Below are 57,671 nucleotides of genomic sequence, written 5' to 3' on the forward strand. Positions count from 1 at the left end.
CGCCCGTCGGCACCCGTGCCGCCGACACCGCGCCCGTCGGCACCCGTGCGGCCGACACCGCGCCCGTCGGCACCCGTGCGGCCGACACCGCGCCCGTCGGCACCCGTGCGGCCGACACCGCGCCCGTCGGCACCCGTGCGGCCGACACCGCGCCCACCGGCACCGCGCCCACCGGCACCCGCCCCACCCAGCGGCTCCTCCACGAAGCCCTGCGCAACGACCCGCCCGTACGCGCCCTGCGCCGTATCGCCGCACGCGACACCTGCGTTGCCGGGGTGGACATCGCCGCCGGGGACCTCGTCCTCCTGGACGCCGCGGCCGCCGCCCCCGCCGACGCCGACGCGCCGCTCGCCTTCGGGGCGCCGCCGCGTGTCTGCCCCGGCCGCGACCACGCCATGGCGCTGGCCGCGGGGGCCCTCACCCACCGGCGGCCCGCGGTCAACCCCTTCGCCCGCCTGCACCGCAAGGACGTGCCGCTGCTGCTGCCGAACGCCTGGGACTGCGCCTCGGCCGCGGCCCTGGCCGACGCCGGCTTCGAGGCCGTCGGCACCACCAGCCTCGGGGTGGCCGCGGCGGCCGGGCTGCCGGACGGCGCGGGTGTCACCGCCGATGCCACTCTGGCCCTGGCCCGTCGACTCGGGCGCACCCCATTGCTGTTCACCGTCGACATGGAGGGCGGGTTCAGCGATGATCCGGACGAAGTCGCCGCCTTCGCCCGCCAGTTGAGTGCCGCCGGCGCCGCCGGGATCAACCTGGAGGACGGGCGCGCCGACGGCAGCCTCACCCCTGCCCATCAGCACGCCGCGAAGATCACAGCGGTCAAGGCGGCCGTCCCCGAGCTGTTCGTCAACGCCCGCACCGACACGTACTGGCTGGGCCGGAACCCCGACCACCAGGACGACACCGAGGGGCGCCTCCGCGCGTACCAAGACGCGGGCGCCGACGGGTTGTTCGTACCGGGACTCGTCGAAACCGGCCGGATTCGGGGCCTCGTCTCCCGCTTCGCGCTCCCGCTGAACATCCTCTACTCGCCGACCGGTCCGACCCTCGACGAGCTCGCCGCGCTGGGCGTCCGCCGGGTCAGCCTCGGCTCGTTGCTCTACCGCCGGGCGCTCGGCGAGGCCGTGGCCACCGCGCGGGCCGTCCGTGAAGGACGGCGGCCCACCGGCGACACCCTCTCGTACGGGGACGTGCAGGCCCTCTAGGACAGGCCGTGTAGCGGATCAGCGGATCAGCGGTCAGCCGTCAGCGCTCCGGCGCCGGGTTCGCGAGCGCCGTCGTCGTGCAATAGCCGATCGGGCCCGCCGCGTCGTACAGCGTGCAGTGCCCGACGGCGATGCCGTCCTCGGCCGTGTGCCCCGTGGCTTCCAGGCCGATCTCGTCGCTGAGCGGGAGCCGGCTCAGGGACAGGGTGTAGTCGGCGTTGATGTAGCGCAGGCCGTTGTCGCTCGCGTGGGCGAGGGGGCTCGCGGTGTCGGCGGCCAGCGCGGCGCGGACCAGCGGGGACAAGGCTTCCCCGCCCACCAGCGGCCGGGCGTCGCGCATCCAGGACCGGCGCCGCTGATCGCCGCTCCACTCCCGCACCGGCCGAAGCTCCTCGTCGAACCGCAGGAACTGGGTGCGCCCGTGCGGGGCGAGCAGCTCCTGCGCCGGCGGCGCGTCCCACGGGCCGGTTGCGGGAATGTGTCCCGGTGGTGGTGTGCCGGTGCGCAGCAGTACCGCACTGGCCCGCGCCAGGGGCCGACCGTCTTCGCCGCGCACGACGGCGTCGGCCACGCGGATCCGCCGCCCGTCGCGGACCCGCTCCGTGGTGACACCGACCGGGGCGAAGGGCGCGGTGCGGAACAGGTCGACGGTGAGCCGGGCGAAGTGCAGCCCCTCCTCGGCGTGTTCGCGCTCCAGCGCCCGCGCGGCGAGCCCGCCCAGGAGCCGGCCGTGCACCGTGTCGGGCGCCCACCAGCCGCGCGCGTGCGACTCGGGTACGAACGTGTCCCCGCTCCACGTGAAGTAGGGCGCCTCGTCCTCGGTCTGTGCCACGTGTGTTCCCTTCAGTGCGTCGTACGTCGGTGCGTACGGGGGTCGGTCATCCGCAGCGGATCGATGTGCAGCGGGTCGAGCCGGCGGATGAGCGCGAGCGTGGCGTGGCAGATCGCGTCCGCGTCCCGCTTGCGCGCACACGTGCCGATCTCCCGGCCCGCCTCGCCGATGACGGAGGTGAGGACGCCGACCACCAGCCGGTCCACGGGTTCGCTGCCCGCCTCCAGCAGCACCGCGTTCTGCCGGATCCACTCGCGGCCGCGCGCCCGGCGCATCAGCTCGAAACAGGGCGGGCCGTCGCCGTCCATCCACAGCTCGATGAGGTCCCGCCGGCGCCAACAGCCCTCCAGGAAGCTGCGGGTGCCGACGAGGAACAGCTCCAGCGGATCCGTCTCGCCGGCCGCCCGCGCCGCGGCCACCGCCTCGGCCGCCTCGCGTTCCCGGGAGTTCTCGTAGTCCTCCCACAGCGCGACGAACGGTTCCGTCTTGCCGCCGAAGTGGTGGTAGAGGCTGCCGACGCTCGACCCGGCCCTGCGGACCACCGCGACGATCGCCGTGTCGGTGAACCCCTGCTCGCAGAAAACCTCGCGAGCGGCGTCCAGCAGGGTCCGACGAGTCTGCTCCGTGCGGCTCCACTGCCAGGCGCTGTCCTTGGCCGCGATCCGCTCCGCCTTGCGTGTCACCCGGTCGTCACCCCCTGCGCACCCACTTCCGTACCGAACCGCCGTACCGAACCGAATTTTAGAATCAGCCAATTCTGAGCGCCAGAAGCCCGGTTGAACTCGTTCCGACCTCTTGACCGACCGCCGGGGCGCGGGCAACTTGAACTCATTCCTAGATTCCCGTTCCAGGATTCCCGCATCCGGATTGAGGGGGCACTTCCATGGTCGACTTCTCGCTGTCCACCGAAGAACGTCAGATCAGGGACACCGTGCGCGCGTTCATCACCAAGGAAGTGATGCCGCTGGAGCAGGACGTCCTGCGCAACGAACGGGCCGGTCAGCCGGGTGTCGACTCCGAAGTCGTCGCCGAACTCCGCGCCAAGGCCCGCAGGTCAGGATTCTGGGGTGTCAACACCCCGGAGGAGTACGGCGGGATGAACCTCGGCGCCGTCATGTCCGCCATCATCGCGATGGAGATGGGCCGTACGTTCGTCCCCTTCAGCTTCGGTGGCAGCGCCGACAACATCCTCTACGCCTGCGACGACCGGCAGAAGCAGGAGTACCTGCTGCCCACCATCGAGGGCGAGCGCCGCTCCTGCTTCGCCATCACCGAACCCGGCGCCGGCTCCGACGCCCGCAACATCCGAAGCCGCGCCGTCCGCGACGGCGACGACTGGCTGATCACCGGCGAGAAGACCTTCATCACCGGCGGCAACGAGGCCGACTTCGTGATGGTCTTCGCCGTCACCGACCCGGACAAGGGCGCCGACGGCGGTGTCACCTGTTTCCTCGTGGACCGCGACATGGGCTGGAAGTCCGAACCGATCGAGACCATGGGCCAGTGGGGCCCGGCCTCGCTCGTCTTCGACGAGGTGCGCGTCCCCGGCCGCAATGTCCTCGGCGAGGTCGGCAAGGGTTTCCAGCTCGCCATGCAGTGGATCGGCCAGGGCCGCTACCTCATCCCCGCACGGGCCATCGGCTCCGCCGAGCGCATGCTCCAGATGGGCGTCGACTACGCCCGCCAGCGGCACTCCATGGGCCGGCCCATCGCCGACTACCAGGCGATCCAGTGGCACATCGCCGACTCCCAGGTGGAGATCGAGTCCGCGAAGTGGCTCACCCTGTACGCGGCCTGGCGCGCCCAGCAGGGCCTCGACGCCCGGCACGCCTCCTCCATCGCCAAGCTCAACGGGGCGGTGATGGCGAACCAGGTCGTCGACCGCGTCCTGCAGATCCACGGCGGCATGGGCTACACCAAGGAACTGCCCATCGAACGCTGGTACCGCGAGCTGCGCCTGCTGCGCATCTTCGAGGGCACCGACGAGATCCAGAAGCGCACCATCGCCCGCAACCTCATCAAGGGGCACGTACGACTCGGCGGGATCGGCGAGTGACCGGGCTGCGCCCGCGCATCTGGCTCTTCCGGGTGCGCGAGCTCGACCACTACCCGAACGCCGGACAGCGGATGCGCATCCTGTCGATGGCGGTCCTCGCCGTCCTCATCGCCTCCTACGAGGGCCAGATCGCGCCCGTGGTGCCACTGCTCCTCGACGACCTGGACATCACGCTGACCACCTACGGCGCCGTCTCCGCCACGGCGCTCGTCGCCGGGGCGATCGCGTCGATGGTCGGCGGACGGCTCACCGACACCGTGGGCCGGGTACGCCTCATCGTGCCGCTGCTGATGCTCACGGCCGGCTGCTGCTTCCTGATGACGACCGTCCACTCGGCCGGTCAACTCCTGGCCGTGCGGGCCGTGTTGTCGGTCGTCGACGGCATGGCCATGGCGGGCACCGCGCCGCTGGTGCGGGACTTCTCGCCGCGGATGGGCCGGGCCCAGGCCTTCGGCTTCTGGACCTGGGGCCCGGTCGGTGCGAGCTTCCTGGCCGCAGCGGTCGCCAGCCTCACCCTGCCGCTGTTCGACGACTCGTGGCGCTCGCAGTTCGTCATCATGGGGGCGGTGTCCCTCGTGCTGTCCGTGGTGATCGCCTTCAACATCGCGGACCTCTCGCCCGAACTGCGCGCCCGCATCGTGCAGTCCGAGCGCGAGACCCTCGGCCGGGCGGACCACACCAAACCGGCCCGCGCCCGCGACCTGTTCGCACACCGCGCCATCTGGGCCCACGTGATCGGCATCGCGTCCTGGCTGGTCCTGTACGTGACGCTGGTCGTGTACGGGCAGACGATGCTCGCGGAGAGCTTCGACCTCGATGCCGCGACGGCCTCGCAGATCATGGCGGCGTTCTGGACGCTGAACATCTTCACCCTCGTCCTGTCCGGCCGGATGTCCGACCGGCTGCAACTGCGCAAGCCCTTCTGTGTGGGAGGAACGGTGGGCAGTGTGCTGCTCACCGCGTACCTGGCGGGCCTCGTCGGGCGCGAGGACGTCTCACACCCGCACATCGCCGTCACCGGGGCGCTCCTCGGCGGGGTGATGGGCTGCGCCTACGGGCCGTGGATGGCGAACTTCTCGGAGAACGCCGAGGACGTCGACCCGCGCTTGCAGGGCACCGCCTGGGGTGTGTTCACGTTCCTGACCAAGGCGATGGGCGTGGTGGTGCTCCTCGTCGTGCCGCGTGTGGTCGAAGCCCACGGATGGCGCCCCTGGCTGGTCGTCTGCGGGTGCTGCATGGCGCTGTTCGTCCCGGCGTCGCTGTTCTTCCGCGGCCCGTGGCGCCGCGCGAAGGCGGCACCGGTGGCGTCCCCGCAGGACACCCCGGCCACCGCCCCCGTGACCACCACCGACTGACCTGTGTCAGCCGCGGGCCACCGCGATCGCCCCGGCGAGCCGCTCCCCGGCCTCGTACACCATGTACGGCACGCCGCTCTGCGTGCCGAACGAGGGGGCGGCCGCCCGGCCGTTCTCCGGGGCCGCGGAGCCCGAGTTGTAGAAGACCCCGAGGTGCTTGCGCCGGGAGAAGTCGGCGCCGACCTCCGTGATCATGAGGTCGCCGCCGCTCTCCTTGTCCTTGTTGTAGACGACGTACGCGGAGCCGCCGCGCGTGAGCAAGTGAGGTCCGCCCACATTGACCGCGCCGACGTCCGAGTGCCGCACCAGCGGCGTCTGGTCGAAGGTCCAATTCCGGCCGTCGGCCGACCAACCCCAGCAGATGTCACGGTGGTTGGTCGTGTTGTTCAGCATGAACAGCATCACGTAGTGGGCGCCGAGGCGCGGCAGTTCGTGCGCGAAGACACGGGCGTACGAGGTCTCGGTGGTGCCCGAAGGCATCATCGACGTCGACAGGACCACCTTGTCGTACGTGAAGGTGATGCCGTCCTTGGAACGGGCGAGGCGCGTCGTGGTGTTCTCGCCGTGGAAGTACAGCCAGAACTCGTTGTGTTGCGGCATCCACAGCACGTGCGGCGAGGAGACGTGGCTGACCGAGTAGTGCGGGTCCCAGTCGTTCGACACGATCGGGTTGTGCGGGTACTCGGTGAACGGGCCTTCGAGTGAGTCACCGTAGGCGAGGCAGATGCCGCCGGGCGCGTCGTGCGGGGCGTAGTACAGGTAGTAACGGCCCAGCGGCGAGGCCAGCTTGTCGTAGACGCCGCGCACGGTCGGGAAGATGATCTCGCCCGTCGGGTTGTACTTCAGGTCGGCGGGGGAGAGCAGCGTGCGGACGTAGGTGTAGTCGGGGAAACCGCCCGGCGCGGCCGAGGCCGAAGGGACGGGCAGACCGCCGAGGGCCGCGGCGGCGCCCGTGACGGCGGTGGCGCGCAGGAACGTACGACGTTGCATGGTCAGCTCCTCAAGGTGGGGGAGGTCAGAGATGGCTCGCGAACGTGGGATGTCAGAGGTGGGTGGCGGCCGTGACGCACAGCCCGCCGAGCGCCACCACCCATACGTAGGGCAGGGTCCGGACCATCACCTGCTGCGGTGAGACCCCCGCGTACTGGGCGGCCCACACGGTCTGGGTGCTGGTCGGGTCGGCGACGCCGAAGACCTGGTTGTACGAGGTCGTCATGCCGAGGACGGCGACGGCCGGGTAGACGCCGGTCGCGATGAGGACGCCCGCGATGCCGGCGCCGAGGCCGAACACATTGAGCGGCCCCCGGTACAGGCACAGCGGTACGAGCACGGTGAAGACCAGCACGAACAGCACCGCGTTCTGCGGGCTCACGGCCTTCACCAGCGGTTCGAGCGCGTCGACCGCGCCGGGCAGGTTCACCGCGGCGAGCAGGATGCCGATCGCGATGAACAGGGTGATCGGCGGGGCCGCCACCTCGAAGCCGCCGTACAGGGTGCGCAGCAGCCGGCGGTTCATGTCGCGCGGCCGCGTCGTCGTCACCAGCGCGTACAGCACACCCGCCAACAGAGAGGGAATGATGGCCAGTTCGAAGCCGAGGGCAAGCACCAGCGGAATGATCGGCGTGAGCAGCGCGTACCACGGGGCGTCGCCGAGCGGCTTGCGCGCGCGTGCCCGCGGCTTGTCCTGGACCGACCGCAGCGACCACGTGTGCTCCACGCCGCGCCGCCGCGACTCGATCAGCACGTACGCGAGAGCCGCCACCAGTGCGAACGGGAACAGCTTCACCATGAAGCCGCGCACCGTCGGGATCGGAAGATCCAGCGCCGTGGAGAAGAACTGCCACACCGGCAGTTCGAAGGGGATGCCCACCGCGATACCCATGAGGATCGTCCCGGCGGCCGTCACCTTCGGAATACCCACCGCGATCATCGCCGGGATCCCGATGAGCCCGGCCAGCATCGCCGCGGGCGCGGACCCGGTCACCGTGCCGACGAGCGCCGACACGGCGAGCACGCCGAGCGCCACGAACACCGGCCGGTCACCGCCGAATTCGACGATCTTGCGGACCAGGGTGCCCGCGATCCCCGTCTCCTCCAGGAGCTTGCCGAGCCACGAGCCGAGCAGGATCGCGATCATCGTCGCGGCGAGCGCCGGAGCGCCCTCCTGAAGGACCGTGTCGAGGACACTGTTCTTTCCGGTCAAGGGCGCGCCCGCGAGGAAGGCGATCACCACGGCGAGCAGCACGAGCGCGAACGCGGTGGGGAGTTTGCGGGTGAGCATGGCGGCGACTCCGGCCGCCATGACGAGCAGGATGACGACACCCATGGGTCACCTCAGTGTTGTGTCGGAAGTCTTGAGTCGGACTGCACGGCGGCGGCGAGGGCCTCCGTGAGCAGCAGCGGGCTGCGGCCCAGGCCGCAGGCGACGCGCGCGTAGGCGTGCGCGGCCAGCTCGTCGGCGCCCACGACATGCGCGTACACGCGGCGCCGCCCGATCCGTAGCGCCGTGTGGCCGAGCGCCCGCTTGAACTCGGCCCGTACGCCCGCGTGGTGGAGGTGTTCGTGGGCCCGCTCGTGGGCGAGCGCCGCCGCCCGCACCGAGCCCGCGGGGAACCAGGCGCGCCAGCGCCGCTCGTCGACGAGCCGCTCGGCGCGGTCGATGGTGTCGACGTACAGCTCGATCTGCGCGGGCCTCGACCGGTAGCGGGCCAGGAGCCCGGCGTCGAGGCCGCCCTCGTGCTCGACGATCCGGACGTCGGCGAGCAGGCCCGGGGTCATACGAGCCCCGAACTCCTCTGCGGAGAGAGCCCATTGCCGTAGCGTCAGCGGATCGCGGCCCTCGTGTGTCGGTGTGTTCGACAAGAGCCGCACCGCGAGGTCCAGGTCGTGGTCCCGGTCGCCGCTCATGTGCGGGACTCCACGACCGCCACCACCGGCTCGTCCGCCGCGCGCGCCCGCAACTCGCTGCGCGCCAGGGCAAGCAGCGCCTCGGGTTCGAGCACCCCCGACAGATCGGCGATCCGGCCGCCGACGAGCAGCCGCACCGCGGGCGCCCGCGTCCCGCCGTCCCCGTACGAGGTGGCGTCCCGCACCAGCGCGGAGAGGGCCTCGCCGGCCGCGCCCACCGTCGTCGTCTCCACCCGCGCGTCCGGCGCCCCGAGCCGCACGACACCGTCCGCGTCCACCACCCGCACCGGCCGCCGCGTGGCCCGCAGCCGGCGACGCACCTGGGTGCCGTACACGGTGTACGCGTCGGTTCCCGCCAGTACGTCGATGTGTGCCTGCTCGGTCTTGAGGCTGGTGGCGGCCGCCTTCAGCCGCTCCGTGTCATCGGCGCGGTGCGCCCGGTCCTGGGTGCGCAGTTCGGTGGCGCCGGTGGCGACGGCCCGCACGGTACTGGTCTGCGGGTCGACGGTCACCTCGACCTCGACACCGTCGGCTGCCGCGCCCTGCGCGACGACCGCCCGCTCGGCCTCGGCGCGCACGGCGAGGATCTGCTCCTGCGTGGCGCCGGGCACGATCCGCTCGACCTGCTCACGCACCAGCGCGAGGGCCACGCCGATCGGGCTGATCACCTCGCTGTGCCGTGCGATGCGCCCTTCCATGTCGGTGGTCGCCGCGAGATGCGGGGTGACGGACGCGGCGCCGCCGCCCCCGCCGACGAGGAGGGCGGTGTCGCGGTCGAGCCGGTACTCCTTGACCATCGCGTCCACGACCGTCCGCACCTGCGCGGCCCCCGCGTCGAGCACGGCGGCGGCCGCACCCGCCACGTCGGTGCCGAGCCGGGCGGCCAGCGGGGCCAGCGCGGCTCGCGCCACCTCCTGGTCGCAGCGCGCGAAGTCACCCTCGGGCACCCGCCCCAGCGCGTTCGCCGCACACGTCATCGTGAGCGCGAACCGGCCGCCCGCCGCGTCCAGCACCACATGGTCGTCCGGGTCACCGGCCATCGGCGCCACCGTGGTGATCTCGGCGCCCCGCAGGTCTTCGAGCGTGGCGAAACACGCGTACGGCAGGCCCGCGATGTGCGCGCTGCGCGGCCCGACGCCCGTCACCTCGCCCTGTCCGAGACGCACCATCGAACCGCCGCCGACCCCGACCGTGCGCACATCAAGGGCGTTCAGATACGACGTCTTCCCGAGGATCGTCGCGTGCCGCACCGCGACCTTGCCGCGTCGCACCACGCTGATGTCCGTCGACGTGCCGCCCGTCTCCAGGAACACCCCCTCGCTGATCCGCTCCTGCATCAGCGCGCCCGCGACACCCGCCGCCGGACCCGACAGGACCGTGAGCAGCGGCCTGCGCCGCATCTCCGCGAGGGACATGACACCGCCGTCGCAGCGCATCACCATCAGCGGCGCGCTCACCCCCGCCTTGGTGATCGAGGAGTCGACGAGTTCCGCGGTCGCCAGCATCCGCGGCAGGATCGCCGCGTTCACCACGGCCGTACGGGTCCGCTTGTGCAGCCCGTACAGCGACGTGATCTCGTGCGCGGCCGCCATCGGCAGCCCGGACGACCGCGCCGCGTCGAGCACGGCCTGCTCCCCGTCGGGCCGGTCGACGCCGAACGGCTCGGTGGCGACGAGGACTTCGGCGCCCTCCTCCTGTACGCGGGTCACCGCGGCCCGCACCGCGTCGGCGTTGAACGGGTCCGGGACATGAGCGTACGCGAGCGGCAGCTTCTTGCCGGGCGTGAGGTCCAGCTTGCCGAGCGCGGCGAGCCGCCGGGTGAGCACCGCGCCCGCGCCCGTGCCGATGCCGACGAGCCCGACCGTCGCCACGTCGCCCTCCAGGAGCGCGTTCGTGGCCTGCGTCGTGCCGTGCGCCAGGAACGTGACATCGGCCGGTGTGCGGTCGACCTGGGCCAGCAGCCGGTCGAGGGCCTGAACGATGCCGTGCGCGACACCGTCCTCATGATGATGACTCGTGGGCACTTTCACCTGGCCGACCAGGCCGAGCGTCGCGGCGTCGACGGCCACGGCGTCCGTGAACGTGCCGCCCACGTCGATCCCGACGCGTATCCGTGTGCTCATGTCGTACGCACCTCCTTGTGCGTTCGCGTGCCGAATGGAGAGTCAGTAGCCGCGCACATCGGGCCAGTGGCGCTGCACACCCGCCCGGTCGAGCAGCCGCCCGAATTCGTCGAATCGCTTGTCCTCCGCCTGCACCTGATGCGGGGACACGTCCTCGGCCAGGCAGTGCGCGGCCAGCGCGCCCGCGACCTCGCCGATGTTCCACTCCACCGGGTGCAGCCGGTAACAGCCGTTGGTGATGTGGGTGGTGCCGATGTTCTTGCCGGCCGGCAGCAGATTGCGCACCCGCCGGGGGATCAGCGCGCCCAGCGGGATCTCGAACGGCACCGAACCGACGTCGATGTAGTTGTCACCACCGGTCGAGGGGTGCAGATCGATGCGGTAATTGCCGACACCCACCGAGTCCCGGTAGCGCGTCCTGCCGTACGGGCCGACGACGTCGATGGCGACGTCCTGTTCCACGACCGTCGTCACCGCCTTGATGCGGCGGGACTCGCGCACGTACGGCGCCTTCGCGAGACCGTCCGTCGTGCCGGTCACATCGGGGCGGAGGCGCAGACCGGGGAAGCCGGTGCCGCCGTCCGCGCGCGGTGCCTCGGTCTGCAGCCAGTACTGGACGGACAGCGACAACTGCCGCGCTTCGCGCAGCGCTTCGGCCTCCTGCCCGATGTACGACTTCAACCAGTAGTCGTTCAAAGGCCAGTTGACGAGGGTGATGTCCGAGTCGAAGGCGCCCGGCTGGTGCAGCTTGCGGGCGAGGATCCGGCGGAAGCCCCACAGTTCCTTGTCGCCGGCGTCGGCGCTCTGGTCGGCGCTCACGGCGAGCGGGTCGAGCTCCGGGTTCGGCACGAAGGTGCGGGGAACCGCCTCCAGGCTGCGCGGGTCGGGGGCCTGGAAGCCGAGCAGCGGGCCCGGCCAGAAGTCCGGCCGGTAGGAGCGCCAGAAGTCGTAGTCCTCGGGCCGGTCGATGGTGTGGTCCTCGCCCTCGTGGTGCGAGAGCGCGAAGCACACGGTGATCCCCTGCTGGTTGTCCGGCTGCGCCTCGGTGGGCGCGTGCGGCTCGCCGAACTCCCCTTGTGCCTCGGCCCCGTTGGCGTGCTCGACACCCGCCAGGGCGAGCAGCTCGCCGGTCTCGGTGGCGTCGATGACATACGGAGGGGTGAACCCGCGGACGATGCCGGTGCGCAGATCCCGCACGGAGACCGCGGTGATGACATCGTTGTCCGACTCGGCGGACACTGCCCGGTGCTCCGTCAGAACGGTCAGAAGGCCGCTCGCCCGGTGCGGCGCGAGCATCCCCTCCAGGACGGCGAGCGCGATCCGCGGCTCGTGACACAACTTGCTGACCCGGCCCGCGCCCGGATTGAACTCGGGCAGAGCGAGCGCCTCGCCGCGCAGCGGATACCACTGCCGGTAGTACGCGCGGATGCCCTCCCGCAGCGCCCGGTACGAGGCCGTCGTGCCGAACTGCTCCACCCACGGGTGCTCGTCCGGCGGCACGGCCTGCGCGGTGAGCTGCCCGCCGATCCAGTCGGTCTCCTCGGTGAGCACGACACGGTGCCCCGCGCGGCAGGCGGCAAGCGCCGCGGCGACACCGCCGAGGCCGCCGCCGACGATGAGGATCTCCGGTTCGCGAAACACATGACTCCTTCTGTGCGTGCGTGCTGTGCGTACGTGCCGCATGCGCGGGCTGTGCGTGTGTGGTCTACGTGTGCGCTCTACGTCTACGGTTGAGGGACGGGAGCCGGTCCGGCCGTCAGCCCGGCCCGGAACTCGCAGGCCACCAACGGTTCGTCCGCCTCCTCGCCGGCCACCTGGGCGGACAGCAGGCGTACCGCCGCCGCACCCAACTCGTGCCGGGGCACGTCGAATCCGGTCGGCGCGGGCCCCTCGGCCAGCTCCGGCGGCGGGCTGCCGAGCAGCGCCAGGGAGACATCCCCCGGACACGAGAGCCCGGCCTCCGCCACCGCCCCGCTCAGCGCCCGCCACGCCGCCCCGGTGTCCGTCTCCTCGGCCACGAACGCGGTGACGCCGTCCGCGACCAGCTCCCGGACCCGCTCGGCCGTCACCTCGGCCACCGGGTCCATGCACCGCAGCACGGATTCGGGGCCACCCGCGAGCCCCGCCCCGTCGAGCCCGTCGAGGAAGCCCTGCTGACGGTCCGTGGAGGCGGGCGCGTCGTCGTCCTCGCGCACGAGCACGATGCGGCGGTGCCCCAACTCGACCAGATGCGCCACGACTTCGCGGCTCGCGCTCACGTAGTCGGCACCCACCCACGCGAGCCCTTCCAGCTTCTCCCTGCGGCCGAGGTGCACCACGGGGAAACCGTCGGCGACGAGCCGCTTCAGCTCGGCGCGCGGGACATGCCGGCCGAGGAAGAGACAGCCGTCGGCGAGCCGCACCCGGCTGAGCGCGTCCGGACCGCCACCGCTGGATGCGGTGAAGAGGACCAGGTCGTAGCCGCGTGCGGCGGCCTCCTGCTCCACACCCACCAGGAACGGGTAGTAGGAGTGCTGCACATCCGTCGGGAACGCCGACGTGAAGCTGAAGACGCCGAGCAGGTTGTTGCGGGCGGCCGCGAGGCGGCGGGCGGCCGGGTCGGGAACGTAGCCGAGGCTGCGCGCGGCTTCGAGGACCCGCTGCCGGGTCTCTTCGGAAATCGTCGCGCCCTTGCCGTCCCGGCGGGCGTTCAGGACCAGCGAGACGGTCGCCTGCGAGACACCGGCGAGCCGCGCCACCTCGGCCTGCCGGGGACGCGACTTCCGGCCCGCCGGAGCCGGGGCACGCCCCGGCTTCGTCCGCTTCCTGGGTTGCTCCACGCCTGCCGCTCCTCGGGTGTCCGCAGTTGGTAATGCGTATTAGGTAATGCGCATTAACGCGTACTCTGCGGGCGCCGCCCGTGCGGGGTCAAGGGGGTGTACGCGGATTTCCGATGTTCAACGAGCGTGCCGCGTATGCCGTTTGAGCACGCCGAGGGACCCGGCCGCACATGGGCGGCCGGGTCCCTCAATCGACGGCGATACGCAGGTCAGCGCACGGAGAGCCGCACCAGGCGGGCGTCCGTGGCCCGGTCGCCGGTCACCTTGAAGGCGACGTAGCGGGCCGTCGCCGAGCCGAGCGACAGTGTCCGCTCCGGCCGCTTCCCGTCGAGGCGGCCCGCGAGCCGGTAGTCGATTCCGTCGGTGCTGAGTTCCACCTCGGCGGCGGGCGCGCCGCCGACCGTCCACCGCACCTCCACGGTGCGGAGCGCGAACTCCTCGCCGAGATCCACGACAAGCCGTCCGCCGGGCCCCGGGTGCCACGCGGTGCCGGGGTCGCCGTCCACCGCGGCCGCCGGGTCGGACATGCCCTCGGGCAGTGGGCTGGTCGGGAAGACGGTCCGGCCGAGCGCGCGGTCGTCCAACGGGAACGAGGTGGCGCCGGGGAGATGCAGCGTCGTCTCCCGCGCACGGGACACCGTGGCCACGGTGTGGCGGCCCTGCGCCTCTACACGGACCCGGCACGTGGCTCCGGAGAGCCGGAGAGTGGCGCCGTCGACCACGCGGACCCGCAGACCGGCGGGCAACCGGTCGCCCGGCAGCGGGGACAGTGTGAACCGGGGAGCGAGCAGCACCGCCCCGGCCGCGTCCAGGTCCGCGCGGTAGGTGACACCGTCGTCGGTGACACTCTGGTCGCCTTGGAAGACGGTGCGAAGGTCACCGGACTGCGGGACGCGGACCGTGGTGGTGGCCTGGGTGCCCGACAGGTTGAAAAGGATCAAGTAGCCATCGGTGAGCGCCACTTGGACGGCCTCGGACTCGGCCGTGGCGGAGGGCTTGCGGGCCGACGCGCGCAACGCGCCCGCCGACGAGTCCGCGAATCCCTCGACCACGACGGGCGCCGCGGGGCCGTCGGCCGCCACAATCGTGTCGCCGTACACGGAGAGCGGGTGCTCGCCACCGCGGACGACGAGCCCGGCCCGGCCGTCGACGTCGAGCCAGCCGCCACGGCTGCTCACGTCCGGCTTCGGCCATGTGGCGAGGTCGTCCCAGGTCTCGCCGTCGGCCGAGCCCTGGATACGGTAGGCGCGGCCCGCGGCGGCCTCCCATCGCAGTGTCACCCGGTCAATGGCGTGCTGCGCGCCCAGGTCGACCGCGAGCCAACTGTCCGCGCGCGGACGGTCGGCCTTGGACACGGCCCACCGGGTCGTCAGGTCACCGTCGACGGCGAGTCCCGGCCCCTTGCCCGTTTCGCTCGACGAGGCGGTCGCCGTCCCACCGCGCGCGAGATCCGTCCCGTCGGCGCCGTCCCGCACCTCCAGGGCGTACAGCGAGTACCCGTACGTCGGGTCGGGCCGCACCCCGAGCATCCGGATGTGCCGCACCGCCGTGCGCGGGACATCGACCTTGTCGACGCGAGCCGTCGAGCCCGACCCGTCGTCCTGGGCCCGCACGGAGGCGCTGCCCTCCTCGAAGCGGTACGTGCGGGACCCGTCGAGCCCCGCCATGCCCGGCATCGTCAGGTTGTGGATCTCCAGGTGGCCCTCGCCCGCGCCGGTCCCGCTCGTCGCGTAGACGACCGAGCCCGTCGGCAGCGTCGCGAACCCCGCGTAGCCGCCGTCCAGTTGGAGGACGCTCGCGCTGCCGTCGAAGCCGTCGCGCAGGGACTCGTAGAGCCGCACCGATCGCTGGTCGACCTTGCCCTTGGACGAGGGCAGGAACATGGGGGTCGCGCCGCTCAGCTTGAACAGCCAGTCGTCGTGCGCCGGCTGCCAGGCAAACTTCACAAAGCCCGGCTTGCTGACGGCGCCCGCCCACGCGGCCCGTGTCTGGTGCGAGACGAGGCCGGGCCCGGTGCCGAAGTCCGTGACCCCGGACGCGTGGGCGAACAGCTCCTCCTGCGAGTACGGGCGGACCGGGTCGCGACCCTCCGCAGCCGCCCACACGTGCAGCAGATAGCTGATGGCCAGCTCGGCGCGCGCCTCCGGCTCGTACTTCGGCTCCCCGGAGAACTTCGCCAGGCGGTGCTCCGGCGGATACTTCTGGTACGCCTCCAGCCGCTCCGCGAGGGCCTGTTCGGCGCGCGCCGCCGCCCGGTCTCCCACCACCTGCGCGAAGAACGCGAGCGGGATCACATCCCGGCCGTACAGGTGCTCGCGGTCGTTCACCATCGGCATCAACGGCTCACCGGCGTCGCTCATGACACCAAGGAGCGTGCGCCACAGCGGCTCGGCGTTCGGCTGCTTCGCCAGCACCTCGGGCAGCGGTCGGCCCGCCGCCAGGAAGTGCGCGGCGTTGCGCCCCGATGTGCGCCACAACTCTTCCTGGTAGTGCGGGCCGAAGGAGCCGTGGTTCTCGACGATGAACGTGTCGTACAGGTTCCGGGCGGTGTTGCGCGAGACACGCACCCCGTCGACGAGCGCCGGGTTGGCCAGGTCGGCGGGCGGAAGCCCTGCCTCGTTGCGCGACCAGGTGCCGTAGCCAGATGCCCAGTCGGAGTGGCGCGGATCGTCGGGGGCCCAGGCCAGCGCGGGCGCGAGGGTCTGGGCGTACAGCCCCATCTCCTCCAGCTTGGTGTCACCGACGTGACCGCCCTTGAGGCCGTTCGGCGTCCAGTCGCCCGAGTCGGGGTCGTCGCCCGTTCCCAAGGACGTGGTGTACGCGGCCTGTTCGCGCGTGATGGTGTCGATCCGGCCGCGCGTCGTGTCGTCGAGCTCGCCCCACAGGAGGCGCGCGGCGAGCACGAAGTACGACTGGAAGGTGGTGTCGAAGAACAGCTTGCGGCCCCACTCCGTGCCGCCCGTGAGCCGGTTCGACGCCGCGAAGTGCCGGATGGTGGCGAGCGTGCGCGTCTTGAGGGTGTCCCGGTCGATGCCGGCCCGGTCACCGTCGTACGTGCCCTGCGTCAGCAGGACCGCGTTGCCGAGGACGACCGCGAACCCGAAGTCCTTCGCCGTGTAGTGGCCGAGCGCGGCGTCCCACTGGGTCTCGGACCAGCGGGTGTGATCGAGCAGCACCCGGTGGTAGGTGGCCGCGATGTCGTCCGGGGGAGCGGACGAACGGCCCGCCGCCCGCGCCGGGTTCGCCCCGGTGAGAGCCGGGAGGGCGGCCATGGCGCCCGTCAGGCCGACGACCTGCAGGAACCTGCGGCGATGGAGCTGCGGGAGGTGGTGCGGCATGGGCAGGACCTCTTTCGCGAATCACGAGACAACGTTGTCAGGTGGGGAAGGTGCTCAGTATTCGATCTGCGGCCGTCGGGCGTCAACGGTCGGGCGGGGAGGGCGTGATGGCCTGTGTGTGCCCGCGGACGAGACGTCGTCCGCGGGCAGGTACAAGCCACTACCGAGGTCAGCCGCGCTTCCGCGTGAGGATCGCGCGGAGTTCGGCCACGGGGAGCTTCGGTTCCCGGTCCGCCGTCAGCAGGCCGTTGACCTCCTGCTCGGTGTCGGTGAACTGGGTGTAGCAGAAGCCGGCGAGCCCCGAGTTCACCGCCGCCCCCACCAGTGAGGACAGCCGCTCGGCGAAGTCCTTCTCCGTGGCCACGGTGTCGTAGCCGAACCATTCGGCGCCCTCGGCCGGTTCGAAGGTGGCTCCGCCGAACTCACTGAGGACCACCGGCTGCCCCTCGTGGCGCACACCGTCCAGTGTGAGGCGCCGGACGCCGGGCCACCGCTCGGTGAACTCGCCCTGGCGGAGCGCGCGATGGCCGTAGCGCTCACGCAGCACATCGGCGCGCTGCGTGTAGTCGTGCACGCCCCACATGTCACCGGCCGAGATCTCCCAGCCGTCGTTGGAGACGGCGGGCCGCGAGGGGTCGAGGGCCTTGGTCAGGTGGTACAGCGCGTCCATGAAGTGGCGCTGCTCGGGGACGAGCGCCGGATTGGGCACGGACCAGGACTCGTTGAGAGGGACCCAGGCGACGATCGAGGGGTGACTTACGTCGCGCGAGACCGCCTCGGTCCACTCGGCGACCACCCGCTCGACGGTGGTCGCGGCGAACGCGTACGCCGACGGCATCTCGCCCCACAGTACGAGGCCGAGCCGGTCCGCCCAGTACAGGAAGCGCGGGTCCTCGATCTTCTGGTGGATGCGCAGTCCGTTGAGGCCGATCTCCTTGGCCAGTTCGGCCTCCCGGCGCAGCTCGTCCGCCGACGCCGCGAGGTGCGAGCCCGGCCAGTAGCCCTGCTGGAGCGCGAGCCGCAGGAAGTACGGCTTGTGGTTGAGCAGGAAGAGGCCGTCGTCCCAGCCGATGTCACGCAGGCCGAGGTACGACGAGACCAGGTCGACGGCCGTGCGGTCCGTCGCGTCGGTCACCTCGACGGTCGCGTCCACGAGGTGCGGGCGCTCCGGACTCCACAGCACACCGTCCAGGTCCTGGGCGTTGCGCAGCGCGGGCACCGCGATGTCGAATGTCGTCTCCTGGCCCTCGGCGAGGGTCCGCTGGTCGGCGAGGACACGCTCGCCCAGTGCCAGCCGCACCGACACATGCACGGGCGAGGCGGGCCACCGGCTCAGGCGCACCCGGCAGCGTACGCGGGCGTTCGCGACGTCGGGAGTCCAGTGCAGCGTCGTCACATGCTGCTCGGGCACCTCCTCCAGCCACACCGGCTGCCAGATCCCCGACGTGCGGTGGTACCAGATGATGTGCGGGTCGCGGTGCCAGTCCTGCTTGCCGCGCGGCTGCGTGACATCGAGCGGCTGGTCCTCCGCGCGCACCACGACGACGTGCTCGCCGTCCCCGTCGAGCACGTCGGTGACATCGCAGGAGAAGCCGGTGTGCCCGCCTTCGTGGCGGCCGACCAGGCGGCCGTCGACCCAGACCTCCGCGCGGTGGTCGACCGCGCCGAAGTGCAGCAGCAGGCGGCGGCCCGCGGCGGGCCGGGTGACGTCGATCGTGCGCCGGTACCAGAGCACGGGGTGGAAGCCGGCGTCGCGCACTCCGGACGCCTCGGACTCGGGCGGGTAGGGCACGGTCACGACGCCGGTGAACGGCGCGGTGACCTCGGGGTCCATCCAGCGGTCCGAGCGGCCGCGGTCGGCGTCGTCGTGGGCGAACCGCCACGGACCGCTGAGGTCCTGCCAGTCGGGGTCCCGGACGAGCTGCGGCCGGGGGTGTCCTGCGACGTCGAGGTGGGTGTGAGACAAGGAGAACTCCGGTGGTGTGGTGCGCTGTTCGGGGGAGGAGCCGGGGTGTCAGGGCGCGGGCCGGCCCGTGGGGGAGCGGAGGTCGACGGCCGTGGCGGCGAACGCCAGCGGCCCTGGCAGCAGCGGGACGAGCATCGGCATCGCCCACGTGAGGAGCACGGCAAGCACCACGGCGCCCGCGAGGAGCAGACTGCCGCGCGGGTCGGCGACCGAGCGGACGAGCCCTTCGCGTGCGGACAGCCGATGCGGCCCGTCCAGCGCGGTGGCTCGCAGCCCCACGACTGCGGAGCCCAGGGCGAGGAGCAACAGGGCGGGGCCAGGACCCGCGCTCCCGGCAGGTCCGTGCCGACCAGTCGGCTGTCAAGGAGCAGGAGCACGCCGAGCAGCGGCGGTACCAGCCCGGCCAGCAGCGTCCGCCCGGTCAGCCTGGCGCGCAACTCACCAACGTACATACGCATGTTGAACTGGACGCCGCCCCGCGCCGTGCCCCGCAGCGTCGCCGACGCCGCCGAGAAGGCGGCGGGCGCCGTGACGACGGGCAGGCAGGCGACGCTGGTCAGCAGGCCGACGAGCAGCATGTCCGCGAAGAGTGTGAAGCCGCTGCCGAACACCTCGCCGGGTTCCCGGCGTTGCGGGCCGGCGCGCCGCGGGGCGACAGGTGTGTGGGTCATGGTGGCTCAGCCCTTCAATCCGGAGGTCGCCATGCCCTGCACCAGGTAGCGCTGGAAGACGAAGAAGAACAGCACGATCGGCAGCACGGATATCACCGACATGGCGAACATCGGCCCGTAGGCGGAGGTGCTGCCCTGGTCGACGAAGCTGCGCAGGGCGAGTGTGATGGTGAAGTTCTCCGGTGCGAACAGGTAGATCATCTGCGTGAAGAAGTCGTTCCACGTCCAGATGAACGTGAAGATGGCCGTGGTGATCAGCGCGGGTCGGCTGAGCGGCAGCGTGATCGCCCAGTACGTGCGGAACGGGCCGCAGCCGTCGATCCGCGCCGACTCCTCCAACTCACGCGGAAGACCCCGCATGAACTGCACGATGAGGAACACGAAGAACGCCTCGGTGGCCAGGAACTTCGGCAGGATCAGCGGCCAGAACGTGTCCGTGAGGCCGAGCTGGTTGAAGATGATGTACTGCGGGATCAGCACGACGTGGTGCGGCAGCATCAGCGTCGCCACCATGAAGGCGAACATCACCTTGCTCATCCGGAACCGCAGCCGGGCGAAGGCGTACGCGGCCAGCGAGCAGGACAACACGTTGCCGAGGACGGCGCCGCCCGCGATCATCAGCGTATTGCCGAGCAGCCGGGGCACGGAGACGCCCGAGACGCCGTCCATGGCGGTCGTGTAGTTGGACCACTCCAGGTGGCTGGGCCACAGGTCGAGGCTGGCGATGACCTCGTCGGCCGGCTTGAGCGACGTGGCGAGCAGCCAGGCCAGGGGGTACAGCAGGACCAACAGGCCCACAGCGGCGATGGTGTGCGGCAGCCACCGCTTCGCGGCGATGTTCATCGGCCCCCCTCGTCCGCGTAGAAGACCCAGGACCGGGACGTCCGGAACAGGATCACGGTGACCACACCAATGGCGATCAGCAGCATCCAGGCCATCGCCGAGGCGTAGCCCATGTGCGAGGCGGTGAAGCCGCGCTCGTACAGGTACAGCGTGTAGAACAGCGTGGAGTCGGCGGGCCCGCCGTTGCCGTGGCTGACGGCGAAGGCCGGTGTGAAGACCTGGAAGGAGTTGATGACTTCGAGGACCAGGTTGAAGAAGACGACCGGGGACAGCATCGGCACGGTGACCGAGATGAACTGCCGCCAGCGGCCCGCCCCGTCGAGCGCGGCGGCCTCGTACAGGTCCGGCGAGATCTGCTGGAGCCCCGCCAGGAAGATCACCATCGGTGCGCCGAACTGCCACACCGTCAGCAGGACGATCACGTACACCGCGAGATCGGCGTTGCCGACCCAGCCGCCCGTGTGGATGCCGATCGAGTCCAGGAGATTGGCGACCATGCCGCCGTCGTTGAACAGCGCCCGCCACACCAGGGCGATGGACATGCTCGCCCCGAGCAGCGACGGCGCGTAGAACGCGGAACGGTAGAAGGCCCGCCCCCGGCCGAGGTTCTTCAGCAGCATGGCCACGCCCAGCGCGAGGCCCAGCTTCAGCGGCACGGCCACGACGACGTACAGCATCGTGGTGCCCACCGACCGCCAGTAGCGGGGGTCGTCGGTGAGCATGTCCGTGTAGTTGCGCAGCCCGATCCACTTCGGCGGGTCGAACAGGTTGTAGTCCGTGAACGACAGGTACAGCGACACGGCCATCGGCACGAGCGTCAGGACGACCGCGCCGATCATCCACGGTGACAGGAACACGTAGGCGGGCCACTGCTTCTCGCGCGCCCGACGAATCCGGCCGCCGGCCGCCGGGCCCTCGGGATCCTGGTGTGCGGGAACGGGCGCCTTGGTGGTGAGTACGCTCATGACCTCAGCTCCTTGTCGGCCTGAACGATGAGTTCGCGCGCTGTCTGCCGGGGCGTGCCCTTCTCGTACATCACGCGCTCGTACATGCGGGTGAACAGGGGCTGGATCGCCAGGTCGCCGGGCGGGGGAGCCGTCGGCGGGGCGTCCAGACCGTACTTCTCCATCTCCTGCGCATACCGGTAGATCTCCAGCTCGGGGCCCTTGAGCGTCCTGCCGACGCGGGCGGCGATCGTCCGGTTGGGAGGAGTGGACCGGGAGAAGCCGAGGATGTCGCCCACCCGGTGGTCGTTGAGCAGGAAGTCGACCAACTGGGCGGCCTCCTTGGGATGCGCGGAGTGAGCGCCGACGCCGAGCAGCATGCTGGGCTTGAAGTACGCGCCCTGCCGCCCGTCGGTCGTGGGCACCGGCGCGTAGTGGATGTCCTCGCCCAGCAGATCCACATAGCCGGGGAAGGGCGCGTCCCACGTGAAGTCGGAGGCGGCGAGATGGCGGCCCATGGGCGACATCTCGGTGTTGGTGGCCTGCACGCTGTCCCGGGGCTCGGCGAGGGCGCCCGCCTTGCGCAGCCGGTCGTAGAACGTCCAGAACTCGGTGAGGTCGTCCTCGGTGAAGGCGAGTTCGGTCTGGCTCTTGTAGAGCTTTCCGCCACGGCTGCGCAGCCAGTCCTCGAAGATGTCCTCGTTGCCGCCGCCGTCGTTGGCGCCGCGCAGCGGGCGGCCGTCGGGGGACTTCAGGCCGAGGGCGGTGACCTTCTTGTTGGCCTCCGCCCAGTCCTGCCAGGTCCAGCCGGGGCGGGGCGTGCCGATCCCGGCTTTCCTGAAGATCTTCGAGTCGTAGGCGAACCCGGTGATGCCACGGCCCATCGGCAGGGCGTACTGGCCGCCCCTGTACGTGCCGGTGCGCAGGAAGCTCTGGTCCATGTCGGACGTGTCGATGGTCCCGCGCTTGATGGCATCGTCCAGGGACAGCAGCGCGTCGCCGCCGGCGTACTGGGACACCTGCCGGTAGTCGAGCTGCACCACGTCGGGGACGCCGCCGCCCGCGGCCTGCGTGGCCAACTTCTGCAGGTACGCGCCGAATTCGCCGTTGGACGTGCGGACGGTGACGCCGGGGTGCTCCTTCTCGAAGAGGCGCACCGCCTTCTCGGTGCGCGCGGCACGGTCGTCATTGCCCCACCAGGAGAACCTGAGGGTGACACCGCGCGACGTGCCTCCGCTCGCGGTGGAACAGCCGGACAGCGTGCCGGCCAGCGCGGCACCGACACCGGCGGCCACGGTGGTCAGGACGGCCCGGCGGCCGGGGTGGGCGCGCGGGCCGCTTCGGGGCTCGGGCATGGAGGGACCTCTCGTGAGGCAGGCGTGTGGGGCACCTTGGGTGGCGCGCAGCTGCTGCGGCGGGACCCTGTGGCGACGGATTCCAACGTTGTAACCAGTGGGTGTCATCGAGGTCAACCCTCCGGACGAAATCGCCGTGGAACCGGATCGGGGCTGTCACTTGGCGTCATCGCATGCATAATCAGGGGAAACGAATTGAGGGGAGTCGGGCAGTGGCAGCAGTGACACTCAAGGACGTCGCCGAGCGTGCGGGGGTGTCCATCAAGACGGTTTCCAACGTTGTACGCGACGCCCCGCGGGTGTCCGAGGCCACCCGGACCCGCGTGATGCGCGCCGTGACCGAGCTCGGCTACCGGCCGAACCCCTCGGCCCGCCGCCTGCGCACCGGCCGCAGCGGCCTGATCGCCCTCGCCGTCCCCGACCTCGCCACGCCCTATTTCGCGGAACTCGCCCACCATGTGCGCACGGAGGCGGCGGCCCTCGGCTTCACCGTCCTCATCGAGGAGACCCTCGGTGACACCAAGGAGGAACTCCGCCTCGCGACGGGCGTCGGCGCGTCCCTCCTGGACGGCGTGATCCTCTCCCCGCTGCACGTCTCACCGGACGAACTCGCCCCCGTCACCGACCAGTTCCCCCTCGTCCTGCTCGGCGAGCGCAGCTATGAGGGCGATCGCGTCGTCGCCGACCACGTCCTCATCGACAATGTGGCGGCCGCCCGCGAGGCCACCGCACACCTCGCGGGCCTCGGCCGTACCCGGATCGCCGCCATCGGCGTCGACAAGGCGGGCTCCGCGACCAGCAGGCAACGCCTCGAAGGCTTCCAACAGGCCCTGTGCGAGGCCGGGTTGACATACGACCCCCGACTCGCGCCCCAGATCAAGGACTTCGACCGGCGCAACGGACTCCAGGCGATGCGCACCCTCATCGCGCTCCCCGAACACCTCCGCCCCGACGCCGTCTTCTGCTTCAGCGACCTCCTCGCCGTCGGCGCCCGAAGGGCCCTGTACGAGGCCGGCCTGAGCACCCCCGACGACGTCTCCCTCGCCGGGGTGGACGGATCCGAGGAGGCCCTCTACGGCACGCCCTCCCTGACCACGGTGGTGCCCGACAAGGCGGCGATCGCCTCCCTTGCCGTGAAGTGCCTGGTCAACCGGGTCCTGGCGGAGGAGCCCCCGCCCTTCGAAGTGCACATGGCCCCGCACTGGCTGGAGGTGCGCGAGTCCACGGGCGGCGAGCGGACGGCCGTCGACCCCGCGAGCACGGAACGCGGCACCGAGTAGTCACATCAGGGCGTGCCGATGCGGCGGTCGTCAGAGGTGCCGCCGCAACCCTGGCGGCAGTTCAGCCCTCGTCGCCGCTCGCCGCCAGAATCGCCTGCATCCGCGCCCCGTTGGACGCGATGTGATGCCGCACCTCACGCTGGGCGCGCTCCGCGTCACCCGCGCGGATCGCGGCCATGAGCGGCTCGTGCTCGCCCACCAGCCTGCGCGGGTTCTCGTTCTCGCGTTCGTGGGCGGACATCGCCATGAGATAGAAGCGCAGTTCACGGGTGAGCCCCGCATAGAACGCGTCGATCCGCCCGTTGCCCAACGTCGCCACGACCGCCCCGTGGAACGCGAGGTCGGCGGCCACGATGTCGGCCCGCCGCTGCGACCCGGTGACGGTGACCAGATGCTCGTACGCCGCCTCCACCGCCGCGAGTTGAGCCGAGTCGAGCGGTGCCGCGAGGGCCGCCGCCTCCAGGTGCTCGCGCGCCGTGTACAACTCGTGCACGCTCCGCGGCGTCGGCGAGACCACCACGGCACCGCGATTGGCCTGGAACCGGATCAACCCGCCGTGCTCGAGGAGCCGGACGGCCTCGCGCACCGTGTTGCGGGCGATGCCGAGTTCGGCCGCGATGGCGCTCTCGCGCAGCCGCTCGCCCGGCCGGAACGACCCCGCGAGGATCCGCTCCGACAGACCGTCGGCGATCTGTTGCGCGGTCGTCGTCCGCCTGGCCACCAGGCCTTCAAGTGCCGTCATGGCGTCATCGTAGCCAGCGATCGACCTCTGGTGCCGAACAGTAGAACTGTTCTACAGTTGCGCACTGCTTCGGCCGTTCACGGCCCGTCGCCCGCGTGACCCACCGAACCGATGTCGCAGGAGGGCTCCGAAGAGTGCGGACACGTCCCGAGAACGACCAGAGAGACCCGGTCGACCAGACCGCCCCGGAGCAGACACCCACCGACGCACCCCGCACCCTCAGACAGCGCCACGTCCGGATGATCGCCCTCGGCGGCATCGTCGGCGCCAGCCTCTTCGTCGGCAGCGGCGCCGTCATCCACACCGTCGGACCGGCCGCCATCCTGTCCTACGCACTCGGCGGCCTGCTGGTCATCCTCGTCATGCGGATGCTGGGCGAGATGGCGACCGCCTCGCCGACCCTCGGCTCGTTCATGGAGTACGCCCGGACGTCGCTCGGCGGCTGGGCCGGCTACACCATCGGCTGGCTGTACTGGTACTTCTGGGTCGGCGTCGTCGCCTTCGAGGCGGTCGCCGGGGCCAAGCTGCTGATGCTTTGGATACCCGGCGTACCGCAGTGGCTCTTCTCGCTGGTCCTGATGACACTGCTGACGGCCACGAACCTGGTGTCGACCCGCTCGTTCGGGGAGACCGAGTTCTGGCTCGCCTCCATCAAGGTCGTCACCATCGTCGTGTTCCTCGTCGCGGGCACACTCTTCGCACTGGGGCTGTGGCCGGACGCGACACTGTCGGTCGGCAACGTCGCCCTCGACGGCTTCGCCCCCAACGGCATCTCGGCCATCCTGCACGGCGTCGTCCTCGTGATCTTCTCCTACGTCGGCACCGAGATCGTCACCATCGCCGCCGCCGAGTCCGACAACCCCGTGAAGTCCGTCGTCAAGGCGACCTCCTCCACGGTGTGGCGCGTCATCATCTTCTACGTCGGGTCGGTCACCCTGTTGGTGATGATGACGCCGTGGGACCGGATCCCGGTCGAGACCAGCCCGTACGCGGCTGCCTTCGGCAAGATGGGCGTGCCCGCCGCGACGACCGTCATCAACGTCGTCGTCCTCACCTCCGTCCTCTCGGTGCTCAACTCCGGCCTCTACACGGCCTCGCGCATGCTCTTCGCCCTCCAGCGCAACAAGTGGGCCCCTCGCTGGGTCGCCCACCGCAGCCGCAAGGGCACCCCCTGGAAGGCCATCCTGGCCTGCACCGTCGTCGGATACGTGGCCGTCGCCATGAGCTATGTCGCACCCGACACCATCTTCAACTTCATCATCAACTCGGCAGGCGCCGTCGGCCTGTTCGTCTACGCGATCATCGCGGGCTCGCAGCTGCGGATGCGACGGCAGCTGGAACGCGAGGCCCCGGAGCGGATCAAGCTGCGCATGTGGGGCTACCCGTACCTGAGCTGGGCCACCCTGGCGGCCATCGTCGTCGTCCTCAGCTCCATGCTCCTGGTCCCGGACGCGCGCTCGCAGCTCTACCTGAGCGTCCTGAGCGTGGCCGCGATCCTCGCCACCTACCTGCTCGTACGGACCCGGCGGCGTAGCAGCACCACACACTGACCCCCTCTCTTTACGGAGATCCCCATGGCCCAGGAGAACCCGCCCGTCCTGTCCGGACCCGCCCTGTGGAGCGCGCAGGCCCACCTCCCGTCCGTCCTCGGGCGGCAGCTCACCATCGAACGCGCCGAAGGCAGCTACCTGTTCACCGCCGACGGCCGCCGCCTCTTCGACGGCACCGCGGGCCTGTGGCACGCCAACGTCGGCCACTCCCGCCCCGAACTCGCCGACGCCGCCCACGCGCAGATGCTGCGCCTGGAGACGTACCACGTCTTCGGCCGCTACCTGAACGACCAGGCAGTAGCCCTCGGCGAACGCCTCGCCGCCATGTCACCCATCGACGACCCCAAGGTCATCCTCAACAGCGGTGGCAGCGACGCCATCGACGTCGCCTGCAAGCTCGCCCGCAGGCACTGGCAGCGCGAGGGACGCGACACCAAGACGACGATCCTCAGCCGCGAGTTCGCCTACCACGGCCTGCACGCCTACGGCACGAGCATCGCGGGCCTCGACTTCAACCGGGCCGGATACGGCACCGAATCGCTGGTGCCGGAGACCGCGCGCGTCGACACGTACGACATCGAAGCGGTCGAGCGGACGGTGCGCGAGATCGGCCCGGAACACATCGCCGCACTCGTGGCCGAGCCCATCCAGGGCACCGGAGGCGTGATCACACCGGCCCCCGGTTACCTGGAGGGGCTGCAGCGCATCTGTCGCGAGAACGACATCCTCCTGATCATCGACGAGGTCATCACCGGCTTCGGCCGCACCGGCCACATGTTCGCCACCGAACGCTACGGCCTCACACCCGACCTGATCACCTTCGCCAAGGGCGTCACCTCCGGCTACGCGCCGCTCGGCGGTGTCCTCGTCGCCCCGCACCTCTGGCAGCCGTTCTACCGGGACGCGGACGACACCCCGATGTTCCGGCACGGTGCCACCTACTCCGGGCACGCCACCGCCTGCGCCGTGGCGCTGCGCAACCTCGACATCCTCGACGAGGAGAAGCTGGTGCCCCGAGTGGCAGGGCTCGAACAGGTCCTCGCCGACGAGCTGCGGGTCCTGGGCACGCGGGAGTCCGTCGTCGAGACACGGGTCGGGGGACTGCTCGGCGGTGTCGCCCTCGTCGACGACATCAGCGCGGAGGCGGTCACCGACGAGCTCGTCGAGCACGGCTTCGTCACCCGTCCGCTGCGCGGAAACACCGTGCAGATCAGCCCGCCGTTCATCACCACCGACGAGGAACTGCGCGGGCTCGTCGCCGCGATCGGCACGGTGCTCGCGGCACACGAAGGCCGGTGACGCGATGCCGATAGCGCAGGAGCGACCGTCGGGCGGTCTCGTCGAGTCCCGGTCGATCGACGTGGTGCCCGACGAAGAACGGCACGGCACCGCGTTCAGCCAGTTCACACTATGGGTCGGTGCCAACCTCCAGATCACCGCGGTGGTCACCGGCGCCCTCGCGGTCGTCCTCGGCGCGACCGCCTTCTGGGCGGTCGTCGGGCTCCTCGTCGGAAACCTGCTCGGCGGCACCGTGATGGCGCTCCACTCCGCGCAGGGCCCCCGCCTCGGACTCCCGCAAATGATCTCCTCCCGGGCCCAGTTCGGAGTCCGCGGCGCCGTGGTGCCACTGGTCCTCGCGGTCTTCATGTTCATCGGCTGCACGGCGAGTGGCACCGTCCTCGCGGGCGAGGCGGTCGGCGAATTGACCCACCTCGGACCCGTCGCGGGCATCCTCATCTTCACGGCGGTGACCGCGGTGGCGGCGGCCGTCGGCTACCGCCTCATCCACTTCCTGGGCCGCCTCGCCGGAGTGGTGTGCGGCGTGGCGTTCGTCTACCTCGGCGTACGCCTCGTGCAGCACGACGACATCGGCGCGGTCCTCTCCGACCACAGCTTCGCCCTGCCCGCGTTCCTGCTCGCGGTGTCCCTCTCGGCGTCCTGGCAACTGTCGTTCGGGCCGTACGTCGCCGACTACTCGCGGTACCTGCCGCGTTCGACGTCGGCCCGCGCGACGTTCGGCTGGACGCTGGCCGGAACGGCGCTCGGTGCCCAGTACTCGATGGCCTTCGGGGCGATCGCCGCGGCGGCCGCCGGGGAGGCCTTCGTCGGCCACGAGGTGACGTACGTGGTGTCACTCGGCGGGGCGGGCCTGATGGCGGCGGTGCTCTACTTCGTCATCGCCCTCGGCAAACTGACCGTCACCGTCCTCAACACCTACGGCGCGTTCATGTCGACCGTGACGAGTGTGACCGGGATGCGGCGGCGGGGCGCCGTGCCCCACCGGCTGTCGCCGCGCGGGCGGGTCGGCTACATCGCCGCGATCATCGTGGTGGGCGCCGCCCTCGCCCTCGCGGGGCGGGGTGACTTCCTCAACACGTTCTCCACCTTCCTGCTCATCGTGCTGGCCTTCTTCACCCCGTGGAGCGCGGTGAATCTCGCCGACTACTACCTCGTCGCGAAGGAGCGCTACGACATCCCGGCCCTGGGCGACCCCGACGGCCGCTACGGCTCCTGGCGGGCCCCCGCCCTGGTGTCGTACGGGGTGGGCCTGGTGGTCCAACTCCCGTTCATGGCAACGGACCTGTTCACCGGCCCCTTCGTCGCCCCGCTGGGCGGAGCGGACATCTCCTGGATCGTGGGGCTGACCCTGCCGGGAGTCCTGTACTGGTTCCTGGCCCGCCGCGAACGGCACCGGGTTCCGGACCGGATGATCTATCCGGAGGACACGGTGCCGACGCAGGAGTCCCGGGGAGCGACGGAGGTGCCGGCCTAGCTCGGAGCCGGCCGCGCTGCCCCGCCCCCGGCGACGACGAGCCCGTCCACGGCGAGCGCACCGTCCGGAGCGACCCGCACCGGGTTGAGCTCGACCTCGGCGATGTCCTCCCGGTCGGTGATCACCTCGGACACGGCGACGACCACATCCACCAGGGCCTCCACGTCGACGGCGGGGCCACCGCGCCAGCCGTGCAGCAGCGGAGCCATCCGCAGACTCCGCACCATGGCGTGCGCGGTGTCCCGCGAACAGGGTGCAAGTTCGAGCGCCAGGTCACGGGAGAGTTCGGCCCGCACCCCGCCGGCCCCGACCACCACGAGCGGGCCGAACGACGCGTCCCGCCGGGCGGCGACCAGTACCTCGACGGCGTCCGCACGCCGGTCCATCTCCTCCACCACGTACCTGTGCGGACCCAGGCGCTCCACCATGTCGTGGTACGCGGCCCGCAGTGCGCCGGGATCCCACAGCCCGGTCGCCACACCGCCGTGCTCGGTCTTGTGCTCCAGCCAGTCGGCCTTGAGTACGACAGGAGCCGAGAGGGAGGCCGCCGCGGGCACCGGGTCACCTGTGCCCGCCGGTATCTCCGCCGCCCGCGGGAACGGCACACCTGCCTCGCCCAACAGGTGGCGTGCGGCCAGATAGCCCGAGCCGACGGGTGGCCTGCGCGACAGTGAGTGACGAGGTGTGCGGCGGCGACGCGGCTGCCGGGTCAGGCGGTGTGCCGTGGCGACGGCCCGCAGCGCCCGCTCGACGTCGGTGAACGTCGGCACACCTGAATCCTCCAACTCCCTCAACGCCGGAGTGTATTCGGCCATGGAGTGCACGACGACGGGCAGGTCCCTGTCTGTGGCAAGGCGCCCCAGAGCACGCGCCGCGGCCGACTCCGCCGCCGCTTGCGCGGGGATGTCACGCCCGTAACTGCCGAAATAGCCGCTGAGCACGACCGTGTCGGCGACGGACGCGGCCGCCAGGCACGCCGGGACCGAGGCGTACGCCGACAGATCCCGCTCGCCCGCGCCGTCGAGGTCGACAGGGTTCGCCCGCCCCGCGTGCGGCGGCAGATGGCACGCGAGGTCCCGCTGTACGGAGGACGGGAACTCCGCGACGTCAAGGCCGAGCCGCGCGGCGGTGTCGGCGGCCACGGCGCCCTGCCCGCCGCTGTCCGCCACGATGGCCACGCGCGGCCCGCGGACCGGGGCCGCACGGAGCAGCAGGTGGGCGGTGTCGGCGAGTTGGGCGGGGGTGTCGACGCGGACGGCGCCGACCGCACGGCAGGCCGCGTCCACGACATCGAGGGCGGAGGTCATGGCGCCGGTGTGCGAGCGGGCGGCTGCGCGCGCCGCCGTGCTGGCGCCGACGGTCAGCAGCAGCACCGGTTTACCCGCCTCGCGCAGCGCGCGGAGAGCGTTGAGGAGTGCCGGGCCTTCGCCGTAACTCTCCAGGTAGAGGGCGACGGCGCGGGTGGTGTCGTGGTCGACGAGGTCGGCGAGCACCTCGGCGGCGCCCACGTCGAGCTGGCTGCCCACGGAGACGAAGCGCGAGACACCTACGGCGCGGGCCGCGGCCAGCTGGGCGATCTCGAGGCCGACCTGACCGCTCTGCGAGACGACCGCGAGCGAGCCGGCGGTGAACCGGCCCCAGGCCAGCTCCAGTTCGGCCGCCGCGTCGTACAGGCCCAGGCAGTTCGGGCCCACAAGGCGGGAGCCGCCGGCCCTGACGGTCCGGGTGAGTGCGGCGGGGTCCTCGACGCCGGAGGTGACGGCGAGCAGTCCCGGCACCCCGAGGCCGACCGCGTGCTCGACGCCGCCCGCGAGAGCGGCGGCCGGTACCGTGAAGGCGACCAGGTCCGGAACCTCGGGCAGGGCGTCGAGTGCCGGGTGGCTCGGCTGCCCGAGAACGGTCGCGCCCCGCGCGTTGACGAGATGCACCGGGCGCCGATGCCGCCCGGCCAAGGCACCGCGGGCGAGCCAGTGACCCCACTTGGCGGGGTTGTCGCTGGCGCCGACCACGGCGACGGAACGCGGGGCACGGAACACGTCGAGTGCCGGACGGGCCGTCATGACGCGGCGAGCGCGCGGGAGATGATGAGCCGCTGGATGTCGGACGTGCCTTCCTCGATCTCCTCCAGCTTGGCGTCCCGCATCCACTTCTCGGCGAGGAACTCCTGCGAGTAGCCGTTGCCGCCCAGCGTCTGCACGGCGGCCCACGTGGCGAACATGGCGTTCTCCGAGCCGACCAGCTTCGCCGTCGCCGCCTCGGACGTCACCCTCAGGTCCCGGTCGTGCAGACGCGCCGCCCGCATCGTCACCAGGTGTGCGATGTCCGCGCGGGTCGCCATGTCGGCGAGCCGGAAGGCCACCGACTGATGCTCGATGATCGGCACACCGAACTGCACCCGCTCACGCGCGTAGTCCACCGCCAGATCCAGCGCCGCCCGGCACAGCCCGGCGCAGGAGGCGCCGATCAGGATCCGGGAGGCGTCGAAGGTCCGCATGAGCCCCGAGAAGCCCTGCCCCTCCTCGCCGAGCCGGTCGGCGACCGGGACCCGTACACCGTCGAGGAACACCTCCGCGTTGACGATGGCCCGCTGCCCCATCTTGCGCATCGGCCGGCCGACGGAGAGCCCCGGTGTGTCCCGCTCGACGACGAACGCCGTGACACCGTGGGAGCGAAGCTCCGGATCGACCGTCGCGAATACCACGAACCGGCTCGCGTAGGGGGCGTTGGAGATCCACGTCTTCTGCCCGCTGAGCACGTAGTGGTCGCCCTCGCGCACCGCGCGGGTGCGGATGCCCGCGGCGTCCGAGCCGTGGTCGGGCTCCGTGACGGCGAGCGCGGTCAGTGGCGGGGCCGACGTGGTCAGTGGGCGCAGCCACCGTTCCTTCTGTGCCTCGGTGGCGAGCGCGAGGACGGGGTCCGCGAAGAAGCCGTTGGACGTCAGCAGATTGCCGATGCCGATGTCACCGTGGCACAGCTCCTCCTGGACGAGCGCCTGGGTGGCCAGGTCGGTGACACCACCTCCGCCGTACTCGGCCGGGATCATGAAGTCCGTCAGGCCGGCCGCGGCGGTCTTCTTCCACAGGTCGAGCGGCGACTCGACGGCGGCGTCGTCGACCGCGCGGGCGCGCGGCCGGATCTCGGTGGCGGCGAAGTCGCGGGCCAGCCGGACGAACTCCTGCTGCTCTTCTGTCAGTTCCGAGGGGTCGGGCACGGGGAGGGGCATGACGGGCTCCTCTGTCGACGGTCAACCGGTGGAGGATGGCGCGGAGGTCCGGGATGTCACCGCGGGACGGTCTCGTGCGGGGGAGCGGCCGGCACCTGCTCGTCCCGGCGCGCCGTGCGGTTCGTGCGGTCGAAGAATTCCGGGGCCACACGTGCGTAGCCGAGCATCAGCAGCCAGCCCAGGAGGAGCGTGCCGACGCCGATGAGGAAGACGCCGCCGATGTGCCAGTGCGGGGCGAACGGCAGCGTCCAGGAGGTGTAGCTGTTCGCCGGGTCCCAGTCGTTGCGCAGGCTCCACAGTCCGGCGGCGAGCAGCACCAGGCCACCGATGGCGGGCAGCACGACCCGCAGCCACAGATCACTCGCGCTGCGCTGCCACTGGTCCCGGTGGGCCCAGGCCGAAGTGAGCCCGGTGAGCCCGTAGTAGAACGCGATCATCAAGCCGCAGGAGGAGACCGCGTCGCCGATCACCTGCCCGTCGCTGAGGAAGTTCATGACGATGTAGCAGACCGCGCCGGCCAGCCCGGTGGCGATGGTGCCGTACTGCGGGATGGCGTAGCGCGGATGCACCTTCGCGAGCGCTCGCGGGGCGGCGCCGCGCCGCCCCATCGCCAGCATGGTGCGCCCCAGCGTAAGCACGGTCGTCTCGGTGGAGGCCGCCGCCGACGACAGCACCATCAGGACCAGCAGGTGCCACAGGAAGGACCCGAGGCCGCTGTCGCCGAAGACGGCGCGGCCGATGGCGGAGAACACATCGCCGAAGTTGTCCGGGTTGCCGAGGCCGATGCCCGTCGTGCCGATGCCCGCGAACGCCAGCGTCGCGATGGTGGCCACCAGATAGAGCCCGAGGAGCATGAGCGTGGACCAGGCCGCGGCCCGGCCCGGTGTGCGGTGCCGGTCGGTGGTCTCCTCGTTGACGGTGAGCGCCGTCTCCCACCCCCAGTAGATGAACAGCATCAGCACGAGCCCGCTGACGAAGGCGCTCGGCGAGGGGATCTCGAAGGGGTTCAGCCACGACAGTCGCGGATGGTGTGCGCCCGGTCCCGCGTTGCCGCTGTAGACACGCACGAGCGCGACCACGGACAGCACGGCCAGCATCCCGAACTCCAGGAACAGCAGGGCGCGTTGCACGGCCGCCGCCACCTCGATGCCGCGATAGCAGACGGCGCTCATCAGACCGATCCAGCCCAGACCCACCAGCAGCACCCATGGGCTCGACGGGTCGGCGCCGATGCCCTCGGCCCCGAAGAGAATGAAGACGTACTGGCCTGCCACCTGCGCCAGGCTGGCGAGGACCAGGACGAACGAGGTGATGATGGCCCAGCCGCCCATGAATCCCACGCGTGGGCCGAGGACCCGGCTCGCCCAGGTGAAGATCGTGCCGCAGTCCGGCTCCTGACGGTTCAAGGCCGCGTAGCCGAAGGACACGAACAGGATCGGCACGAAGGCCAGCACGACGATCGACGGTGCCTGGAAGCCGACGAACGCCACGATGAACGCGAGCGTCGCCGCCAGGCTGTACGCGGGGGCGGCCGACGCGACCGACAGGATCAGGCTCGTCGTCATGCCGAGCGCGTTGGCACGCAGACCCTGCTGAGGTGGGCCACCGGAAGGCTCGCCGGTGGTGGGGCGTGGGATGTCCGGCATGGTCGAACTCCCTGTCGGGGTAGGTGAATCGCAACATTGACGCGATGGTCAATCATGCGGGTAAGGCGCGTCATGTCAAGGGTTGCGGAATCCCTGGATCGCAATATTGACTGAACGATCAGTGTTGCGACATGCTCTTCTGTCATGTGGGAACAGACCGAAATGGACCTGGTCGAGACCGAGGTCGTCATCGTCGGCGGCGGCTACGCGGGCCTCGCCGCCGCTCTCCAACTGCACGACCACGGCGTCGACTTCGCGCTCCTCGAAGCGGCGGACCGGGTCGGCGGCCGCGTTCTCACCGAGTCCCGCAGCGGCCTGCGCCTCGACCACGGCGGCCAGTGGGTCGGTCCCACCCAGACCCGGCTGCACACCCTTGCCACTCGCTTCGGCTGCGCCACCTTCCCGACCTGGGAGAGCGGAAAGCACATCGAGGTGTGGCACGACGGCGCCACCGTCCCCTACCTGGGGGCGGCACCCGCCGACGGGCCCGGCATCACCGCGTACACCCGCATCACCGAAGCACTCGACACCCTCGCCCGGACCGTGGACACCAACGAACCATGGCGGACCCCGGACTTCGCCGAATGGGACGCGCAGACCGTGCAGTCCTACTTCCGCGCGCACACCGACGACCCGGACGCGCTGCGCCGGCTCGCGCTCGCAGTCCAGGGCGTGTGGTGTGCGGAGCCGTACGAGGTCTCGCTGTTCCACGTGCTCTTCTACGTCGCCGCGGCAGGTGGTTGGGAGCAGCTCATGGAGACCGGTGGCTGCGCCCAGGACAGCCGCTTCGTCACCGGCGCCGCCGGGCCGGCCAGGGGCGTCGCCGACCTGCTCGGCGACCGGATCCGCCTCGGCGCCGAGGTGCGCCGCATCGAGCACGGCGGCGGCGGTGTCCGCGTCCACACCGCCGACACCGTGTACGAGGCCCGCAGGGCGGTCGTCGCGCTCCCGCCGCCCGCGGTCCGCGCCCTCACCTTCGCCCCGGCACTGCCGATGGACAGGGAGGGCTGGCTCTCGCACACTCCGATGGGGCGCGTCGCCAAGGTCCACGCGGTGTACGACACCCCGTTCTGGCGCGCGGCGGGTCTCTCCGGGATCGCCACGCTGTACGACGACGGGCCTCTCGGCGTCGTCTTCGACAACTCGCCCGATGACGCCGCGCACGGCGTGCTCGTCGGCTTCGCCTACGGCGACCGCCTCACCGGCTGGAGCCGCCTCGACGACGCCGGCCGCCGCGCGGCAGCCCTCGCGAGCCTCGCCCGTGTCGTCGGGGGCGCGGCGGCCCTTCCCCTCGACTACACCGAGAAGAACTGGTCCAACGACCCGTACGCACGCGGCGGGTACGAGGCCTACGCGACCCCCGGCGGCTGGACCGGATACGCACGTCACGGCTGGCGCACACCCACCGGCACGCTGCACTGGGCCGGCACGGAGACGGCTAGTGTGTGGAACGGCTACATCGACGGCGCCCTCTCCTCGGGGGTTCGGGCGGCCGGCGAAGTCATCACGTCACTCCCGGCGCAGGCGGAAGGCTGAATCAGCATGGGCCCCGACAGCGAGGGCGAGGACACGCTCGTGGAGCGGGCGCGTCATGTGGTCCTCTCCGCACCCATGAGCCAGCGGGAGTTCGCCGACCGCGTCGGCATGGACCCCACCGCCCTCTCCAAGGCGCTGCGCGGCAACCGCCGCCTGCGCGACGTCGAGGTCGCGGCCATCGCGCAGGTCGGCAGGGTGTCGCAGCGCTATCTGCGCACCGGCGTCGGCAGGCCGCCCGCGCCCCGCAACGGCGCGCAGGGCACCCGCAGGCGCGCCGACGTCGTGGACGCCGAACTGCGCCGCACCCAGATCCTGGAGGCCACGGCCCGGCTCATCGCCCGCCGCGGCTTCCACAAGGTGCGCGTCGCGGACATCGCCGAGGCGTGCGGCACCAGCACGGGGACCGTGCACTACCACTTCCCGACGAAGGACGACGCTCTGCGCGCAGCCCTCGTGTTCTACGCGGACCGCTTCCATACCCGTCTGGAAGCCGAGTTCGAGAGCGCCGACAGCACCGTCGAGAAGCTGCGCCGCCTGATCGAGGTGCAGCTGACGACCACGGAGGAGGATGCCGACGAGTGGTCGGTGTGGGTGCAGTCGTGGAACGAGGCGATCCTCGACCCGAGCCTGCGCGACGGCCAGCGCGGTGTCCACGCCCGCTGGCGCGGCGTCGTCCTGGACCTGGTGCGCACCTGCCAACGCGAGGGCATGGCCGAAGGCGTCGACGCGGAGGCCCTGGCCGCCCGCTTCACGGGACTCGTCGACGGCCTGGCGATCCAGGTCCTGGCAGGAACGGGCGACATGGACACGGCGCGGATGCGGGAACTACTCCTGGACGCGTTCGAGCCCTACATCAGCCTACGAAAGGGCAGTTGAGCGCCGTTGAGCGGCACCGGAACGCGCCGTTCGCACGTGGGTTCGGGATCAATCTACAAGATCTTCAACCGGTCCGATCCGGGGTCTTCCGTGCCGCCTGGGCGTCAACGATAGTGATGCATCGCGGAATTGATCTTCCGCGATGCAGAATATCCGCCCATGTAGGAGTGCCCCATGGCGCACGCCAACGGAAACATCGCACGCCGCGCAGGCCGTCTCCTGCGTTCCAGTCTCTTCGCTCAAGTACTGCTCGCCCTGCTGCTCGGCGCCCTCGTGGGACGCCTGTGGCCGGACGTCGGTTCGGCCCTGCAACCCCTCGGTGACGGTTTCGTCCGGCTCATCAAGGCGATGATCGCGCCCCTGGTGTTCTGTGTCGTCGTCGCGGGCATCACCAAGGCCGGTGACCTGAAGGCCTTCGGCCGGATCGGCGTGAAGGCGCTGATCTGGTTCGAGGTGGCCACCACCGTCGCCCTCGTCATCGGCCTGCTCGCCGGCAACATCCTGGCACCCGGCGCCGGCATGAACGTCGACCCGGCCACCCTCGACAAGGGCGCCGTCGACGAGCAGACCGGCGGCGGACATCTCCCGTCCACCGCCCAGTTCATCCTGGAGTCCCTGCCGGACAGCGCCGTCGGCGCCTTCGCCGAGAACTCCCTGCTCCAAGTCCTCGTCCTGGCCTGCCTCGTGGGCGCCGCACTGCTCCACCTCGGACAGCGCAAGGTCCCGCAGATCCTGCCGTTCATCGAGCAGGCCCAGGACGTCGTGTTCACCATCGTCGGCTACATCATGAAGCTCGCCCCGCTCGCGGTCTTCGGTGCCACCGCTCACCTCGTCGGCGAATACGGCGTGGGTGCGATGTCGACGTACGGAAAGCTGATCGCCGTCTGCTACGGCGTCGCCCTGCTCTTCCTGCTGCTGCTCGGCCTCGCCCTCAAGGCGGTCACCGGGCTCAGCCTGTGGAAGTTCGTCCGCTACACCCGCGAGGAACTGCTGCTCGCGCTCGGCACCGGATCCAGCGAGACCGTGATGTCGCGCATGATGCAGAAGCTGCGCGCGGCGGGCTGCCGGGACGACGCGGTCGGGCTCGTCCTGCCCACCGGGTACTCCTTCAACCTCGACGGCGCCTCCATCTACCTCTCCATCGGCACCCTCTTCATCGCTCAGGCCGTCGGCGTCGACCTGAGCCTCGGGCAGCAGGTCACGGTCGTCCTCGTGCTCATGCTGACCAGCAAGGGCATGGCGGGCGTGCCCGGTTCGGCGTTCCTCGCGCTGTCCGCGACCGCCTCCGCCCTCGGTGTCATCCCGGCCGCGGCCGTCGCGCTGCTGCTCGGCGTCGACCGGATCATGGACTCGATGCGGGTTGCCACCAACCTGCTCGGCAACTGTGTCGCGGTGTTCGCGGTGTCCCGCTGGGAGGGGGCCCTGGACCGGGTCACCGCGAAGCGGGTCATGAACGGCGAGGAACCGGGGTCGGCGCCCGTGGACACCTCGAAGGAGACGGCGCCCGTGGACACGACGAAGGAGGCGGCACCGGTCAAGGACAACTGACGTCCGACCGTCACCACATCAATCAACTCCCATGCCGGGGCCATCACTTGGCAAAACTAGATTCACACTGCATGGATCTCGACCGGCAGGGCAGACGGCCGCCCAGTAGCAGATCAAGCGAGCGACCTCGAAAGAGTGGGCCGCGGATCAGGGACGGATGTGGTGATGGCCACGCTGACTGAGTCTTCGGGGAAGTCCTCGGAGCAACGAACAGCGCTACGCAGAGACATGGGTCGCATCAGCCTGCTTTTCGCGGGCGTGGGATCCATCATCGGGTCCGGCTGGCTCTTCGGCGCGTTGAACGCGGCGAAGATAGCCGGACCCGCTTCCATATTCTCGTGGGCGATAGCCGCCGTGATGATTCTCCTCATCGGGCTGTGCTTCGCCGAACTGGGAACCATGTTCCCGGTGTCCGGGGGAGTGGTGCGCTTTCCGCACCTCTCCTTCGGCTCCTTCGCCAGCTACACCATGGGCTGGATCACCTGGATCGCCGCCGCGACGGTGGCACCCATCGAGGTCGAGGGCGCCCTGCAATACGCCACGAAGTGGGCGCACTTCACCGATTTCCACCAGGCGAACGGCGCCTACACCCTGACCACGCTCGGCTATGCCGTCGCGGTCGTCGCCATGGCGTTCTTCGTCCTGCTCAACTACTACGGCATCCGCTGGTTCGCCCGCGTCAACAACGTCCTCGTCTGGTGGAAACTGCTCGCCATCGCCCTGGTGATCGTGGCGTTCTTCGTGACCGCCTTCCACGGACACAACCTCGGAGCCGCCGAGTACGGAGGCTTCGCCCCCGGCGGCGCCAAAGGCATCTTCACGGCGATCTCCACCGCGGGCATCACCTTCTCCTTTCTGGGCTTTCGCCAAGGCGTGGAACTCGCGGGCGAGACCGACAATCCGCGGCGCAACGTCCCGTTCGCCGTCATCGGTTCCGTGCTGCTCACCGGCCTGATCTACGTACTCCTCGAAATCGCCTTCCTCGGCGCGGTCCCCGAGAGCGACCTGCAGCACTCGCACGGCTGGCTCAACCTGGCCTTCGCCAACGACTTCGGTCCGCTCGCCGCCATCTCCAGCGCCATCGGCCTGGGCTGGCTGGCGTACATCCTCTACGTGGACGCGGTGATCTCACCGGCGGACACCGGCCTCATCTACACCACCGTCACGGCCCGCATCTCCTACGCCATGGCCCGCAACCGCAACGCGCCCGCGGGCCTCGCCAAGACCACCCGCAAGGGGGCGCCACTGGTCAGCCTGGCCGTGACGTTCGTCCTGGGTCTCATCGTGTTCCTGCCCTTCCCGAGCTGGCAGGAGCTGGTCGGCTTCATCACCTCGGCCACCGTCCTGTCCTTCGGCTCGGGGCCGCTCGTCCTGGCCGTGATGCGCCGTCAGATCCCGGAGCACGAACGGCCGTACAGACTTCCGGGCGGTGACATCATCCCGTTCCTCGGCCTCTACTCGGCGAACCTGATCGTGTACTGGGCGGGCTGGAACACCAACTACAAGCTGTTCCTCACCATCTGCATCGGCTTCGTCGTCCTGGCGGTCCTCCAAGTGATCGACAAGGGCCGCGCCCCGAAGATGGACTGGAAGGCGGGTGCGAGCTGGGTGCTGCCGTGGCTCGTCGGCCTCGCCGTGATCAGCTGGATCGGCGATTACGACGGCGGCCTCGGCTGGATCGGCCTCGGCTGGGGCTTCGTCGCCAACCTGGCACTGACCGCACTCGTCTACCTGCTGGCCCTGCGCGTGCGACTCCCGCGCGAGCGCGTGCTGGAGCACATCGAGGAGGCGCGCGAGGAGTCCCGTATGGAGGACGCGGAACTGGGCGCGACACACTGACCGGCTCCGGCTGAACTCCGGCCCACACACCACGAGCGGTGCGCGGGCCGGAGTTCGGCCCACTCATCCCGGGAAATCGCCCAGATGGCTATATCGGCGGCAATCCATAGCGTTACGGAATCATCACATCATCGCGCTCATGGTGGTCCATGCACGGGGCAGGCGAAAAGTGAGAAGTCGAGGGAAGGAAGCCACCGATGCTGATCGTGGCTCTTTTGCTCCTGCCGGCCATGGGACTGCTCTTGCTCGGCATGGACCGCATAGAAGACCGCATGGGCGGAGCGACCCGCCCGGGATCCGGACACCATCGACTGCGTCATCTCCGCCTCGTCCACGGTGACGAGCGGAGCGGCCGAGAAACGCACACCTCCAGAGAATCCGACCGCAAAGCCGCGTGAACGCGTGCGCCGCGCTCAGCCCTTGGGGCCGGGCCGCGACACCGCAACCCCGAGCACCGAATCCGCCATGCCGTAATACAGGAACCAGGCGTCGCGGAACCGCACCAACCCCTCGGTGAACACCACGTGATTGACCTGGCCGTCCTGCTCGTCCGCCGACGTCGGCACGAGGAACGGCCGCTCGAGGCGGGCCACCGCCTTGGTCGGGTCGGCCGGGTCGATGAGGAGCTGACCGGTGGAGTACTGGCCCTTGGTGTACCCGCCCTTGCCGTCCGAGCGGGCGTTGTAGACGAGCAGGATGTGTCCGTCGTCGGTGCGCAACGGCGGCGGGCCGGGCTCGATCAGGGACCCCTCCCAGGGGTGCACGGGCTTCGCCACCGGATCGTCGTTCCCGACGGTCTCCCAGTGGATCAGGTCCTCGGAACGGGCCCAGAAGACGTTGGACTCACCGAAGTACATCCAGTACGTGCCGTCGATGGGCGTACTGAGGATGGCACCCGACTTGTTCCACGGCTTGTCACCATGGACCGGGTCGTGCAGTTCGGGGAACAGCGGCCCGTGTTTCTCCCAGTGCACCAGGTCCTTGGACGTCGCCAGGCACAGCAGCGCGCTCGTCCCGTCGTAGCCGGTGTACGTCATGTAGAAGGTGTCACCGACGTGCACCACCCGCGGGTCCTCGCACCCACCGGGCAGCTCGTACGGCTCGCTCGGCGTGAGCACCGGCTCGGCCCTTCGCCGGAACGTGATGCCGTCATCGCTCCAGGCGAGCCCTATGCTGGACCTCTTCGCGTTGTTCTGCGCCCGGTACAGCAATGCGATCCTGCCGCCCACCACGAGGGCACAGGGGTTGTACAGATACGCCGACTCCCACTCGTGCGACGGCTCCGGCCGCAGAATCGGATTCGCCTCGCTCTTGGTGAACGGCCCCATCGGGAAGGTCGCCCGCCCACGCGGGAACCGCTCGGGTGCGCCGTCGGCGGCAGCGCTGCCCGCGCCGGCGAGCGATCCGGTGAGCGCCGCGCCGACCACGGTCGCCGAGGCCTTGAGCATGCCGCGGCGCCCCTGCGCCTTACGGTCGTCGTGCTCCATGTCGGGTGCACCTCCTGGTCGTTGAGTTCTCGGAAGGAGCGGGTGCTCTGCATCCTTGAGCCATCCGTGACGGGGCCCCGCGCACACTCCCGCGGGGCCCCGTCACACCTGCCGCGTACTCAGTCCCGTACGGCCGCCAGCCGCACCGTCAGAATCTGGAACGGACGCAGCCGCAGCCGCACCCCGCCGTCCGTGGCCTCGCACGCGGGCTCGTCGGCTGCGCGCGGGCGCTCCAGGAGGTCCGTGGCCGTCGCCGAGGCGAGGCGGAAGCCGGGGGAGAGGAGAGCGGTGGCGCGGGCGCCCTGGGACTCGTACAAGCGGACCACGACATCGCCCGAGCGGTCGTCGGCGAGCTTGACCGCCTCCACCACCACCGCCGGGTTGTCGACGGCCACCAGCGGTGCCACCTCCGCCGAACCGGACACCGTCCGCTCGGGCAGGTTGAGGTGATAGCCCTCGCGGACCGCGTCGTCGACGTCCGCGCCGATCAGCAGGGCGTAGCGCAGCCGGTGCGTGCCCTGGTCGGTGTCCGGGTCGGGGAAGCGCGGCGCGCGTGCCAGCGACAGGCGGACCGTCGTGGTGGTGCCACCGTCCTCGCGGACATCACGCGTGACGTCGTGCCCGTACGTCGAGTCGTTGACGAGGGCGGCGCCCCAGCCCCGCTCGCCGACGTGCAGGAAACGGTGCGCGCACACCTCGAACTTGGCGGCGTCCCAACTGGTGTTGGTGTGCGTGGGCCGCTCGACGTGCCCGAACGGCACCTGCGCCGTGGAGTGCCCGGCCCGCACGTCCAGCGGAAACGCCGCCTTCAGCAGCTTCTCCGTCTCGTGCCAGTCGAGGACCGTGTCGACGTCCAGGCGACGGGCTCCCGGCGCCAGCGCCAGGGTCTGCTCGATGCGCGAGTCACCAAAGGCACGCACCACGCGGACGCCGCCGTCCACGACAGTCACCGACTCCGCCGCCGTCAGATCCGTGACGGTGTTGCGGTAGAAGGCATCCAGGTCCCAGGCGTCCCACTGGTTCGGGAAGTCCTGGTGCAGCTGGAGCAGGTTGGCCACCGCGCCCGGCGGCAGCGCCTCACGCTCGCCCTCGATGTCGTACGCCGACGTGACCAGACCCCGGTCGTCGATCACGATGCGGACCAGGCCGTTGTCCAGGACGAAGCCGCCGTCCCGCGGCTGCGGTTCGACCGTGACCGCCTCCGGTTCGCGGCGCACCGTCGTGCCCAGGGCGGCGGCGCCCGCGCGGGCGTGCGGCGCGGCGTTGAAGACGACCCGCGAGCCGTCCTCGGAGGCCGGCCCCGCCAGCGCGGTCTGCGCCGACTCGATCAACTCACCCAACTCTGCGGCGACCTGACGGTACGTCTCCTCCGCCTCCCGATGCACCCACGCGATCGAGGTACCCGGCAGGATGTCGTGGAACTGGTGCAGCAGCACCGTCTTCCACAGCCGGTCGATCGCCTCGTACGGGTACGCCGCCCCCGTGCGCAGCGCCGCCGTCGACGCCCACAACTCGGCCTCCCGCAGCAGGTGTTCGCTGCGCCGGTTGCCCTGCTTGGTAGCGATCTGACTCGTGAGCGTGCCCCGGTGGAACTCCAGGTACAGCTCGCCCACCCACACCGGCGCGTCCGGATAGTCCTCAAGAGCCTTGGCGAAGAAGTCACCCGGCTTCTCGATCTCGACCCGCGCCGAACCCTCCAGGTCCGCGAGCCGCTCGGCGCGCGCGAGCATCTCGCGGGTGGGGCCGCCACCGCCGTCGCCGTACCCGAACGGGGCGAGCGAACGATTGGCCGCGCCCTTGTCCTGGAAGTTGCGCACGCTGTGCGCCACCTCGGCGCCCGACAGGTCACTGTTGTACGTGTCGACCGGCGGGAAGTGGCTGAAGATCCGGGTGCCGTCGATGCCCTCCCACCAGAACGTGTGGTGAGGGAACTTGTTCGTGGTGTTCCACGAGATCTTCTGCGTGAGGAACCAGCGCACCCCGGCCAGCTTCATCAGCTGCGGCATCGCCGCGTTGTACCCGAACGTGTCCGGCAGCCACATGTCCTCGGTCTCGACACCGAACTCGTCGAGATAGAACCGCTTGCCGTGAATGAACTGGCGGGCCAGCGCCTCACCCCCGGTGATGTTGGTGTCCGGCTCCACCCACAGGCTGCCCGTCGGCACGAACTGCCCCGTCTTCGCCTTCTCCTGGGCACGCTCGTACACCTCGGGCCGGTGCTCCTTCAGCCAGGCCAACTGCTGCGCCTGGGACATCACGAAGCGGAACTCCGGGTACTCGTCCATGAGTTGGGTGACATTGGAGACGGTACGCGCGACCTTGCGCACGGTCTCACGCAGCGGCCACAGCCACGCCGTGTCGATGTGGGCGTGCCCGATCGCCGAGATGCGGTGCTCGCCGTCGGCCGCACCCGATGCCAGCGCCGGCGCGAGGATCTCGCGGGCGGCGGCCGCTGTGCCGCTGACGTCCTGCAGGTCCACGGCGTCCAGGGCCGAGGACAGCGCCCGCAGGATCTGCCAGCGGCGCGGCGCCTGCTCGGGCAGCTCCCGCATCAGCTGGTCGAGGACCTCCATGTCATGGACGAGGTCGTACACCTCCGCGTCGAAGACGGCCAGGTCGACGCGGCGCAGCCGGTAGATCGGCTCACCGTTCGAGGCACCTTCCTCGTCGAGCCATGGCGCGCGACCCCCGAGCGGCGTGCTTGCGAAGGTGCGGTCATCCGGCCCCGAATGCATGACGAGCGGGTTCGCGGCGGCCTCGACGTAACAGACGAACTCCTCACCTCCGACGGCCTGTTCGGCCACCGGAAGCCAGATGTTGCGCGGATTGAGCGCCTTCACGGCCGTGCCGTCGGGACGGTACGCGAGGCCCTCGGCGGAGAAGCCCGGCTCGGTGGTGCCGAAGCCGAGGTCGACGACGGCCTCCACGCGGCGCCCCGCCCACTCCTCGGGAACGCGGCCACTGACCTTGAACCAACTGGTGGTCCAGGCCGGACCCCAGGGTGCACCCACCTCGGTGGGCCGGTAGCCGGCGGCGAGTCCCTCGGCCACCGGGACGGGCTCGCCCGACACCTGCCAGATGCCGATCTCCAGGGGGACGGAGGTGGCGTGGACGGCGGGCCGGATGCGTTCGTCGAGGACGCGCCGGAGGCGGTGCTGGACGATGTCGCGGTCGGAGTGCACAGAACACCTTTCGAAGAACATGGAACAGGACTGCACGGGAGGAGAGTTGATTCCTCCCGCAGATGCGGACTCAGCCCTTGAGGGCGCCGCCGAGGGCGAAGCCGCCGCCCAGCTTGCGGGTCAGCAGCAGGTACAGCATCACCACGGGCAGCGTGTACACCAGGGAGAACGCGGCCAGCTGCCCGTACTGCGTCTGGTCATGGGCACTGAGGAACGTGAACACACTCACCGACGCCGGCAGCTTCTCCGGTGACAGGAGCAGCACGAACGGCACGAAGAAGTTGCCCCACATGCTGATGAAGGTGAACACGGTGACGACGGTGACACCCGGCCACATCAGCGGCAGCACCACGCGGGCAAGGGACTGCATGGCGTTCGCGCCGTCGATCCGCGCGGCCTCCTCCAGGACGATGGGCACACCGTCCATGAAGTTCTTCATCAGCCAGATCCCGATGGGCAGCGCGGACGCCGCAAGGAACAGCGTCGTCGCGAACATCGAGTCGATCAGCTCGACCTGTACGAACATGCTGTACACGGGGATCATCACCGCGGTGATGGGCAGCCCGGTGGTGAACAGCACGGTGTACAGGAACGGGCGGCGCAGCCGGGAGCGATAGCGCGAGAGCGGATACGCGGCCAGGATCGACGCGACCACGCACAGCAGGGTCGCACCGCCGCACAGCAGCAGCCCGTTGAGCAGCGGCCGGTACGTCGTCTCGGCGTTCATGATCGCGTGGAAGTTGTCCAGCGTCGGCGGCGTGGGCACGTTCAGCTCGAAGCTGGCCGTCGAGCTGAACGCCGCGAACACCATCCACACCAACGGCAGCACGAACAGCAGGCTGATCACCAGCAGGACGACATTGACGGCGACGCGCCCGGGACGGAACCGGCGCCGTGCCGTGCCTGTCACGGGGGCGGGGCGGGCGCCGCCGTCGGCGCGGCCGGCCTCGGCGGCGGGCAGCAGATCGGTGGTCGCCATCAGTCCTCCTCCACCTTGAGCAGCTTCAGATACACCAGGGAGAACAGGGCACCCACGACCAGCAGCACCAGCGCGATCGCGGTGCCGTAGCCGATCATGCTGTTCTGGAACGCCTGCTGGTACATGAACACCGGTAGGGTCTGGCTCTTGTTGCCGGGACCGCCGCGCGTCATGGCGTAGATCAGCCCGAAGACGGAGAGCGTCTGCAGGGTGATCAGCATCAGGTTGGTCATGATGGTGCGGCGAATGACCGGCAGCGTCACGTGCCACAGCCGGTGCCACACGCCCGCGCCGTCCATCTCCGCGGCTTCCACCAGCTCGCGTGGCACCTCGTTGAGCGCGGCGGAGTACACCATCATCGAGAACGCGGTGCCGCGCCACACGTTGGCGAGACACACCGCGAGGATCGGCAGCGTGTACAGCCAGTTCTGCTGCGGCAGACCCAGAAAACCGAGAACGTTGTTGAGCGAGCCCTGCTTGTAGAAGAACGCGTACATCAGGTACCCGGCGACGACCTCGGGCAGCACCCAGGCGGCGATCACGACACCGTTGGTGAGCGTGCGCAGCGGCTTGGTGGCCTTCTCGGCCAGCACCGCGAGGCTCAGGCCGAGGGTGTTCTGCCCGATGACGGCGGAGCCGACGACGAACACCAGGGTCAGCCACAGGGCGTTGAGGAAGTTCGGATCGTCGAGCGCCCGCGTGAAGTTGTCCAGGCCGACGAAGTTCGTCTCGGCGGCACCCGTCAACTGGGCGTCGGTGAACGCGTCGTAGACGCAGTACAGGATCGGTCCGGCCAGGAACACGGCCAGCAGGACGATCGACGGCAGCATCGGCATGCCGCGCAGCAGCGAGCGCCCCACGGGAGCGCGGCCGCCCGCGCTCGCACCTGGGGTGGCTTCGGCGGTGGCGACGGCCGATTTCATCGGGCGCCCTTGACGGTGGCGTCGGGGCCGACGGCCGTGGCCAGATCCTGGTCGTAGGTCTTGGCGGCCTCACCCACCGAGGCCTGCCCGGTGGTCACGGACTCCATGGCCTTGGTGATGGCATTGGAGACCTGCGGGTACTTCGGCAGCGCCGGGCGGAAGTGGGTGTACTTCACGAGGCCGGTGAAGAACTTGTTGGTCGGCGTGGCGTTGAGGTACTTCGGGTCGGCGGCCACGTCGGTGCGCACGGCGGTCGTGGACTCGATGACGTTCCACTTCACCGAGTTGTCCTTGTTCTTGATCGCCTTCATGAACTGCCAGGCCAGGTCGGGGTTCTTGGCCTTCGACGGAATCGACCAGGCCCAGCCGCCCGACATGCTGACCTTGCCGGGCGCCTGGCCGTTCTGGGTCGGCATGGCGGCGGGCTTCATCGTCTTCGACCACTCGGGCCACGGGCTCGGACCCGTCTTCTGCCAGGTGCCGCCCATCCAGGAACCGTCGATGTTGATGGCGAGCTTGCTCTTCGGTATCAGCTTCGTGCCGACCTCGGCATCCGCGTTGGGCCCAAGTGCCGTGGACTTGTCCAGGCTCAGATCCTCGCCGTAGACGGTGCGCACGAACTTCAGCGCGTCCTTGAAGCCCTGCGTGCCGACGACCCACTTCTTCTTCTTGGCGTCGTACAGGGATTCGCCGGCGTCCTTCGTCCCGTACAGCAGCATCTCCATGCCCTGCATCGTGGATCGCTCGCCGCCGGCCTGGCCGGTGTAGAGGTTCATCGGGATGACACCGGGGAGCTTCTTCTTCAGCGTGCGCGCGGTGTCGAGGAGCTCCTGCCAACTCTATGGCTGCCAGGGCGTCTTGATGCCCGCCTTCTTCAGCAGCTTCTCGTTGTACCAGATGCCACGGGTGTCGGTGTCGTCCGGGACGCCGTACGTCTTGCCGTCGGTGGGGGAGGAGACCGCGTCCTTGGCTGCCTTCGCGAACTTGCCCCAGTCCGACCATTTCCCGACGTACTCGTCGAGCGGTTTGAGGTACCCGCTGGCGATGTCCGAGTTGATCAGTGCGGTGTCCTCGTAGACCATGTCGGGCGCGGTCGAGGGCGAGCGCATCATCAGCTGGATCTTCGTGTAGTAGTCGTTCTCCGAGGCCGTGACCGGAACGATCTGGACCTTCTTGCCCGGGTGGGCCTTCTCGAACGACGTCTTCATCGAGGCGAGGAACTTCTGCTGTTTGTGGTCGTTCTGGTCCAGGTGCTGCCAGTAGACGACCTTGATCGAGTCGCCGCCGGCGGAGGATCCGGAACCACCGCAAGCGGTTGCGGACAACGTTGTCGCGATGGTGACCGCGAGGGCGGCGAGGAGTTTCTTGCGCAAGGGGTTCCTCCAGGAAAAGGCGGCTCGGCACCCGGAGTCGGGCGCTCAACTGCAGGCGGTACCAGAGGTGTTGCGGTGCACCGGTCGAGCGACGATGCGGAAGTCGCCGACGGTGCGGGCGTGCTGCGCGGTGCTGCGTGATGCGTTGTCGATTACCTAAATCCAATGGATGGACTAAGTCAACGCCTGCTGCATAATCTCGAAGCCGACGCCCGGTGCGCTGGATACGAGTTGGCGAGCACGTGTTGGCGAGACCGCCACGACGGACTTGCCCAAAGGAGGAGACACCATGGCGCGCAGCGGCACCAACCTGCCGAAGGTCGGCGGCTACAACCAGGCCGTCGTCCTGGCCGCCATCCGAACCAAAGGGCCGGTGAGCCGCGTTGAGTTGGGTCCCCTGACCGGCCTGACCAATCAGACCGTGTCCAACGTCGTACGCCGACTGCTCGACGAAGGCCTGATCGCCGAGTCCGGACACGCACCGTCCAGCGGAGGCAAACGCCGCACCCTGCTCACCCCGCGTGCCGACGGCGCCTACGCCCTCGGAGTGCACCTCGACCCGGACGCCGCGGTGATCGTCCTGGTGGACCTCGCCGGATCGGTGCTGCTCAGCCGCCGCTTCGCGCTGCCACGACCCAGTGATCCGGCCGAAGTCGTCGACCGGGTGGCGCGTGCGGCGCTGCGGCTGCCCGAGCGCGCCGCGATCGACCGCAGTCGGCTCCTTGGCCTGGGAATCGCGGCTCCGGGCCCCATCGACGCGGAGGCGGGCGCGGTTGTGAACCCGCCGAACTTCGGCGGCTGGCGACGCGTGCCCCTGGTTGACATGTTCGCGAAAGAGACCGGCATGCCGGTGGCGATGGACAACGACGCGACGGCCGCGGCGATCGGTGAGCGCTGGATCGGCGGCGAGGAACGCGCGGACGGCTTCCTGTTCCTGTACATGGGTGCGGGAATCGGCGCCGGCGTCATGCTGGGCAACCATGTCCTGCGCGGCGATTCGGGCAACGCGGGCGAGATCGGCCACGCCCAGGCCGAACACGGTAACCGCCGCTGCGACTGCGGGAGTTACGGCTGCCTCGGCCCCTACTGCAACCCCGCCGCCCTGGTGGAAGACCTGTTCACCCGGCACGGCGAAGCCGTCGCACGCCGCCTCGAACTCAGCGGCGCCCCCAACGCGGTGCGCGCCGACTGGAAACTGCTGCGGCGTGCGGCGGGCGCGGGTGATGAAGCGGCCTGCGATGTGGTGCGCCTTGCGGGACGCCGGATGGGGCAGGCGGTGCGCGGGGCGGTGGCGTTGCTCGACGTGAGCCGTGTGGTCCTGGGCGGCGAGGCGCTCGTCGGCGTGGAACAACTACTTGGCGAGGAGATCGACAAGGCCGTCAACACGACGTCTGTGGCGCGCGCCCTGGGCGGGGTGACGGTGGAACCGAGCCTGATCGGAGAGACGGCCGGGGCAGTGGGCGCCGCGTCCCTCGTCCTGCACGGGCGCTACGCGCCGGGGTGGCGGATGCTGACGGAGGTGTCGGGCTGAGAGGCGTACGGGCACGCGGGGGAGCAGCGTTTGGGCGCGGGCGCCGGGGTGGGAGCCGAAGCGGCGTATGTGCACGCGGGGGGGAGTGGCGTTTGGGCGCGGGGCGCCGGAGTGGGAGCCGCCCTCCGCTCACACTGGCCTGCTTGTCACCGTCCGGCCGTCGCGACCGGCGCCGGGTGAGGGGTGCGGAAGGTGAACGCCTGGGGCCCCGGCCCCTGTTCGCGGACGAGGGCGACCCGCTCCATCGCCTCCGCGATGCTCGGGCGATGGCCGGCCGGTACCCACCACAGGGCCTGGTGCGCCTCGGCCATGCGCTGGAACCACTCGCGGCGGCGGCTCAGCACCCGCAGATGATCGCTGTGGTAAGTGAACGCCCGCAGCGCCTCGACCGACTCCCAGACCGAGCAGTTGATGAGGATCATGTCGTCCGCGCCGTCGGGGCGGAGGTCGGTCGCGTCCTCGCCGGCGTCGTCGACCATGCGCCAGACGAATCCGGGGCTGCCGTCGGCGAGCGCGTTGATCTCAGGAAGCTGTGCGACGAAGTCGGCGAGCTCGGGCCCGGTCAGCGGGGCGACGAGGCGGCCGATGTTGACCTGTGCCAAGTGAAAGCCAGTCATGGGCCCAGCATGTCCGAGGCCGCTTCTATAGTCAACGCTCATTTGTTTTAGAAACTGGCCGCGGTGTCGGCGGGAGAGCCGCCGGCACGACGAGGGGAAGCTCAGTCGGACCTCCGGGAGAGCGCCACGCAGCATCCGCCCGGGCACGGATCCATCGCAGGCGACCACGCCGCAGGCGCAAGTCCCTCCAGCAGCGCGAGATTCATCCCGCAGATGAGAGCGGGAAACTCCTCGGCCAGCGCATGGAAGGGGCAGTTGCGAAGGCGCAGCGTCCCCTCGTCCCAGTAGGGCTGGTAACCGCGCTCCGCCAGGACATCGACCAGGTCGTCGGTGTCGATGTCCGGCTGCGCCGCACCCGCGGCCCGCGCCGCCTCCTGCAACTCGCGGTCCAGGCCCGCGTTCTCCACGGTCGAGGCGAGCAGATGGCCGACGGAGTCGTAGGACCGGGGCGGCAGGGACACGGCATGCTCACCCTCGGCGCGCCGGTACACCTTCGCGGGCCGCCCCGCGCCCGGCCCGGTGCGCCCTGACAACCGCCGCGACGACGCGGTCAACAACCCGGCCTCGACGAGCTTGTCCAAGTGGAACGCGGCCAGCGACCGCGAGACACCAACGGCCTCCGCGGCCGCGTCACGCCCTACGTCGTCCGGTTGAGCGGCAACGTATCGATAGAGGCGACGGCGTACGGGATCGGTCAGTGCGCCCAGCGCTGCGAATGCGGAATCGTCGTTCGTCACACGCCGATTCTATGACCAATGGGGGTATGCGATAGAGGCCGCTCACGCCGCCGGACGACGGCCACGTACTACGGATGGTCAGCGTTCTCGACGCCTACGTCCGCGGAGACGTGGCTTCTGGAGGCGGCGCCGTGGACGACCGTACGACGAGTTCCGTGGCGAGTTCGATGTGATGGGACTCGACCCGCTCGCCGCCCGCCAGACGCAGCGCGGTGCGCAGTGCGATGCCGCCCATCTCGCGCAGCGGCTGGCGAACGGTGGTCAGGGGCGGTGACACCATCCTGGCCAGGTGTGTGTCGTCGAAGCCGACCACGCTCAGGTCCTCGGGGATGCGCAGGCCGCGGGCCCGGGCGGCCTCGATGACCCCGAGGGCGATCTCGTCGTTGCCCGCGAAGATCGCTGTGGGTGGTTCGTCCAGGCCAAGGAGCGCGGCGGTGCCGTGCAGGCCGGTTTGATGTGTGAACGCTCCGTGGCGGACGAAGGCGGCGGGCGTGGGGGCGCCCACAGCTTCCAGGGCGGCGCGGTAGCCGTGCAGGCGGGCCTGGTTGCACACGGCCATGGCCGGGCCGCCGAGATAGCCGACGCGGCGGTGGGCGAGCCGGAGCAGATGCTCGGTCGCGGCCAGGCCGCCGGCGAAGTTGGTCGCCCCGACGCTGTGCACCTGGCTGTGCGGCAGGTGCAGCGGGTCGAGGACGACCAGCGGAAGTCCGGCCCTGGCCAGCTCCTTCGCATGTGCGGCCGTGTACATGCTGGTGACCGCGATGAGGGCGCGCCGCCCCGCCGACACCAGGTCCCGTGCCCAGTGCGGCGCGGGCGACGACTTGCTGATCACGACCGAGGCGCCCAGTTCGGCGGCGGCGTCGATGATGCCCTCGAGCGCCTCGGCCGAGTACGTCTTGAGGTCGCCGTTGAACTGCACCTCGATCGTCGGGTTCTGCTCGGCCTCGGTGTGCCGGAACACGGGGGCCAGGTAGTCGTGCTCGCGCAGCAGCTCCTGTACCCGGGCGCGGGTCTGCGGCGCCACGTCACTACGGTCGTTGACCACTTTGGACACGGTGGCGACGGAGACCCCCGCCTCGCGGGCGACGGTCGCCAGGGTGGTGCGTCTAGCGCGCGGTGGCATCGGTTTCTTCCAGGGTTACGTCCACCGGGGTGGTGAGCCGCCGATCGTGGCCGACCTGCCGGACGGGGCCCGTCAATCGTACGGCAGCCCGGCAGGGCAGCTCCTGCGAGGAGGCGCCGACCTGCACCTCGACCTCGCCGGGTTCGACGATCCGGGTGAGATCGCGGCCGGTGAACGCGGTCCGGTCGGCGTGCACCCGAAAACTCACCCGCGCGCTCGCCCCCGGTGCGAGGTCGACCTGCTGGAAGCCGGTCAACTGCCGTACAGGGCGAGTCACTTGAGCCACGGGGTCGCGCAGGTACAGCTGGACGACCTCGCGGCCCTGCCTGGCACCGGTGTTGCGCACCCGCACCGACACCGTGAACTCCCCGTCGGTGGGGATGTCGCTCGCGCTCAGGCGCAGGTCCCCGATCTCGAACGTGGTGTACGACCTGCCGTAGCCGAAGGGGAACAGCGGCGTCGGGTCGACGCTGCTGATGCCCTGCGTGTGCGCGCCCAGGGGCGGTTGCAGATACGTGCCGGGCTGGCCGCCGGGGCGGCGCGGAATCTGCACCGGCAGCCTGCCCGCCGGCTGGACGCGCCCGGACAGTACACCGGCGATCGCCGCCGCACCCTCCTGCCCCGGCATGAACGCCTGGACGAGTCCGGCCGCTCGGGGATGCACCTCGCCCAGCGCGTACGGGCGGCCGGACAGTACGACCACGACCACGGGCGTCCCGGTGGCGAACAGCTCCGCGAGCAACTCGCCCTGCACGCCCGGCAGTTGCAGGTCCTCCACGTCGCAGCCCTCACCGGACGTGCCGTTGCCGAACAGGCCCGCGCGGTCGCCCACCACCGCGACACACAGCTGTGCCCCGCGGGCCGCGGCCATCGCCGCGGCGAAACCGGACCGGTCCGCTTCGCGCACGTCGCAGCCCGGTTCGAAGACGACCTCGGTGTCCGGGAGTTCGCCGCGCAGTGCGTCCACGACCGTCGGCGCCGAGATGCCGAGCGGCAGCCCGGGATGGCGGGGCAGGACGTGGTTGGGGAAGGCGTAACAGCCCATGAGGGTGCGCGAGTCGCCCGCGCACGGCCCCACCACGGCGATGCGGCCCGGCGCCGTACGCCCCGCGTCCGCGTCGACGAGCGGCAGCGCGCTGCCCTCGTCGAGCAGCACGACGGACCGCTCGGCCGACTCCCTTGCCAGGTCCCGGTTCTCCGGCGAGTCCAGGTCCCTCGCCGCGGCCGGGGCGACCGAATCCTCGGGCGTCCAGCCGGGGTCGAGCAGGCCCAGTTCGATCTTCTGAGTCAGCAGTCGGCGCACCGCCCGGTCGAGCAGGGACTCCGGAAGCTCGCCGCGGCGCACCCGTTCCTCCAGGTGCCGGCCGAAGGTGAGGGTGTCCGGCAGTTCCACGTCGATGCCCGCGCCGAGGGCCATGGCGCCCGCCTCGTCGAAGTCGGCCGCGACCCCGTGCAGGCCGGCGAGGAACGCGAGCGACCCGTAGTCGGAGACGACCGTCCCGGTGAACCCCCAGTCCTCACGCAACAGTTGGGTCAGTAGCCAGGGGTCGGCGCCGGCCGGTACGCCGTCGATGTCGGAGTAGGAGTTCATCACGGAACGGGCTTTGCCCACCGCGATCGCCGTCTCGAACGGCGGCAGGATGACATCCATGAGTTCGCGGCGGCCCATTGGCACGGGGCCGTGATTGCGGGCGCCGCGGGCGGCCGAGTACCCGGCGAAGTGCTTCAGGGTGGCGATGATCCCCGCGCCCTCCACACCGCTGACGTACGCGGCACCGAGCATCGACACCAGGTAGGGGTCCTCGCCCATGGTCTCCTCGACCCGGCCCCACCGGTAGTCCCGCACCACGTCCAGGACCGGAGCGAGCCCCTGGTGCACGCCGAGTGCCCGCATGTCCCGCCCGATCGCCCCGCCGACGCGGCGCACCAGGTCCGGGTCGAAGGCCGCCGCCCACGCGAGCGGCGCGGGGTAGACGGTGGCGCCGTAGGTGTTGAACCCGGTGAGGCACTCCTCGTGGGCCAGTGCCGGGATGCCGAGCCGGGAGCCCTTGACGACCGTGTGCTGCTGTGCGACGAGCAGGGCAGCGCCCTCCTCCGCGCTCACCGGACGGCTGCCGTACACCCGCGTGAGGTGGCCGAGCCCGTCCCGCGCGGCCTCCTCGAGCGAGACGCGCCCCGCGTCCTTGAACAGGGCCTCCAGCGGGGCCACTTGAGGCCGCTCGGCCTGCCCGTCAGGGGCTTCTCCGGCACCGGCCTCCCCGCCCCCGTCGTCGCCTGTTTCGTGCCCCATGAAGTTGCCGAGCCAGCGGCTGCCGAGCTGGGCGACCTTCTCCGCCACCGTCATCTCGGCGAGCAGCGCATCGACCCGGTCGCAGACCGGCTGCGCCGGGTCCTGCCAGCGCCGCACGGCCTGTCCCGCCCCGGCAAGTGAATCAGCCGCGGACATCCGCATCCTCCTCGGTCGTCAGCCGCGATGCTTCGAAACATTTTCGATGCCTCTGGCGGCTTACCTGCGTGTCGTGTTCGCCTGACGCTACGCAGAAGTGCCTTGCCCCACAACGTTATTGCGCATGCCTTGACAGCCCTGTACCTGCTACCTAATTTGCATTCACAGGGTTGAACGTTGGCCGGATTTCGAAAAGTTTTCACGGTGGTCCAGGGGCCGCCGGCGGCTCTCGAGTGCGGAGAACACACATGGAAATCCCCCTCTCACGGCGTCCCGTCTCAAGACGGGCCGTCCTCGGCATAGCCGCCGGCGTCCCGCTCTCCGCGGCGCTCGCGGCCTGCGGCTCGTCGGGACCGAGCAAGAACGGTGCGGACGGCAAGGGAGCCACATACTGGTACCTGAGTGGCCAGCCCGACGAGGGCGTCAGGAAGAATACGGTGGAGGCCTTCAACAAGGCCCACCCCAAGAGCCAGATCGCCGGCACCTCCTTCCAGAACGACGCGTTCAAGACGAAGATCAAGACCGCCATCGGTGCCGGGAAGGCGCCCACCATCATCAAGAGCTGGGGCGGCGGGACGCTGCGCAGCTACGTGGAGGCGGGCCAGGTCGAGGATCTGACCTCGTGGTTCGAGCAACATCCCGAGGTCAAGAAGAAGCTCTTCCCCACCGCGTTCCCCGCGGCGACCGTGAAGGGCAAGATCTACGCGATGCCCGTCGAGCGGGTGCAGCCCATCTTCCTCTACTACAACAAAAAGGTCTTCGACAAGGTCGGTGTGGAGCCGCCGCAGTCGTGGGACGACATCATGGCGCTTGTGCCCAAGTTCAACGCCAAGGGCATCGCACCGTTCTCCCTCGGCGGCCAGTCCCGGTGGACGAACATGATGTGGCTGGAGTTCCTCTTCGACCGCATCGGCGGCCCCGAGGTGTTCCAGGCCGTCTTCGACGGCGAGAAGAACGCCTGGTCCAACCCCGCCGCCATCAAGGCGCTCGGCATGGTGCAGGACCTGGTCAAGGCCAAGGGGTTCGTCAAGGGCTTCTCGTCGATCACCGCGGACTCCAACGCCGACCAGGCTCTGCTGTATACGGGCAAGGCCGCGATGATGCTGCACGGCTCCTGGTCGTACGGCATCCAGAAGAACGACGGCGGTGACTTCGTCTCCAGCGGCGGCCTCGGCTTCATGAACTTCCCGCCCGTCAAGGGCGGCAAGGGCGATCCGAGCAACACCGTCGGCAACCCCGGCGAGTACCTGTCCATCTCCTCGAAGGCGAGCGCCGCGGAGAAGAAGATCGCCAAGGAGTTCTTCGCCAAGGGCATGCTGCAGGACGCCGAGGTGAAGGCGTGGATCGACGGCGGCGGCGTTCCCGTCAAGCTGGGGACGGAGAAGCTGCTCTCCGCCTCCAAGGACTCCGACTTCCTGGAATTCACGTACGACATCGCCACCAAGGCCAAGTCGTTCAGCCAGTCCTGGGACCAGGCGCTCAGCCCGACGGCGGCGGAGACGCTGCTCGACAACATCGTCAAGCTGTTCCAACTGTCCATCTCGCCCAAGCAGTTCGCCGCCAACCTCAACGAGGTCATCGGTAAATGACCTCGCTCACCGCCCACCCGCCCCGTCGCGGTCAGCGCAGCATCCTGCCGTGGCTGACCGTGCCGGCGCTCGTGGTCTTCGTCGGGTTCGCCGTCGTCCCGCTCGTCGGCGTCTTCGTGCTGTCCTTCTCCACCTGGGACGGCATCGGCGCCATCCGCCTGTCAGGGTTCACCAGTTGGCGGGCGGTGCTCACCAACCCCGGCCTTCCGCACGCGTTGATGGTGACGTTCGGCGTGATGATCGCGTCCTGGCTGTTCCAGACCCCGATGAGCATTCTGCTCGGCACGTTCATGGCGGGACGACAGCGCTACCGGGCGTGGCTCGCGGTGGTGTACTTCATCCCGCTCGTGTTCAGCTCCGCCGCGATCGCCGTCGCGTACAAGGCGCTGCTCAACCCGACCTTCGGGCTCGGCGCGGGACTTGGCATCGACTGGCTCAGCAAGGACTGGCTGGGGCAGCCCGGACTCGCGTTCGGCGTTGTCGTCTTCATCGTCTCCTGGCAGTTCGTCCCGTTCCACTCGCTGATCTACCAGGGCGGTGTGCAGCAGATCCCGAAGTCCCTCTACGAAGCAGCCCAGTTGGACGGCGCCGGACGGATCCGGCAGTTCTTCAGCATCACGCTGCCCCAGCTGAAATACACCATCATCACCTCGTCGACGCTGATGGTGGTCGGGTCCCTGACCTTCTTCGACCTCATCTACGTCCTGACCGAGGGGGGACCAGGAGACGCCACCCGGGTCCTCGCGCTCGACATGTACAAGCGGGGTTTCCAGGCCAACCTGATGGGCCCGGCAAGCGCCATCGCGGTCATCCTCGTCCTGGTGGGCCTCGCCTTCGCCCTGCTGCTGCGCCGGCTCGGCGGCAGGGACGCCGACGCGAGCCAGCTCGAGGGGGCCTGACGTGACGACCACACTGACCAAGGCAGAACGCCCGCAGAAGATCACCAACCGTGAAGGCCGCCCCCGCGCCACCGCCCAGCGCCGCAACTGGCTGGGCGGCCTGGCCGGCTGGCTCTGGCTCGTCGTCGTAGCCGTGCCCCTGTACTGGACGCTCATCACCAGCTTCAAGGAACAGAGCAGCTACTACTCCAGCAACTCGCTGACCCCGTCCGGCGACCTCACGCTCGACAACTACCGCCTCGTTATCGAATCCGACTTCGCCCGCTACTTCGTCAACAGCGTCGTGGTCTCCGCCGGCGCGGTGGTGCCGGCGGTCGCGTTCTCCTTCATGGCCGCCTATGCGATCGTGCGCGGCGGCCGCACGCGCTACCTGCGTGCGGTCAACGGCGTATTCCTCATGGGCCTGGCCATCCCGCTGCAGGCGACGGTGATCCCGGTGTACCTGATCATCATCCGGCTGCATCTGTACGACACCCTGCTGGCGCTGATCCTCCCGTCGATCGCGTTCGCCATCCCGCTGTCCGTGTTGATACTCGCCAACTTCATCCGGGACGTGCCCAAGGAGCTGTTCGACTCGATGCGGGTCGACGGCGCCACCGAGTGGACCACCCTGTGGCGCCTCGCGGCCCCGCTCACCCGTCCCGCCATCCTGACCGTGACCATCTTCAACGCGCTGACCATCTGGAACGGATTCCTGCTCCCGCTGATCCTCACCCAGAGCCCGTCCCAGCGGACCCTGCCGCTCGCTGTGTGGACCTTGCAGGGCCAGTTCCAGGTCAACGTCCCCGCCATCCTGGCCGCCGTCGTCCTCACCACGCTGCCCATCCTGATCCTGTACGCGTTCGGCCGCCGCCAGTTGCTCAGTGGCCTGACTGCCGGTTTCAGCAAGTGACCGGGTCGGGCCCGCCCGGACGCACCTGTACTTCGTGCCCGACCTCGTCGTGGTGACCAACCTCGCCGCAGGGCACCCGCGTGGTCGGGAAGGCCCCCGGGGTGGCGTAGAGTTGGCTTCACCGACGCGGGGTGGAGCAGCTCGGTAGCTCGCTGGGCTCATAACCCAGAGGTCGCAGGTTCAAATCCTGTCCCCGCTACTGCCGAACAGGCCCCGATCCCATTGGATCGGGGCCTGTTCGCCTTGGCGTGCCGGTCGAGCCCGCCGCCGTGCCGCGTCAGCTCGTCGGGAACACCGGCGGATGCGCGGTGAGTGCCGCGCGTACCGACGGCCAGGCGGCGAGCGCCGCACGGACCTCGGGATGGGACTCTGCGCGCAGCGCGTCGGTGTGGGCACGGTTCAGGACGTCGTCGACGAGGACCCGGCGCCCGTCGTCGGCCGAGCGGACCGCGCTGTCGACCATGGC

43 protein-coding genes, 1 tRNA gene and 1 pseudogene (1 of these 45 running past the window's edge) are annotated in these 57,671 nt (G+C 70.2%); 17 read left to right on the forward strand and 28 right to left on the reverse strand.

The window, feature by feature from the left end; all coding sequences use genetic code 11:
- Positions 1 to 1,205: isocitrate lyase/phosphoenolpyruvate mutase family protein (locus ACIRHA_RS41765; protein ID WP_403856957.1), on the forward strand; the 1,205-nt coding region annotated here is incomplete at its 5' end.
- Between the two features lie 40 nt (positions 1,206 to 1,245).
- On the opposite strand, the gene ACIRHA_RS41770 is transcribed toward ACIRHA_RS41765, so the two are convergent.
- Both ACIRHA_RS41770 and ACIRHA_RS41775 read right to left on the reverse strand, forming a co-directional pair.
- The gene (locus tag ACIRHA_RS41770; protein WP_403856960.1) at positions 1,246 to 2,037 is read right to left on the reverse strand and encodes a thioesterase family protein; all 792 of its coding nucleotides are present in this window, start codon (positions 2,035 to 2,037) and stop codon (positions 1,246 to 1,248) included.
- Between the two features lie 11 nt (positions 2,038 to 2,048).
- On the reverse strand, positions 2,049 to 2,720 hold the full coding sequence (locus tag ACIRHA_RS41775; RefSeq protein ID WP_403856963.1) for a TetR/AcrR family transcriptional regulator: 672 nt from the start codon (positions 2,718 to 2,720) through the stop codon (positions 2,049 to 2,051).
- 200 nt (positions 2,721 to 2,920) lie between these two features.
- On the opposite strand from ACIRHA_RS41775, the gene ACIRHA_RS41780 reads away from it, so the two are divergent.
- On the forward strand, positions 2,921 to 4,093 hold the full coding sequence (locus ACIRHA_RS41780) for an acyl-CoA dehydrogenase family protein (RefSeq protein ID WP_403856966.1): 1,173 nt from the start codon (positions 2,921 to 2,923) through the stop codon (positions 4,091 to 4,093).
- Positions 4,090 to 5,448, forward strand: a complete 1,359-nt coding sequence (locus tag ACIRHA_RS41785; protein ID WP_403856969.1) for an MFS transporter — start codon at positions 4,090 to 4,092, stop codon at positions 5,446 to 5,448. The genes ACIRHA_RS41780 and ACIRHA_RS41785 overlap by 4 nt, the downstream gene beginning before the upstream one ends.
- 6 nt (positions 5,449 to 5,454) lie before the next feature.
- On the opposite strand, the gene ACIRHA_RS41790 is transcribed toward ACIRHA_RS41785, so the two are convergent.
- From ACIRHA_RS41790 to ACIRHA_RS41830, 9 genes are all read right to left on the reverse strand, one after another.
- Positions 5,455 to 6,438: a twin-arginine translocation signal domain-containing protein gene (locus tag ACIRHA_RS41790; RefSeq protein ID WP_403856972.1), complete on the reverse strand. Its 984-nt coding sequence runs from the start codon at positions 6,436 to 6,438 to the stop codon at positions 5,455 to 5,457.
- Positions 6,439 to 6,490: 52 nt separating this feature from the next.
- Positions 6,491 to 7,774, reverse strand: a complete 1,284-nt coding sequence (locus ACIRHA_RS41795; RefSeq protein WP_403856975.1) for a TRAP transporter large permease subunit — start codon at positions 7,772 to 7,774, stop codon at positions 6,491 to 6,493.
- Positions 7,775 to 7,782: 8 nt separating this feature from the next.
- A complete protein-coding gene (locus tag ACIRHA_RS41800) occupies positions 7,783 to 8,355 on the reverse strand; it encodes a hypothetical protein (RefSeq protein ID WP_403856978.1) in 573 nt (190 codons plus the stop codon).
- A complete protein-coding gene (locus tag ACIRHA_RS41805) occupies positions 8,352 to 10,478 on the reverse strand; it encodes a hydantoinase/oxoprolinase family protein (RefSeq protein ID WP_403856981.1) in 2,127 nt (708 codons plus the stop codon). Before ACIRHA_RS41805 ends, ACIRHA_RS41800 begins: the two co-directional genes overlap by 4 nt.
- A gap of 42 nt (positions 10,479 to 10,520) precedes the next feature.
- Complete coding sequence (locus tag ACIRHA_RS41810; RefSeq protein WP_403856984.1) at positions 10,521 to 12,119, reverse strand: FAD-dependent oxidoreductase; 1,599 nt, start codon at positions 12,117 to 12,119, stop codon at positions 10,521 to 10,523.
- Positions 12,120 to 12,202: 83 nt separating this feature from the next.
- Positions 12,203 to 13,297 (reverse strand): LacI family DNA-binding transcriptional regulator, encoded by a 1,095-nt coding sequence (locus ACIRHA_RS41815; RefSeq protein ID WP_403856987.1) that lies wholly within the window; start codon positions 13,295 to 13,297, stop codon positions 12,203 to 12,205.
- Between the two features lie 209 nt (positions 13,298 to 13,506).
- Entirely contained in the window at positions 13,507 to 16,635 is a 3,129-nt protein-coding gene (locus ACIRHA_RS41820) for a discoidin domain-containing protein (RefSeq protein ID WP_403856990.1), read from the reverse strand.
- A 169-nt stretch (positions 16,636 to 16,804) separates the two neighbouring features.
- The gene (locus ACIRHA_RS41825; protein WP_403856993.1) at positions 16,805 to 18,601 is read right to left on the reverse strand and encodes a sugar-binding domain-containing protein; all 1,797 of its coding nucleotides are present in this window, start codon (positions 18,599 to 18,601) and stop codon (positions 16,805 to 16,807) included.
- Positions 18,602 to 18,649: 48 nt separating this feature from the next.
- Positions 18,650 to 18,880, reverse strand: a complete 231-nt coding sequence (locus tag ACIRHA_RS41830; RefSeq protein WP_403856996.1) for a hypothetical protein — start codon at positions 18,878 to 18,880, stop codon at positions 18,650 to 18,652.
- 177 nt (positions 18,881 to 19,057) lie between these two features.
- On the opposite strand from ACIRHA_RS41830, the gene ACIRHA_RS41835 reads away from it, so the two are divergent.
- Entirely contained in the window at positions 19,058 to 19,321 is a 264-nt protein-coding gene (locus tag ACIRHA_RS41835; protein WP_403856998.1) for a hypothetical protein, read from the forward strand.
- On the opposite strand, the gene ACIRHA_RS41840 is transcribed toward ACIRHA_RS41835, so the two are convergent.
- From ACIRHA_RS41840 to ACIRHA_RS41850, 3 genes are read right to left on the reverse strand one after another with little or no spacing between them, the layout of a single operon-like run.
- A complete protein-coding gene (locus ACIRHA_RS41840; protein WP_403857001.1) occupies positions 19,279 to 20,115 on the reverse strand; it encodes a carbohydrate ABC transporter permease in 837 nt (278 codons plus the stop codon). The two genes, ACIRHA_RS41835 and ACIRHA_RS41840, sit on opposite strands and share 43 nt — an antisense overlap.
- Positions 20,112 to 21,080, reverse strand: coding sequence for a carbohydrate ABC transporter permease (locus ACIRHA_RS41845; RefSeq protein WP_403857004.1), 969 nt, complete (start codon positions 21,078 to 21,080; stop codon positions 20,112 to 20,114). Before ACIRHA_RS41845 ends, ACIRHA_RS41840 begins: the two co-directional genes overlap by 4 nt.
- Positions 21,077 to 22,414 (reverse strand): ABC transporter substrate-binding protein, encoded by a 1,338-nt coding sequence (locus ACIRHA_RS41850; RefSeq protein ID WP_403857007.1) that lies wholly within the window; start codon positions 22,412 to 22,414, stop codon positions 21,077 to 21,079. The genes ACIRHA_RS41845 and ACIRHA_RS41850 overlap by 4 nt, the downstream gene beginning before the upstream one ends.
- Positions 22,415 to 22,626: 212 nt before the next feature.
- Here ACIRHA_RS41850 and ACIRHA_RS41855 point away from each other — a divergent pair, with 212 nt between their 5' ends.
- Positions 22,627 to 23,694 (forward strand): LacI family DNA-binding transcriptional regulator, encoded by a 1,068-nt coding sequence (locus ACIRHA_RS41855; RefSeq protein ID WP_403857010.1) that lies wholly within the window; start codon positions 22,627 to 22,629, stop codon positions 23,692 to 23,694.
- A gap of 61 nt (positions 23,695 to 23,755) precedes the next feature.
- Here ACIRHA_RS41855 and ACIRHA_RS41860 read toward each other — a convergent pair whose 3' ends face one another.
- On the reverse strand, positions 23,756 to 24,436 hold the full coding sequence (locus tag ACIRHA_RS41860) for a GntR family transcriptional regulator (protein WP_403857013.1): 681 nt from the start codon (positions 24,434 to 24,436) through the stop codon (positions 23,756 to 23,758).
- Between the two features lie 134 nt (positions 24,437 to 24,570).
- Here ACIRHA_RS41860 and ACIRHA_RS41865 point away from each other — a divergent pair, with 134 nt between their 5' ends.
- Genes ACIRHA_RS41865 through ACIRHA_RS41875 form a run of 3 tightly spaced genes read left to right on the forward strand, consistent with a single transcriptional unit; the run spans position 24,571 to position 28,759 of the window.
- Positions 24,571 to 25,986, forward strand: coding sequence for an amino acid permease (locus ACIRHA_RS41865; protein ID WP_403857016.1), 1,416 nt, complete (start codon positions 24,571 to 24,573; stop codon positions 25,984 to 25,986).
- A 24-nt stretch (positions 25,987 to 26,010) separates the two neighbouring features.
- Positions 26,011 to 27,285: an aspartate aminotransferase family protein gene (locus ACIRHA_RS41870; protein ID WP_403857019.1), complete on the forward strand. Its 1,275-nt coding sequence runs from the start codon at positions 26,011 to 26,013 to the stop codon at positions 27,283 to 27,285.
- A gap of 4 nt (positions 27,286 to 27,289) precedes the next feature.
- Positions 27,290 to 28,759: a purine-cytosine permease family protein gene (locus ACIRHA_RS41875; protein WP_403857022.1), complete on the forward strand. Its 1,470-nt coding sequence runs from the start codon at positions 27,290 to 27,292 to the stop codon at positions 28,757 to 28,759.
- Here the strand turns inward: ACIRHA_RS41875 and ACIRHA_RS41880 are convergent.
- The 3 genes from ACIRHA_RS41880 to ACIRHA_RS41890 are packed head-to-tail and all read right to left on the reverse strand — an operon-like array spanning position 28,756 to position 33,628.
- Positions 28,756 to 30,819, reverse strand: a complete 2,064-nt coding sequence (locus ACIRHA_RS41880; RefSeq protein ID WP_403857025.1) for an acetate--CoA ligase family protein — start codon at positions 30,817 to 30,819, stop codon at positions 28,756 to 28,758. The genes ACIRHA_RS41875 and ACIRHA_RS41880 overlap by 4 nt on opposite strands.
- On the reverse strand, positions 30,816 to 31,982 hold the full coding sequence (locus tag ACIRHA_RS41885) for an acyl-CoA dehydrogenase family protein (protein ID WP_403857028.1): 1,167 nt from the start codon (positions 31,980 to 31,982) through the stop codon (positions 30,816 to 30,818). The genes ACIRHA_RS41880 and ACIRHA_RS41885 overlap by 4 nt, the downstream gene beginning before the upstream one ends.
- Positions 31,983 to 32,038: 56 nt before the next feature.
- Positions 32,039 to 33,628, reverse strand: a complete 1,590-nt coding sequence (locus tag ACIRHA_RS41890) for an APC family permease (protein ID WP_403857031.1) — start codon at positions 33,626 to 33,628, stop codon at positions 32,039 to 32,041.
- A 144-nt stretch (positions 33,629 to 33,772) separates the two neighbouring features.
- On the opposite strand from ACIRHA_RS41890, the gene ACIRHA_RS41895 reads away from it, so the two are divergent.
- The 4 genes from ACIRHA_RS41895 (at position 33,773) to ACIRHA_RS41910 (ending at position 39,427) form a co-directional block, all read left to right on the forward strand.
- Positions 33,773 to 35,164 carry a flavin monoamine oxidase family protein gene (locus ACIRHA_RS41895; RefSeq protein ID WP_403857034.1) on the forward strand — a complete coding sequence of 464 codons (1,392 nt, stop codon included), beginning with the start codon at positions 33,773 to 33,775 and terminating at the stop codon, positions 35,162 to 35,164.
- Between the two features lie 6 nt (positions 35,165 to 35,170).
- Positions 35,171 to 36,040 carry a TetR family transcriptional regulator C-terminal domain-containing protein gene (locus ACIRHA_RS41900; RefSeq protein ID WP_403857036.1) on the forward strand — a complete coding sequence of 290 codons (870 nt, stop codon included), beginning with the start codon at positions 35,171 to 35,173 and terminating at the stop codon, positions 36,038 to 36,040.
- 174 nt (positions 36,041 to 36,214) lie between these two features.
- A complete protein-coding gene (locus ACIRHA_RS41905) occupies positions 36,215 to 37,588 on the forward strand; it encodes a cation:dicarboxylate symporter family transporter (protein WP_403857039.1) in 1,374 nt (457 codons plus the stop codon).
- A gap of 228 nt (positions 37,589 to 37,816) precedes the next feature.
- A complete protein-coding gene (locus tag ACIRHA_RS41910; RefSeq protein WP_403857042.1) occupies positions 37,817 to 39,427 on the forward strand; it encodes an APC family permease in 1,611 nt (536 codons plus the stop codon).
- 413 nt (positions 39,428 to 39,840) lie between these two features.
- On the opposite strand, the gene ACIRHA_RS41915 is transcribed toward ACIRHA_RS41910, so the two are convergent.
- The 5 genes and pseudogenes from ACIRHA_RS41915 to ACIRHA_RS41935 form a co-directional block, all read right to left on the reverse strand.
- Complete coding sequence (locus ACIRHA_RS41915; protein WP_403857045.1) at positions 39,841 to 40,914, reverse strand: glycoside hydrolase family 130 protein; 1,074 nt, start codon at positions 40,912 to 40,914, stop codon at positions 39,841 to 39,843.
- A gap of 119 nt (positions 40,915 to 41,033) precedes the next feature.
- Positions 41,034 to 44,096 carry an alpha-mannosidase gene (locus ACIRHA_RS41920; protein WP_403857048.1) on the reverse strand — a complete coding sequence of 1,021 codons (3,063 nt, stop codon included), beginning with the start codon at positions 44,094 to 44,096 and terminating at the stop codon, positions 41,034 to 41,036.
- A 70-nt stretch (positions 44,097 to 44,166) separates the two neighbouring features.
- Positions 44,167 to 45,075: a carbohydrate ABC transporter permease gene (locus ACIRHA_RS41925; protein ID WP_403857051.1), complete on the reverse strand. Its 909-nt coding sequence runs from the start codon at positions 45,073 to 45,075 to the stop codon at positions 44,167 to 44,169.
- On the reverse strand, positions 45,075 to 45,998 hold the full coding sequence (locus tag ACIRHA_RS41930; protein WP_403857054.1) for a carbohydrate ABC transporter permease: 924 nt from the start codon (positions 45,996 to 45,998) through the stop codon (positions 45,075 to 45,077). The genes ACIRHA_RS41925 and ACIRHA_RS41930 overlap by 1 nt, the downstream gene beginning before the upstream one ends.
- Positions 45,995 to 47,371 (reverse strand): annotated as a pseudogene (locus ACIRHA_RS41935) (extracellular solute-binding protein). The gene ACIRHA_RS41930 and the pseudogene ACIRHA_RS41935 overlap by 4 nt, the downstream one beginning before the upstream one ends.
- 289 nt (positions 47,372 to 47,660) lie before the next feature.
- Here ACIRHA_RS41935 and ACIRHA_RS41940 point away from each other — a divergent pair.
- Positions 47,661 to 48,902, forward strand: a complete 1,242-nt coding sequence (locus ACIRHA_RS41940; protein ID WP_403857057.1) for an ROK family protein — start codon at positions 47,661 to 47,663, stop codon at positions 48,900 to 48,902.
- 146 nt (positions 48,903 to 49,048) lie between these two features.
- Here the strand turns inward: ACIRHA_RS41940 and ACIRHA_RS41945 are convergent, their stop codons facing one another.
- The 4 genes from ACIRHA_RS41945 to ACIRHA_RS41960 form a co-directional block, all read right to left on the reverse strand.
- On the reverse strand, positions 49,049 to 49,519 hold the full coding sequence (locus tag ACIRHA_RS41945) for a DUF3291 domain-containing protein (RefSeq protein ID WP_403857060.1): 471 nt from the start codon (positions 49,517 to 49,519) through the stop codon (positions 49,049 to 49,051).
- A gap of 101 nt (positions 49,520 to 49,620) precedes the next feature.
- Entirely contained in the window at positions 49,621 to 50,256 is a 636-nt protein-coding gene (locus ACIRHA_RS41950) for a helix-turn-helix transcriptional regulator (RefSeq protein WP_403857063.1), read from the reverse strand.
- Between the two features lie 94 nt (positions 50,257 to 50,350).
- Positions 50,351 to 51,379 carry a LacI family DNA-binding transcriptional regulator gene (locus ACIRHA_RS41955; RefSeq protein WP_403857066.1) on the reverse strand — a complete coding sequence of 343 codons (1,029 nt, stop codon included), beginning with the start codon at positions 51,377 to 51,379 and terminating at the stop codon, positions 50,351 to 50,353.
- A complete protein-coding gene (locus ACIRHA_RS41960) occupies positions 51,363 to 53,825 on the reverse strand; it encodes a glycoside hydrolase family 3 N-terminal domain-containing protein (RefSeq protein WP_403857069.1) in 2,463 nt (820 codons plus the stop codon). Before ACIRHA_RS41960 ends, ACIRHA_RS41955 begins: the two co-directional genes overlap by 17 nt.
- A gap of 248 nt (positions 53,826 to 54,073) precedes the next feature.
- On the opposite strand from ACIRHA_RS41960, the gene ACIRHA_RS41965 reads away from it, so the two are divergent.
- The 4 genes from ACIRHA_RS41965 to ACIRHA_RS41980 all read left to right on the forward strand — a co-directional run bounded on the left by ACIRHA_RS41965 (position 54,074) and on the right by ACIRHA_RS41980 (position 57,404).
- Positions 54,074 to 55,414: an extracellular solute-binding protein gene (locus ACIRHA_RS41965; RefSeq protein ID WP_403857072.1), complete on the forward strand. Its 1,341-nt coding sequence runs from the start codon at positions 54,074 to 54,076 to the stop codon at positions 55,412 to 55,414.
- Positions 55,411 to 56,313: a carbohydrate ABC transporter permease gene (locus ACIRHA_RS41970; protein WP_403857075.1), complete on the forward strand. Its 903-nt coding sequence runs from the start codon at positions 55,411 to 55,413 to the stop codon at positions 56,311 to 56,313. Before ACIRHA_RS41965 ends, ACIRHA_RS41970 begins: the two co-directional genes overlap by 4 nt.
- A gap of 1 nt (position 56,314) precedes the next feature.
- Positions 56,315 to 57,205, forward strand: a complete 891-nt coding sequence (locus ACIRHA_RS41975) for a carbohydrate ABC transporter permease (RefSeq protein ID WP_403857078.1) — start codon at positions 56,315 to 56,317, stop codon at positions 57,203 to 57,205.
- Between the two features lie 125 nt (positions 57,206 to 57,330).
- A tRNA-Met gene (locus ACIRHA_RS41980) sits at positions 57,331 to 57,404 on the forward strand.
- 78 nt (positions 57,405 to 57,482) lie between these two features.
- Here ACIRHA_RS41980 and ACIRHA_RS41985 read toward each other — a convergent pair.
- Positions 57,483 to 57,671: the 3' portion of a Gfo/Idh/MocA family protein gene (locus tag ACIRHA_RS41985; protein ID WP_403857081.1), read on the reverse strand. The gene runs 951 nt beyond the window's last position; 189 of the gene's 1,140 nt are visible here — the last part of the coding sequence; its start codon lies beyond the right edge, outside the window; the stop codon is at positions 57,483 to 57,485.

This window comes from Streptomyces sp. NPDC102360 (assembly GCF_044766085.1).
Lineage (GTDB): Bacteria > Actinomycetota > Actinomycetes > Streptomycetales > Streptomycetaceae > Streptomyces.

Coding starts and splice junctions, on each gene's coding strand:
- ACIRHA_RS41780 (WP_403856966.1), top strand. CDS start 2,921: ATGGTCGACTTCTCGCTGTCCACCGAAGAACGTCAGATCAGGGACACC.
- ACIRHA_RS41790 (WP_403856972.1), bottom strand. CDS start 6,438: ATGCAACGTCGTACGTTCCTGCGCGCCACCGCCGTCACGGGCGCCGCC.
- ACIRHA_RS41795 (WP_403856975.1), bottom strand. CDS start 7,774: ATGGGTGTCGTCATCCTGCTCGTCATGGCGGCCGGAGTCGCCGCCATG.
- ACIRHA_RS41800 (WP_403856978.1), bottom strand. CDS start 8,355: ATGAGCGGCGACCGGGACCACGACCTGGACCTCGCGGTGCGGCTCTTG.
- ACIRHA_RS41805 (WP_403856981.1), bottom strand. CDS start 10,478: ATGAGCACACGGATACGCGTCGGGATCGACGTGGGCGGCACGTTCACG.
- ACIRHA_RS41820 (WP_403856990.1), bottom strand. CDS start 16,635: ATGCCGCACCACCTCCCGCAGCTCCATCGCCGCAGGTTCCTGCAGGTC.
- ACIRHA_RS41835 (WP_403856998.1), top strand. CDS start 19,058: ATGTTGAACTGGACGCCGCCCCGCGCCGTGCCCCGCAGCGTCGCCGAC.
- ACIRHA_RS41840 (WP_403857001.1), bottom strand. CDS start 20,115: ATGAACATCGCCGCGAAGCGGTGGCTGCCGCACACCATCGCCGCTGTG.
- ACIRHA_RS41845 (WP_403857004.1), bottom strand. CDS start 21,080: ATGAGCGTACTCACCACCAAGGCGCCCGTTCCCGCACACCAGGATCCC.
- ACIRHA_RS41850 (WP_403857007.1), bottom strand. CDS start 22,414: ATGCCCGAGCCCCGAAGCGGCCCGCGCGCCCACCCCGGCCGCCGGGCC.
- ACIRHA_RS41860 (WP_403857013.1), bottom strand. CDS start 24,436: ATGACGGCACTTGAAGGCCTGGTGGCCAGGCGGACGACGACCGCGCAA.
- ACIRHA_RS41870 (WP_403857019.1), top strand. CDS start 26,011: ATGGCCCAGGAGAACCCGCCCGTCCTGTCCGGACCCGCCCTGTGGAGC.
- ACIRHA_RS41875 (WP_403857022.1), top strand. CDS start 27,290: ATGCCGATAGCGCAGGAGCGACCGTCGGGCGGTCTCGTCGAGTCCCGG.
- ACIRHA_RS41880 (WP_403857025.1), bottom strand. CDS start 30,819: ATGACGGCCCGTCCGGCACTCGACGTGTTCCGTGCCCCGCGTTCCGTC.
- ACIRHA_RS41885 (WP_403857028.1), bottom strand. CDS start 31,982: ATGCCCCTCCCCGTGCCCGACCCCTCGGAACTGACAGAAGAGCAGCAG.
- ACIRHA_RS41890 (WP_403857031.1), bottom strand. CDS start 33,628: ATGCCGGACATCCCACGCCCCACCACCGGCGAGCCTTCCGGTGGCCCA.
- ACIRHA_RS41895 (WP_403857034.1), top strand. CDS start 33,773: ATGTGGGAACAGACCGAAATGGACCTGGTCGAGACCGAGGTCGTCATC.
- ACIRHA_RS41900 (WP_403857036.1), top strand. CDS start 35,171: ATGGGCCCCGACAGCGAGGGCGAGGACACGCTCGTGGAGCGGGCGCGT.
- ACIRHA_RS41905 (WP_403857039.1), top strand. CDS start 36,215: ATGGCGCACGCCAACGGAAACATCGCACGCCGCGCAGGCCGTCTCCTG.
- ACIRHA_RS41910 (WP_403857042.1), top strand. CDS start 37,817: ATGGGTCGCATCAGCCTGCTTTTCGCGGGCGTGGGATCCATCATCGGG.
- ACIRHA_RS41915 (WP_403857045.1), bottom strand. CDS start 40,914: ATGGAGCACGACGACCGTAAGGCGCAGGGGCGCCGCGGCATGCTCAAG.
- ACIRHA_RS41925 (WP_403857051.1), bottom strand. CDS start 45,075: ATGGCGACCACCGATCTGCTGCCCGCCGCCGAGGCCGGCCGCGCCGAC.
- ACIRHA_RS41930 (WP_403857054.1), bottom strand. CDS start 45,998: ATGAAATCGGCCGTCGCCACCGCCGAAGCCACCCCAGGTGCGAGCGCG.
- ACIRHA_RS41940 (WP_403857057.1), top strand. CDS start 47,661: ATGGCGCGCAGCGGCACCAACCTGCCGAAGGTCGGCGGCTACAACCAG.
- ACIRHA_RS41945 (WP_403857060.1), bottom strand. CDS start 49,519: ATGACTGGCTTTCACTTGGCACAGGTCAACATCGGCCGCCTCGTCGCC.
- ACIRHA_RS41955 (WP_403857066.1), bottom strand. CDS start 51,379: ATGCCACCGCGCGCTAGACGCACCACCCTGGCGACCGTCGCCCGCGAG.
- ACIRHA_RS41960 (WP_403857069.1), bottom strand. CDS start 53,825: ATGTCCGCGGCTGATTCACTTGCCGGGGCGGGACAGGCCGTGCGGCGC.
- ACIRHA_RS41965 (WP_403857072.1), top strand. CDS start 54,074: ATGGAAATCCCCCTCTCACGGCGTCCCGTCTCAAGACGGGCCGTCCTC.
- ACIRHA_RS41970 (WP_403857075.1), top strand. CDS start 55,411: ATGACCTCGCTCACCGCCCACCCGCCCCGTCGCGGTCAGCGCAGCATC.